General features: G+C 58.6%; 50 protein-coding genes (1 of these 50 running past the window's edge). 40 read left to right on the plus strand and 10 right to left on the minus strand.

Going from position 1 to position 57,671, the window contains the following annotated elements; all coding sequences use genetic code 11:
• From EXY20_RS39200 to pyk, 5 genes are all read left to right on the plus strand, one after another.
• A partial coding sequence (locus tag EXY20_RS39200; protein ID WP_167859549.1) for a hypothetical protein occupies positions 1 to 358 on the plus strand: 358 nt, incomplete at its 5' end.
• Positions 359 to 1,131: 773 nt separating this feature from the next.
• Positions 1,132 to 1,320 (plus strand): glutamate decarboxylase, encoded by a 189-nt coding sequence (locus EXY20_RS26920; protein WP_135555234.1) that lies wholly within the window; start codon positions 1,132 to 1,134, stop codon positions 1,318 to 1,320.
• A gap of 436 nt (positions 1,321 to 1,756) precedes the next feature.
• Positions 1,757 to 2,617, plus strand: coding sequence for an acetyl-CoA carboxylase, carboxyltransferase subunit beta (gene accD, locus EXY20_RS26925; protein WP_268966434.1), 861 nt, complete (start codon positions 1,757 to 1,759; stop codon positions 2,615 to 2,617).
• The gene (locus EXY20_RS26930) at positions 2,602 to 3,576 is read left to right on the plus strand and encodes an acetyl-CoA carboxylase carboxyltransferase subunit alpha (protein WP_135555235.1); all 975 of its coding nucleotides are present in this window, start codon (positions 2,602 to 2,604) and stop codon (positions 3,574 to 3,576) included. The genes accD and EXY20_RS26930 overlap by 16 nt, the downstream gene beginning before the upstream one ends.
• A gap of 126 nt (positions 3,577 to 3,702) precedes the next feature.
• Entirely contained in the window at positions 3,703 to 5,457 is a 1,755-nt protein-coding gene (gene pyk / locus EXY20_RS26935; RefSeq protein WP_135555236.1) for a pyruvate kinase, read from the plus strand.
• 102 nt (positions 5,458 to 5,559) lie between these two features.
• On the opposite strand, the gene EXY20_RS26940 is transcribed toward pyk, so the two are convergent.
• Positions 5,560 to 6,423: a phytanoyl-CoA dioxygenase family protein gene (locus EXY20_RS26940; protein ID WP_135555237.1), complete on the minus strand. Its 864-nt coding sequence runs from the start codon at positions 6,421 to 6,423 to the stop codon at positions 5,560 to 5,562.
• 207 nt (positions 6,424 to 6,630) lie between these two features.
• Here EXY20_RS26940 and EXY20_RS26945 point away from each other — a divergent pair, with 207 nt between their 5' ends.
• Together EXY20_RS26945 and EXY20_RS26950 are read left to right on the plus strand one after the other, a co-directional pair.
• Entirely contained in the window at positions 6,631 to 7,488 is an 858-nt protein-coding gene (locus EXY20_RS26945; protein WP_167859550.1) for an AraC family transcriptional regulator, read from the plus strand.
• 71 nt (positions 7,489 to 7,559) lie between these two features.
• Entirely contained in the window at positions 7,560 to 8,000 is a 441-nt protein-coding gene (locus EXY20_RS26950; protein WP_135555341.1) for an acyl-CoA thioesterase, read from the plus strand.
• Positions 8,001 to 8,037: 37 nt separating this feature from the next.
• Here EXY20_RS26950 and ytvI read toward each other — a convergent pair whose 3' ends face one another.
• Positions 8,038 to 9,165 (minus strand): sporulation integral membrane protein YtvI, encoded by a 1,128-nt coding sequence (gene ytvI, locus EXY20_RS26955; RefSeq protein ID WP_235886212.1) that lies wholly within the window; start codon positions 9,163 to 9,165, stop codon positions 8,038 to 8,040.
• 197 nt (positions 9,166 to 9,362) lie between these two features.
• Here ytvI and ppk1 point away from each other — a divergent pair, with 197 nt between their 5' ends.
• Positions 9,363 to 11,450, plus strand: coding sequence for a polyphosphate kinase 1 (ppk1, locus tag EXY20_RS26960; RefSeq protein ID WP_235886213.1), 2,088 nt, complete (start codon positions 9,363 to 9,365; stop codon positions 11,448 to 11,450).
• 9 nt (positions 11,451 to 11,459) lie between these two features.
• Here ppk1 and EXY20_RS26965 read toward each other — a convergent pair whose 3' ends face one another.
• On the minus strand, positions 11,460 to 13,007 hold the full coding sequence (locus tag EXY20_RS26965; protein ID WP_235886214.1) for a Ppx/GppA phosphatase family protein: 1,548 nt from the start codon (positions 13,005 to 13,007) through the stop codon (positions 11,460 to 11,462).
• A gap of 319 nt (positions 13,008 to 13,326) precedes the next feature.
• Between EXY20_RS26965 and citZ the strand changes: the two genes are divergently transcribed.
• The 3 genes from citZ (at position 13,327) to mdh (ending at position 16,872) form a co-directional block, all read left to right on the plus strand.
• A complete protein-coding gene (gene citZ, locus EXY20_RS26970; RefSeq protein WP_135555240.1) occupies positions 13,327 to 14,439 on the plus strand; it encodes a citrate synthase in 1,113 nt (370 codons plus the stop codon).
• Positions 14,440 to 14,530: 91 nt separating this feature from the next.
• Complete coding sequence (icd, locus tag EXY20_RS26975; protein ID WP_135555241.1) at positions 14,531 to 15,829, plus strand: NADP-dependent isocitrate dehydrogenase; 1,299 nt, start codon at positions 14,531 to 14,533, stop codon at positions 15,827 to 15,829.
• Between the two features lie 101 nt (positions 15,830 to 15,930).
• A complete protein-coding gene (gene mdh, locus EXY20_RS26980; protein ID WP_135555242.1) occupies positions 15,931 to 16,872 on the plus strand; it encodes a malate dehydrogenase in 942 nt (313 codons plus the stop codon).
• Between the two features lie 379 nt (positions 16,873 to 17,251).
• Here mdh and EXY20_RS26985 read toward each other — a convergent pair whose 3' ends face one another.
• The gene (locus EXY20_RS26985; RefSeq protein ID WP_135555243.1) at positions 17,252 to 18,160 is read right to left on the minus strand and encodes a helix-turn-helix transcriptional regulator; all 909 of its coding nucleotides are present in this window, start codon (positions 18,158 to 18,160) and stop codon (positions 17,252 to 17,254) included.
• Between the two features lie 76 nt (positions 18,161 to 18,236).
• On the opposite strand from EXY20_RS26985, the gene EXY20_RS26990 reads away from it, so the two are divergent.
• From EXY20_RS26990 to EXY20_RS27020, 7 genes are all read left to right on the plus strand, one after another.
• A complete protein-coding gene (locus EXY20_RS26990) occupies positions 18,237 to 19,568 on the plus strand; it encodes a neutral/alkaline non-lysosomal ceramidase N-terminal domain-containing protein (protein WP_135555244.1) in 1,332 nt (443 codons plus the stop codon).
• A complete protein-coding gene (locus tag EXY20_RS26995; protein WP_167859551.1) occupies positions 19,555 to 20,556 on the plus strand; it encodes an SGNH/GDSL hydrolase family protein in 1,002 nt (333 codons plus the stop codon). The genes EXY20_RS26990 and EXY20_RS26995 overlap by 14 nt, the downstream gene beginning before the upstream one ends.
• Positions 20,557 to 20,717: 161 nt before the next feature.
• Entirely contained in the window at positions 20,718 to 22,268 is a 1,551-nt protein-coding gene (locus EXY20_RS27000; RefSeq protein ID WP_235886218.1) for an AraC family transcriptional regulator, read from the plus strand.
• 211 nt (positions 22,269 to 22,479) lie between these two features.
• Positions 22,480 to 23,268 (plus strand): hypothetical protein, encoded by a 789-nt coding sequence (locus EXY20_RS27005; protein ID WP_135555247.1) that lies wholly within the window; start codon positions 22,480 to 22,482, stop codon positions 23,266 to 23,268.
• Between the two features lie 57 nt (positions 23,269 to 23,325).
• Positions 23,326 to 24,930, plus strand: coding sequence for an extracellular solute-binding protein (locus tag EXY20_RS27010; protein ID WP_135555248.1), 1,605 nt, complete (start codon positions 23,326 to 23,328; stop codon positions 24,928 to 24,930).
• Positions 24,931 to 25,005: 75 nt separating this feature from the next.
• Positions 25,006 to 25,905: an ABC transporter permease gene (locus EXY20_RS27015; RefSeq protein WP_135555249.1), complete on the plus strand. Its 900-nt coding sequence runs from the start codon at positions 25,006 to 25,008 to the stop codon at positions 25,903 to 25,905.
• Between the two features lie 19 nt (positions 25,906 to 25,924).
• Positions 25,925 to 26,791 carry a carbohydrate ABC transporter permease gene (locus tag EXY20_RS27020; RefSeq protein WP_135555250.1) on the plus strand — a complete coding sequence of 289 codons (867 nt, stop codon included), beginning with the start codon at positions 25,925 to 25,927 and terminating at the stop codon, positions 26,789 to 26,791.
• A gap of 94 nt (positions 26,792 to 26,885) precedes the next feature.
• Here EXY20_RS27020 and EXY20_RS27025 read toward each other — a convergent pair whose 3' ends face one another.
• On the minus strand, positions 26,886 to 27,470 hold the full coding sequence (locus tag EXY20_RS27025; protein ID WP_135555251.1) for a DoxX family membrane protein: 585 nt from the start codon (positions 27,468 to 27,470) through the stop codon (positions 26,886 to 26,888).
• Positions 27,471 to 27,664: 194 nt separating this feature from the next.
• Here EXY20_RS27025 and EXY20_RS27030 point away from each other — a divergent pair, with 194 nt between their 5' ends.
• The 5 genes from EXY20_RS27030 (at position 27,665) to EXY20_RS27050 (ending at position 31,474) form a co-directional block, all read left to right on the plus strand.
• A complete protein-coding gene (locus tag EXY20_RS27030) occupies positions 27,665 to 28,087 on the plus strand; it encodes a hypothetical protein (RefSeq protein WP_135555252.1) in 423 nt (140 codons plus the stop codon).
• A 139-nt stretch (positions 28,088 to 28,226) separates the two neighbouring features.
• Positions 28,227 to 28,580: a hypothetical protein gene (locus EXY20_RS27035; protein WP_135555253.1), complete on the plus strand. Its 354-nt coding sequence runs from the start codon at positions 28,227 to 28,229 to the stop codon at positions 28,578 to 28,580.
• 204 nt (positions 28,581 to 28,784) lie between these two features.
• On the plus strand, positions 28,785 to 29,285 hold the full coding sequence (locus EXY20_RS27040) for a cation:proton antiporter regulatory subunit (RefSeq protein WP_135555254.1): 501 nt from the start codon (positions 28,785 to 28,787) through the stop codon (positions 29,283 to 29,285).
• A complete protein-coding gene (locus EXY20_RS27045; RefSeq protein ID WP_135555255.1) occupies positions 29,282 to 30,508 on the plus strand; it encodes a cation:proton antiporter in 1,227 nt (408 codons plus the stop codon). Before EXY20_RS27040 ends, EXY20_RS27045 begins: the two co-directional genes overlap by 4 nt.
• 36 nt (positions 30,509 to 30,544) lie before the next feature.
• Complete coding sequence (locus EXY20_RS27050; protein ID WP_135555256.1) at positions 30,545 to 31,474, plus strand: YitT family protein; 930 nt, start codon at positions 30,545 to 30,547, stop codon at positions 31,472 to 31,474.
• Between the two features lie 41 nt (positions 31,475 to 31,515).
• Here EXY20_RS27050 and yfbR read toward each other — a convergent pair whose 3' ends face one another.
• Positions 31,516 to 32,112, minus strand: a complete 597-nt coding sequence (yfbR, locus tag EXY20_RS27055) for a 5'-deoxynucleotidase (protein WP_135555257.1) — start codon at positions 32,110 to 32,112, stop codon at positions 31,516 to 31,518.
• Between the two features lie 358 nt (positions 32,113 to 32,470).
• Here yfbR and EXY20_RS27060 point away from each other — a divergent pair, with 358 nt between their 5' ends.
• The 6 genes from EXY20_RS27060 (at position 32,471) to EXY20_RS27085 (ending at position 40,049) form a co-directional block, all read left to right on the plus strand.
• Complete coding sequence (locus EXY20_RS27060; protein WP_135555258.1) at positions 32,471 to 34,015, plus strand: fumarate hydratase; 1,545 nt, start codon at positions 32,471 to 32,473, stop codon at positions 34,013 to 34,015.
• Positions 34,012 to 34,995 carry a bile acid:sodium symporter family protein gene (locus tag EXY20_RS27065; protein ID WP_235886215.1) on the plus strand — a complete coding sequence of 328 codons (984 nt, stop codon included), beginning with the start codon at positions 34,012 to 34,014 and terminating at the stop codon, positions 34,993 to 34,995. Before EXY20_RS27060 ends, EXY20_RS27065 begins: the two co-directional genes overlap by 4 nt.
• Before the next feature lie 308 nt (positions 34,996 to 35,303).
• Entirely contained in the window at positions 35,304 to 37,100 is a 1,797-nt protein-coding gene (pnpS, locus tag EXY20_RS27070) for a two-component system histidine kinase PnpS (protein WP_135555259.1), read from the plus strand.
• Positions 37,101 to 37,187: 87 nt separating this feature from the next.
• The gene (locus tag EXY20_RS27075) at positions 37,188 to 37,904 is read left to right on the plus strand and encodes a response regulator transcription factor (protein ID WP_135555260.1); all 717 of its coding nucleotides are present in this window, start codon (positions 37,188 to 37,190) and stop codon (positions 37,902 to 37,904) included.
• Positions 37,905 to 38,043: 139 nt separating this feature from the next.
• Positions 38,044 to 39,060, plus strand: coding sequence for a HoxN/HupN/NixA family nickel/cobalt transporter (locus EXY20_RS27080; protein WP_135555261.1), 1,017 nt, complete (start codon positions 38,044 to 38,046; stop codon positions 39,058 to 39,060).
• Between the two features lie 11 nt (positions 39,061 to 39,071).
• Positions 39,072 to 40,049: a Gfo/Idh/MocA family protein gene (locus EXY20_RS27085; RefSeq protein ID WP_135555262.1), complete on the plus strand. Its 978-nt coding sequence runs from the start codon at positions 39,072 to 39,074 to the stop codon at positions 40,047 to 40,049.
• A 1-nt stretch (position 40,050) separates the two neighbouring features.
• On the opposite strand, the gene EXY20_RS27090 is transcribed toward EXY20_RS27085, so the two are convergent.
• Together EXY20_RS27090 and EXY20_RS27095 are read right to left on the minus strand one after the other, a co-directional pair.
• Entirely contained in the window at positions 40,051 to 40,878 is an 828-nt protein-coding gene (locus EXY20_RS27090) for an alpha/beta fold hydrolase (protein WP_135555263.1), read from the minus strand.
• 84 nt (positions 40,879 to 40,962) lie between these two features.
• Positions 40,963 to 41,832 (minus strand): helix-turn-helix domain-containing protein, encoded by an 870-nt coding sequence (locus tag EXY20_RS27095; RefSeq protein WP_135555264.1) that lies wholly within the window; start codon positions 41,830 to 41,832, stop codon positions 40,963 to 40,965.
• Between the two features lie 141 nt (positions 41,833 to 41,973).
• On the opposite strand from EXY20_RS27095, the gene EXY20_RS27100 reads away from it, so the two are divergent.
• Complete coding sequence (locus tag EXY20_RS27100) at positions 41,974 to 43,056, plus strand: Gfo/Idh/MocA family protein (protein WP_135555265.1); 1,083 nt, start codon at positions 41,974 to 41,976, stop codon at positions 43,054 to 43,056.
• A gap of 71 nt (positions 43,057 to 43,127) precedes the next feature.
• Here EXY20_RS27100 and EXY20_RS27105 read toward each other — a convergent pair whose 3' ends face one another.
• Entirely contained in the window at positions 43,128 to 45,098 is a 1,971-nt protein-coding gene (locus tag EXY20_RS27105) for a methyl-accepting chemotaxis protein (protein WP_135555266.1), read from the minus strand.
• Between the two features lie 245 nt (positions 45,099 to 45,343).
• On the opposite strand from EXY20_RS27105, the gene EXY20_RS27110 reads away from it, so the two are divergent.
• The 6 genes from EXY20_RS27110 to EXY20_RS27135 all read left to right on the plus strand — a co-directional run bounded on the left by EXY20_RS27110 (position 45,344) and on the right by EXY20_RS27135 (position 52,251).
• Positions 45,344 to 46,297 (plus strand): phosphate ABC transporter substrate-binding protein, encoded by a 954-nt coding sequence (locus tag EXY20_RS27110; RefSeq protein ID WP_135555267.1) that lies wholly within the window; start codon positions 45,344 to 45,346, stop codon positions 46,295 to 46,297.
• 148 nt (positions 46,298 to 46,445) lie between these two features.
• Positions 46,446 to 47,390 (plus strand): phosphate ABC transporter permease subunit PstC, encoded by a 945-nt coding sequence (gene pstC, locus EXY20_RS27115; protein WP_135555268.1) that lies wholly within the window; start codon positions 46,446 to 46,448, stop codon positions 47,388 to 47,390.
• Complete coding sequence (pstA, locus tag EXY20_RS27120) at positions 47,387 to 48,244, plus strand: phosphate ABC transporter permease PstA (protein ID WP_135555269.1); 858 nt, start codon at positions 47,387 to 47,389, stop codon at positions 48,242 to 48,244. Before pstC ends, pstA begins: the two co-directional genes overlap by 4 nt.
• A gap of 3 nt (positions 48,245 to 48,247) precedes the next feature.
• A complete protein-coding gene (pstB, locus tag EXY20_RS27125; protein WP_135555270.1) occupies positions 48,248 to 49,006 on the plus strand; it encodes a phosphate ABC transporter ATP-binding protein PstB in 759 nt (252 codons plus the stop codon).
• Positions 49,007 to 49,037: 31 nt separating this feature from the next.
• The gene (gene phoU / locus EXY20_RS27130; protein ID WP_135555271.1) at positions 49,038 to 49,697 is read left to right on the plus strand and encodes a phosphate signaling complex protein PhoU; all 660 of its coding nucleotides are present in this window, start codon (positions 49,038 to 49,040) and stop codon (positions 49,695 to 49,697) included.
• 745 nt (positions 49,698 to 50,442) lie between these two features.
• Complete coding sequence (locus tag EXY20_RS27135; protein ID WP_135555272.1) at positions 50,443 to 52,251, plus strand: GGDEF domain-containing protein; 1,809 nt, start codon at positions 50,443 to 50,445, stop codon at positions 52,249 to 52,251.
• Here the strand turns inward: EXY20_RS27135 and EXY20_RS27140 are convergent.
• Positions 52,206 to 52,982 carry an HAD family hydrolase gene (locus EXY20_RS27140; RefSeq protein ID WP_167859552.1) on the minus strand — a complete coding sequence of 259 codons (777 nt, stop codon included), beginning with the start codon at positions 52,980 to 52,982 and terminating at the stop codon, positions 52,206 to 52,208. The genes EXY20_RS27135 and EXY20_RS27140 overlap by 46 nt on opposite strands.
• Positions 52,983 to 53,103: 121 nt before the next feature.
• Here EXY20_RS27140 and polA point away from each other — a divergent pair, with 121 nt between their 5' ends.
• The 4 genes from polA to coaE all read left to right on the plus strand — a co-directional run.
• Entirely contained in the window at positions 53,104 to 55,761 is a 2,658-nt protein-coding gene (gene polA, locus EXY20_RS27145; protein ID WP_135555274.1) for a DNA polymerase I, read from the plus strand.
• A 74-nt stretch (positions 55,762 to 55,835) separates the two neighbouring features.
• The gene (mutM, locus tag EXY20_RS27150; RefSeq protein ID WP_135555275.1) at positions 55,836 to 56,687 is read left to right on the plus strand and encodes a DNA-formamidopyrimidine glycosylase; all 852 of its coding nucleotides are present in this window, start codon (positions 55,836 to 55,838) and stop codon (positions 56,685 to 56,687) included.
• Positions 56,688 to 56,770: 83 nt separating this feature from the next.
• Positions 56,771 to 57,469, plus strand: a complete 699-nt coding sequence (gene ytaF, locus EXY20_RS27155; protein ID WP_135555276.1) for a sporulation membrane protein YtaF — start codon at positions 56,771 to 56,773, stop codon at positions 57,467 to 57,469.
• A gap of 42 nt (positions 57,470 to 57,511) precedes the next feature.
• Positions 57,512 to 57,671: the 5' end (the start) of a dephospho-CoA kinase gene (gene coaE / locus EXY20_RS27160; protein ID WP_135555277.1), read on the plus strand. 437 nt of this gene lie beyond the right edge of the window; only the first 160 of its 597 coding nucleotides appear in the window; it begins with the start codon at positions 57,512 to 57,514; its stop codon lies beyond the right edge, outside the window.

Consider the following 57,671-nt stretch of genomic DNA (forward strand, 5'->3'; position numbering starts at 1 on the left):
GCAAGGGCGCGGCAGCGCAGGGGCGCCGGGCGCAGCAGGCGCGGCAGCGCCGCAAGGGCGCGGCAGCGCAGGGGCGCCGGGCGCAGCAGGCGCGGCAGCGCCGCAGGGTCGCGGCAGCGCGGGGACGCGGCAACAGCGGCTCTTCGTCAAAATTGCCGTAGGCCGCGAGCACGGCAATACGCTCGCCGGCTTGCAGGCGCTGCTGCAGGAGCATACCGGCCCGCTGCCGGTTGTGCTGTTCTACGAGCACGACCAGCGCAGCCTGGCGCTTCCCGATCGTTACCGCGTGAAACCGTCTCCCGACTTGCTTCAGGCGATCGAGACGTTGCTCGGCCCGCACACCGCCGTCATCAAATAACGCGGCCGCGGAGAGCAGCCGATCGTCGGCGGCATCTAGGCTTCCGGATCGCAAATGAAGCCCCCTGGGAGTATTCGATCCAAATGAGGACACCTTTAGAAATAGGCCATGTTTTACGGGCTATTTCCTCAAAAATGAAGACCAACAACAAAATAGCCAGTGATTTCACTGGCTATTTTGTTGTTTCAGTCGATTTTGAGGCGATTTAGCCCAAATAACCAGTGATTTCACTGGCTATTTTCGCCTCATAAAGAAAAATGGGGCGGATAAGCCATTATTTATTGCCTATTTTCGCGAGGGCGTAATAGCCAGCCCATTTGGAGCGGCAGAGGTACTAAGTAGCATGCATATTGACCTTTCGCCGTCCACCGCAGTCAAGCCGCTCCTTTCACCGCCGCTTCCAACGCCCGCAGACCAAGCATCTCCGGCCGCCGCCCACTCGACGGTGAATTTGTTGCAGCCGCGGCAGCAAGCAGTCCGCATCGGCACATACACTTAACAGCTCCACCTATTCTCCAGGCCGCGTCTACCGCCAAACGAAGCCATTGTCCCAACTAGCGACCGCTCTTCCGCCGCCGCCCGCCACCGTCACCGGCTAGCGACCGCTCTGCTCTTTCGTCGCCCCGCCTTCCGTCGCCCGACCGCTTTTTTCGCCGCCCTGTCCGACTGGCCTATCCATTCCTTGCTCTAAAAAGAGAAGGTATGATATATTTATTCCATTGCATTTAGGCGAATGGGCGTAGGATAGCAACGGTTGGGAGGGATTTTTGCGTATGTGGACGGTGATCTATATTGCTCCGACGGCAAAAATAGCCGATCGTATCAAACTCAAGCTGACCGAAGAAGGGTTCTTGGTGCAGGTGAGAGCGATCAACCTGACCAACAACCAGTTTGAAATTTTGGTGCCGGAAGGCGAGCTCGAAGAAGTGCAGGAAGTGCTCAATTCCATTTTACACCGATAAGAGGCAGTCCAAGATTAGCAGGGATACCTCCAGCGGGTCACCCGTATCTCGCGATAAAAACTGCCACTACATGCAGTCATGCTGCTTCGATTTGCATCGACGGTTTTTCTCGTCGCGAAGCATCTCAATAAGTCTGCGCACATGCTTCCGAAGCGGCGTTTGCTCACGCGACCGCAATGCAAACGAATCTTGCGTTCACTCTTGAAGTCCGTTGCTCCAAGCGTTTTTGCTTGCAATAACTCGCTTCGGGAGAGCAAGCTTCGATTTTGCTAAAACTCCGTTACTCCTTCTGCGGGTTCTCGCAGCCTTCCTGGATGCACAGGCGAGCAGTTCGCCGCAGGCGAACGACCGGTTCCGGTGCTGAAAGCCGTCTTTTTGAACACGCATTGCTGCGCGGACGGACCTGGAGAAAATAACGCCTTGTGAGGTGTAAGCCGTGCTTTTTCAGAAAAAGCGGAAGTATGCCACGATCCCCTCGGAAACAACGAAGCGCGACATTCCCGAAGGGCTGATGAACAAATGCACGAAGTGCGGAGCGATTCTGTACAGCAAGGATCTCGAAAAAAATTTGAAAGTGTGCGCTTCGTGCGGCTATCATTTTATCATAGGTCCCGATGAACGGATCGCGTATACGCTCGATGAAGGACGGCTGTTCGAATACGACGAAGATATGGTGACGGACAACCCGCTGCAGTTCCCCGAATACGAACAAGCCATCGCCAAAGAAATCGCCAAAACGAACCATCGGGAAGCGATCGTCACCGGCGAAGGCACGATCGGCGGTTTCCCGGTTGTCGTCGGCATCATGAATTTCAAATTTTACGGCGGTTCGATGGGCAGTGTCGTCGGCGAAAAAATCGCCCGCGCCATCGAAGCGGCGATCCAGAAGCAGTATCCGTTTATTTTGTTCTCGACCTCGGGCGGGGCGCGGATGCAGGAAGGCATCCTGTCGCTCATGCAAATGGCCAAAACAAGCGCCATGCTGAACAAGCTGCACGAGCAGGGCGGTTTATATATTTCGGTGCTGACCGATCCTACATATGGCGGCGTGTCGGCCAGCTTTTCCATGCTTGGCGACTTGATTCTGGCGGAACCGGGGGCACGATTCGGATTCGCGGGGCCGCGCGTCGTCGAACAAACGATTCGTCAAAAGGTGGACGCCGTGCAAACGGCCGAACACAAGCTGAAGAACGGACAGGTCGACAAGGTCGTACACCGCAAGGAACTGCGCCCGCTCTTGACCAAACTGCTCGAGATGCACACCGGGGGAGGTAGCGGCACATGGCGGGCGAACTGAATTTTGAACAGCCGTTAACCGAGCTCAAAGCCAAGATCGACCAACTGCGGCGGTTCAGCGTCGACAACCGGATGGATTTTTCCGAGGAAATCGCCCGTCTGGAAGCAAAATATGCCGAGCTGGAGAACGAACTGTACGGCTCGCTTACCGTGCACCAGAAGCTGCAAATCATCAAGGCGCCGAACCGGCCGACGACTGTCGATTACGTCAGCCAGGTGTTTACCGATTTTATCGAGCTGCATGGCGACCGCACGTTTGCCGACGATTTGTCGGTCGTGGGCGGGCTCGCCAAGCTGAACGGCGTACCGGTTACGGTGATTGGCACGGAGAAGGGCAAGGATACGAAGGACAAGCTCGCCCGCAACTTCGGCATGCCGCATCCGGAAGGGTATCGCAAGGCGCTGCGGCTCATGCAGCAGGCGGACAAGTTCCGCCGGCCGATCGTCACGTTCATCGACGTATCCGGCGCTTTCCCGGGCGTGGCGGCGGAAGAGCGCGGGCAATCGGAGGCGATCGCCCGCAATTTGCGCGAGATGGCCTCGTTCCGCGTGCCGATCGTGTGCGTCATTATCGGCGAAGGCGGCAGCGGCGGCGCGCTTGCGCTGGGCGTCGGCAATCGGGTGCTGATGCTCGAGCACGCGATCTATTCGGTCATTTCGCCCGAAGGAGCGGCGGCGATCATTTATAAAGACGCCTCGCGCGCGATGGAAACGGCGGAGAACATGAAGATCACCGCCGAACACATCAAGGCGCTCGGCGTCGCCGACGACATCGTGCCGGAGCCGCGAGGCGGCGCGCATCGCGACCCGGCGAAACAAGCCGAACTTGTGCGCGAACGCGTCTGGGCGCATCTGCAGGAGCTGATGAAGCTGTCCGGAGACGAACTCGTGGAGGATCGTTTCCGCAAATTCCGCTCGCTCGGCCAAGTCGGCTTCGCCAGTCCGGCCGGTCCGGCTTAGGGCTTGTCTGGAAGCCCTTAATCCGTCCCTTACGCGCTTGCGGTCATTCGGCCGCAAGCGTTGCAAGTTTTCATTCCCATAGACGATATTCGGATAGGCTTGCCAATTCCCTAGGAGGACATAACCATGCGCAAAACCAAAATTGTCTGTACGATCGGCCCTTCCAGCGAATCGCCGGAAATGCTCAAAAAGTTGATTACCGCCGGACTGAACGTCGCGCGTCTGAACTTCTCGCACGGCGACTTCGAGGAGCACGGCAACCGCATTCGCAACATCCGCACCGCCTGCAGGGAACTGAACAAAACGGTGGCGATTCTGCTGGACACGAAAGGGCCGGAAATTCGCACCGGCAAACTTGCCGTCGAACCGATCGAACTGGTGCAGGACGAAACGATTACGCTGACCACGGAGGAAATTCTTGGCGATGCCTCGCGCATTTCCGTATCGTACAGGGGGCTGCCGAATGACGTGCACGTCGGCTCGACGATTTTGATCGACGACGGGTTGATCGGCTTGTCCGTTACGGCTGTGCGCGGCAGCGAAATCGACTGTCGCATCGTCAACGGCGGCCAAATCAAGAGCCGCAAAGGCGTCAACGTGCCGGGCGTGAAAATTTCGCTCCCGGGCATTACAGAGAAGGATGCGGCCGACATCGTATTCGGCGTCGAGCAGGGCGTCGATTTCATCGCCGCTTCGTTCGTGCGCAAGGCAAGCGACGTGCTCGAAATCCGCGAGCTGCTGGAGAAGCACAACGCTTCCCACATCCAGATCATCTCCAAAATCGAAAACCAGGAAGGCGTCGACAACCTCGACGAAATTTTGGAAGTGTCGGACGGACTGATGGTCGCGCGCGGCGACCTGGGCGTGGAAATCCCGGCCGAAGAAGTGCCGCTTGTGCAGAAGCGCATGATCAAAAAATGCAATTACGCCGGCAAGCCGGTCATTACGGCAACGCAAATGCTCGATTCGATGCAGCGCAACCCGCGGCCGACGCGGGCGGAAGCGAGCGACGTGGCGAACGCCATCTTCGACGGCACCGACGCGATCATGCTGTCCGGCGAAACGGCGGCGGGCAAATATCCGCTCGATTCGGTGCAGACGATGTCGCGCATCGCGGAGCGCGCCGAATCGGCGCTGGAGCACCGCGAAATCTACAACAAACAAACGCGCGAGCAGCAAACGACCGTCACCGAGGCGATCAGCCAGGCGGTGGCGAATTCGGCGCTCGAGCTGGAAGCGAAAGCGATCATTACGGCAACCGAAAGCGGCTTTACGGCGCGCATGGTGTCCAAATACCGGCCGAAAGCGCCGATTGTTGCGGTCACGCCGAACGCGGATGTCGTGCGCCGGCTGTGCCTCATTTGGGGCGTCATTCCGATTCAAAGCGAAGAAGCGAAAACGACCGACGAAATGTTCGATCGTGCCGTCGATTGCGGCGTCAAGGAAGGGCTCGTCAAACTGGGCGATGTCGTCATCATTACGGCGGGCGTTCCGGTCGGCCGTTCCGGTTCGACGAACCTGATCAAGGTGCACCATGTCGGCGAAATGATCGCCAAAGGACAAGGCATCGGCTCGCAGAACGCAACCGGCAAAGTGGTTGTCGCCCGCACCCCGGAAGAAGCGGTGGCGAAAGTGGAGGAAGGTTCGATTCTTGTCGCGTATTCGACGGATCGGGAATATATGCCGGCAATCGAGAAGTGCTCCGCGATCATTACGGAAACGGGCGGCATCACGTCGCACGCGGCGGTCGTCTGTCTGAGCCTTGGCATCCCGGTCATCGTCGGCGTCGACAAAGCGCTGGAGCTGCTGCAGGACGGCATGGAAGTATCGGTGTACGCCGAAGTGGGCGTCATCTACTCCGGTCAGGCGAAGGTGCTTTAACCGAGCCCGGGCGACAATGTGACAAATGAAAAAGGCTTTCCGCGAATGATACGCGGAAGGCCTTTTGTGCGTGGGGCGCAAGACTCCCGCCATTTACGGCGGTTACTCGTGCTCCGGTTTGTGGGCGAGCCAGTCCTCGAGCGTTGCTGTACGTTCCGGATGCTTGCCGCTGCGGGCGAGGAATCCGATCCCGTGCTGCGGCATCGGGTCCTGGTTCGTCGGCTGGTAGCGCAGGTCGACGCTCCAGCGCACTTCGTCCGACAGATTGGCCGTCGACATATGCAGGCAGCGGTCGTTGAACAGGATGGCGCTGCCCGCTTCGACCGGCAGGGCGACGGTCGGCGTGCGGCCGAGCTGGCTGTTGTGAAGCGCCGTATAGCCGGTGCCCGACACCGTTTCGCGATGCCATTTCAGCAGTCGCTTGTGCTGCGTGCGCGGTTTGATGTGCAGGCAGCCGTTAAGCTCGTTCGCATCGACGAACGGAATCCACACGGTAATGACCGGATTGGCGTTGGCATCGGGCCAGTACGATTTGTCCTGATGCCACGGGACGGCGCCGGCGGCGATTTTCGGGATTTTGGGCCGCGTGTTGTAAACCGGATTCGCAAACAATTCGCCGCCGATCAGCGACTCGACCGCGTCCAATATTTTCGGATTGCTCATCAGGTGGAAATACCCCGGGAACCGGTCGCGCCAGCCGCGGCCGTATTTCAGAAAGTCCGCCGCCGTCAAGTCGCGGAACAGCTCGGCAAGCCGGTAGCGGAACGGCCGCTGCTCCAGCTTGTCTGCGACAAGCCCCGCTTCGAACAGCTCGCCGGCGATGATGTCGACTTTATGTTCCATCGCTTCCCGCGCCGGCCGCAAATCTTCTTCCGTCAGCAGATGCGGCAGCACCACGTAACCTTCTTCATTATAGAAATCGATTTGTTCTTTGGTTAAACTTCCGCCTGTAGTTTGTACGGACATCGCCCTTAACCTCCTGTATATACGGGATTGATGCACTCATTGTAGCATCCGCTCGTTGCAGCAGTCTTTGGATGGAAGTTCGATCATTGATACAATCTTCCGGTCATTTTTCACTTGTTGGCGTTTCGTATGGTATAATGATGGCGGCCCAATGCGGTAATGGCATGGATTGGCGGCCGGAGAAGGAGACGGGAAGGGGAGACTGCTTTGGAAGGGCTGACGCAGATGACGCCGTCGATTCAGGTGGCGCATCACTATCGTTTCCCGTCCGATCGCAATACGCATGAAGCGACGCGGGTCGGTTATTGTTACGCCTTCCACCTCGTTGACAGCGGCAAGGGGCGCATCTCGATTCCGGGCCGAACGTACGACGTGAAGAAGGGGGATTTGCTTTATTTCCCCCCGCGGCTGGCCCACTCCTTTTACACCGATCCTGTCCATCCGCTGTCGACCTACAACGTTTATTGCGAGCTATGGGGGGAGCCGCGATCCGTTCACCTGCCTACGCTCGTGTGGAACGAGGCGGAGTTCGATCCCGGTTTGCTCACGACCGTACGCACCGGAACCGCGCTGGATCAGATGCCGGTCTTCCTGCCGCTGCAGCGCGAGAGCAGCCTGAACGAACAATTCGCCCGCATCGTGCGCCGCCATCAGGCCAAAGACGACTATTCGCAAACGATTGCAGCCAGCTTGCTGAAAGCGTTCATTCTCGAAGCGGTGGAAGCTTCCCGGATGGCCGAACCGATCGACTTCCGAATCAAGTCGATCGTCGAGCGAATCGACAAGGAAGCGAACGCGGCGCAGCGCGGCGACAGCTGGCTTGCCGGCACCGGACTGCGCAAAACGCAGTTTCACGAGTTGTTCAAACAGGCGACGGGGATGTCGCCGAAGGCGTATTTGACGTACAACGTCATGAAACAGGCGGCGGCCGCACTGAGCGAAAGCAAACGTTCCGTCACGGAAATCGCGGAGGATCTCGGTTACTCGTCGATCCATCATTTTACGAAACAATTTACGGTCTATTTCGGATCTTCGCCGACTGCGTATCGCAGAAGGAGGAAATAGTTCGGCCCATGTTCGGAAAGATTACGCGGGAAGCCAACAATTCGCTGTGCGATGCGGAAGGGAGAGCGCCGATGAATGGCAGCGCCTGGCATCGGCACGAGCTGCGCGTCCGGTACCAGGAAACGGACCGGATGGGCGTCGTGTACCATGCCAATTACTTGAACTGGTTCGAATGGGGGCGCACGGAGCTGATCCGCGATCTGGGAGTAGCCTATCGGGAGCTGGAGGAGACGGGGCTGCTGCTGCCGGTGCTCGAGGCGGAACTGAAATTCCGCCAGCCGGCGCGGTATGACGACCTTGTCGTCGTGGAAACGCGGATTGTCGAATGCGGAACGGCGACGATCCGGTTTGAAAATGCGATCCGGCGGGCGGGAGAAGGCGGCGAACTGCTCGTTAGCGGCGGCACGAAGCATGTCTGGCTGAACGCGGCGTGGAAGCCGGTGCGGCTGTCGCGGGAATCGCCTGCGCTCTACGAGCTGCTGCAGCGGCACTGCGGCCAAGACGGCGGGTGAAAAGCTTGCGGACCCGCCGGCCGCCGAAATGGCTGCGCTATTCGATAATTTCGTTTTTGCCGTTGACGATATAGCTGCGGATGTCGCGAAACACGCCCGCCCGCTGGAAGGCGAAGAACACAATCAGTATGACGGGACCGTAGATGAGTCCCAGCACGCCGAACAGCTTGAGACCGATGTACATCGCGAACAGGAGCGGCAGCGGGTTAAGGCCGACGCTTGTCGCCAGCACCTTGGGCTCCATGATTTGCCGGGTGACGAGCACGACCCCGTACAGGACGGACAGCCCGATGCCGAGATAGATGTCGCCTTGAACGAACGTATAAACGATCCAGGGCACCATCGCCGCGCCAACGCCCAGATAAGGCATCAGGTCGACAAGGCCGATCAGCAGGCCGATCGTGATCGCGTAGTCCACCTTCAGGATCATCAGCCCGATCATGTTGACGACGGCCGTCAGCGAAATCAGAATGAGCTGCGCCCTGACATAGCCGAATAGCGCTTTCTGCAGATCGCTCCAGATGACGCGTGTCGTTTTTTTCGTATTTTCCGAGAACTGCGCGGCGATTCTGTCCGCCCATTTGAACCAGTCCTTGCTCATGAAAAAGGCGGCCAGCAGCGCGATGATCGTCAGGGTCGCCACTTTCGGCAGCGAGGTGAGAAACGCCAGCACGCTGTTGATCAGAATGCCGACCAGCGACGAACCGAAATCGGTAATCATTTTGGCGGTGGAGGACAGATTGGAATTGATCGTGTTGTGGTATTGCGGATTTTCATCGTAGAAGGTATTGATTCGTTCGACGAGTCCCTGGATCATATCGGAATGAATGTAGTCCACGATCTGGTCTTTCCAGGTGTTGATCGACGTTTGCAGCGATTCGGCGAACGAGCCCAGCTCCACGATCAGATTGGTCACCAAGAGCGTCAAGATGGCTGCGGTTGCGCCGATAAACAAGAAGATCATGATGGTGGCGGCCAGCCAGCGGGGCATTCTGGCTTTGCGCTGCAGCAGTCCGACCAGCGGACCGAGCATGTACGCAATGAGCCAGCCGAACAGAAACGGGTACACGAGCGGCAAGACGTACATAAAGGCGAGCACGATCAGCAGCAGGATGGCGGCGACGCGAGCGCCGCGCCAAAGCTGCTTTTGCAGCGTTGCGTCCAAACGAACCATCTCCCGTGGGCAGTTATTTAGCTCATTGTACCATGGGCGTTACGCAAACAAAAATGCGGCAGGTTGCGCCTGATTTCGACGGTTCGACAAAAAATTTACGTTCTCTTTACAATCGATTGACAATCCGCGTTTATTGCCGGTCTACAATAAATGGTGGAAGCAGTAATGATAATCGGTACGGAGGAACTATGACGACAACGATGCAGGCGAACGAAAGCAGCCATACCCACTCGCATTACATCAACCGCGATTTGAGCTGGATCGAGTTCAACTGGCGCGTGCTGGAAGAAGCCCAGGATGCGAACAATCCGCTGCTGGAGCGAATCAAATTTTTGGCGATCGTGTCGAGCAATTTGGACGAATTCATGAGCGTCCGAGTTGCCGGCATCATGGATCTGCTCAAAGCGGGCTACGCCAAAAAAGATTTTACCGGCTACACCCCTTCGGGGCTCATCAAGCGCATCAACAAGCGCGTCGGCAAAATCGCCGCCGAGCAGTACAAAACGTATCGCGACATCGGCCGGCAATTGGCTAAGGAAGGCATTGCCTTCAGCAGCTACGACGATTTGACGATCACGCAGAAGAAAGCGCTGGACGCTTATTTTCTTTCCATCGTGTTTCCGGTGCTGACGCCGATGGCCGTCGACCAGAGCCGGCCGTTCCCGCTCGTTCATTCGCAGGCGCTCTATTTGTCCGTCGTGCTGCAGCGGGAAGGGGAAGCGCCGGACGAGGAGGAGCCGTATTTTGCCATCGTGCAGGTGCCGTCGAACTTGTCCCGTTTCGTCACTGTGCCGTCCCGCGCGAGCAGCAAAAAGGTTGAATTCGTGCTTTTGGAGGATTTGATCGAGCGCCATATTCATACACTGTTCAGCGGGTACGTTCCGGTTGGCGTGCAGTCGTTCCGGCTCACGCGCAACGCCGATTTTACGCTCAATGAGGAAGGCGCCGAAGATTTGCTGGAGGAAATCGAAAAGGAGCTGCAGCGGCGCAAATGGGGCTCGCCGGTTCGGCTCGAGGTGCAGCGCGGCATTCATCCGTATGCGCTCGGCATGCTGAAAGACGAGTTCGAACTGGAGGAAGGCATCTTCGAAATCGAAGGCCCGATCGATCTTTCGTTCCTGATGAAATTGTCCGGAGCTCTTCCCGGTTATGCGCATTTGCGTTTCCCCGAAATCGAACCCGTATATCCGCGCGAGCTGCGGGGAGTGGATTCGATTTTTGACGTGCTGCGGCAGCAGGATGTGCTGGTGCATCATCCGTACGAATCGTTCGATGCGGTGAACGACTTCGTATCCGAGGCGGCGCTGGATCCGCACGTGCTCGCGATCAAAATGACGCTTTATCGCGTCAGCGGCAAGTCGGCGCTCATCCAGGCGCTGTCGAAGGCGGCGGAATCGGGCAAGCAGGTGACGGTCGTCGTGGAGCTGAAAGCGCGGTTCGACGAGGAGCGCAACATCGCCTGGGCTCGCAAGCTGGAGAAGGCGGGCTGCCATGTGGTGTACGGGCTGGTCGGCCTGAAGACGCACGCCAAAATTACGCTCGTCGTCCGCCAGGAGACGGACGAACTGCGGCGCTACGTGCATGTGGGGACGGGCAATTACAATGACAGCACCGCGCGGCTGTATACGGATGCCGGGTTGTTTACGGCGAATGCGACGATCGGGGAAGACGCGTCGGGGCTGTTCAACGAAATGACCGGCTATTCGGCGCCGCTCCATCTGCAGGCGTTCGCCGTGGCGCCCACCGATCTGAAGCCGCGGCTGTTCGATCTGATCCGCCGCGAGGCAAGCCATGCCGCCGCCGGCAAGCCGGCGCGCATCATCGCCAAGCTCAACTCGCTGTCCAACCAGGAAATGGTCGACGAGTTGTACGCCGCTTCGCGCGCAGGGGTGCGCATCGATCTGATCGTGCGCGGCGTCTGCTGTCTGCGCCCCGGCGTGCCGGGCCTCAGCGAACACATCACGGTGCGCAGCGTCGTCGACCGGTTCCTGGAGCATTCGCGCATCATTTACTTCGAGAACGACGGCAACCCGGAAGTGTATTTGTCCAGCGCCGACTGGATGACGCGCAACCTGACGCGACGGGTCGAGCTGCTCTGTCCGGTGTTCGATCTGAAAGTGAAGATGAGCCTGATTCGCATGCTCAACATCGTGCTGGCGGACAATGTCAAAGCGAGGATGCTGCAGCCGAGCGGCATGTACGAGCGGTTCGCGGGCGACAAGCCGGCTTTCCGCAGCCAGTTCGAGGCGATGGCGATCCGCTCGTGGAAGAAGTGACGCTGGCCGCTACAGCGGCAACAATGTCGCTTCTTCCTGCGGCGTTGCCGTCAGAATGAGCTTGCAGCCCCATGTTTTATCGAATTCGCCGTCCATGTCGGCCAGCTCTTTCAGCTCGATGGACGGATAATGACGGTACGATAGCGCAAGCTGCAGTTCGCCGCCTTCAAGCGCGGCGCTCATGCCGGCAATCGGTTGGGTTTCGCTGCGATCGAGCGCAATGGCGAGCCGGAGCAGGGCGCCAAGCCGGGTCGCCAGAAGGAAGTCGTCCTCGGACAGCATATCCTTGTGCTGCATATACAGCCGGCGCGATTTTTTGCTGCTTTGGAACGAGGCGGCAAGGGCGCACAGCACGATTTCGCGGTGGGTGAGCCCGTCGATCCGGGCGTTGGCCATCAAATAAAACGTGTGCCGCTCGTATTGGTAGTACTGAACGGAGACGCCGATCCGGTAGAGCAGCGCCGCCGTGGACAAATATTTCTCGAGCGGCGCCGCCGCCGCGCTCCGCTGCCTGGACAAGCCGGCATACAGCCGCAGGGCGATGCGCTTCACTTGTTCGACGTGCGGGACGGGCACCGATGGATGCAAGGCGAGCAAATTACGCACGCTATGCTCCAGAACGTCATCCAGTACCGGCTGCCCGGGACGCAGCGTTTCGAAGAACAGCCCATCTCGCAGGCCGGAGCCGCTGACGATGCATACCGACGCATCCAGCGTATCCGCTATCGCTTGTACGATTGCTAGGCCGGCGACAATCAGGTCGGCGCGCTGCTTGTCGATGCCGTCGACCTTCTTCCGCTGAACGGGCGACAGCGGCGCCAGCTCATGCAGCAAAGCGGCGAACGTAGGCCGCCCGATTTCGTAGCGATGGGCGAGCTGCAATGAATAGCCGCGCCGGCGCTGATCGATTTTGCCGATGCTGCGAATCGTGCCGCCGAGCCCGATGAGCGGCAAGCCGGGGTGGCCGGCCGCCCACGGACAAGCGGCGAGCGCACCTTGCACCATCCGGCGGATGCCCTCGAGCGCGGCAGGGTCGGCGGTGCCTTCGAGCGTCCATTGCTTCGACGTATTGACCGCGCCGAACGGGAACGAAACGCTGTGCACCAGCTCGCGGCCGCGAAACAGCGACAGCTCGGTGCTGCCGCCGCCAATGTCGATGAGAAACCCGTCTTTCACGTCGATGGTGTTGATCATGCCGATAAATCCGTAGCGCGCTTCCGCTTCGCCGGACAGCACGCGGATGTCGAGGCCGCTGCTGCGCCGCAAGTAGGCCAGCGCCTCCGCGCTGTTCGCCGCGTTGCGCACGGCCGCCGTTGCGACAGCAAGCAGCGTCGTCACGCGATGCGCTTCGCTCAGCCGCTTGAAGTGGGCAAGCGTCTCCACAACCGCATCGAGGTCCTGCTGCGCAAGCTTGCCGTCGCTGCCCGTTTTGGCGCTGAGGCGTGCGGACGACTTGCTCTCGTCGACAATGCGGTAAGCGTCGTCTTCATATTGTTCGTAAACGACAAGGCGGATCGAATTCGATCCGATATCAATTATGCCGGTCCGTTGCTCCATCGTCAGGTCATCTCCTTGCCACCGTTCTGTACGCGAGAGATGCGGCCGAAGCCGCATTGCTCCTATTGTACCGTTAGCGGACGGCGGATTCAATGGAACGCGGCACGCGTGCATAATTCGTCTGCAAACGCCGAAAACTTGTCGAAGAGGAAAAGCAATAAATAGGAATGCGGTGGCCGATAATGAAGTTTTATATCGGGCGCGGTTTCATTATCAGTCAAAATACTTTATTATTAAGCTATGGATTTCTGATAAATCTTGCTTATGGCAGCAAGATGGAATCGCAAGAGACCCCATTTTACCCAAAGGAGAGGATCGCATGACGGCAACGAAAGGGCTCGAAGGAATCGTCGCGACGACTTCGTCGATCAGTTCGATTATCGACGGCGAGCTGACGTATCGCGGCATCAACATTGACGAGCTCGCGGAACAGGCGATGTTCGAAGAAGTCGCCTATTTGCTTTGGTACGGCAAATTGCCGACCAAGTCGGAGCTGGAGGAGCTTAAACGCGAGTTGAACGCGAACGCTTCGCTTCCGGATGCGGTCATCCAGCAGATCAAGCTGTATCCGCAAGGCACGAACTCGATGGCCGCGCTCCGCACCGCCGTTTCGAGCCTGGCGCTGTACGACGGCGAAGCGAACGACATGAGCAAGGAAGCGAACATCCGCAAGGCGATCCGCCTGCAGGCGCAAATTCCGAGCGTGATCGCCGCATTCGCCCGCATCCGCGAAGGCAAGGCGCCGATCGCGCCGAAAGGCAGCGGCGGCATCGCCGAAAACTTCCTGTACATGCTGACCGGCGAACAGCCGGACAAAGTCGCCATCGAAGCATTGGACAAGGCGCTCGTGCTGCATGCCGACCATGAGCTGAACGCGTCGACATTCGCCGCTCGCGTTACCGTGGCGACGCTGTCGGACATCTACTCCGGCGTAACCTCGGCCATCGGCGCGCTCAAAGGCCCGCTGCACGGCGGCGCGAACGAAGCCGTAATGGCGATGCTGGAAGAGATCGGCACGATCGACAACGTCGAAGCGTATGTGAGCCGCAAGCTCGAGAACAAGGAGAAGCTGATGGGCTTCGGCCATCGCGTCTACAAGAACGGCGACCCGCGCGCCAAACATTTGCAGAAGATGTCGCTCGAACTCGGCAAGCTGACGGGCGATACCAAATGGTACGACATGTCGATCAAGATCGAGGACATGGTGACCAGCTTGAAAGGACTCAAGCCGAACGTCGACTTCTACTCCGCTTCCGTCTACACGACGCTGGGCATTCCGCGCGACTTGTTCACGCCGATTTTCGCCATCAGCCGCGCATCCGGATGGACAGCCCACATTCTCGAGCAATACGAGAACAACCGCCTGATCCGCCCGCGCGCCGAATACACCGGACCTGCAACCGCATCCTACGTACCGCTCGACAAACGTTAACCAACTCCCGCCCTGCGATGGCTTCCATTTTCACGCGGCAGTCATTTCTTCGGCGGAATCCCAATAAAATTTGTTCAGGAGGATCTCATTCATGCCGCAATTCGAAACATATGCCCAGCCGACGGCTGGCGAACGCATCACGATCGACAATGGCAAGCTGCAAGTTCCGAACAACCCGATTATCCCTTTCATCGAAGGCGACGGAACCGGCGCCGACATCTGGGCCGCATCGGTCCGCGTGCTTGACGCCGCGGTCGAGAAAGCGTACAACGGCGAGAAGAAGATCGCCTGGTACGAAGTGTTTGCCGGCGAGAAGGCGTTCAACAAGTACAACAACTGGCTGCCGAACGACACGCTGACTGCTATGCGCGAATACATCGTGTCGATCAAAGGCCCGCTGACGACGCCGATCGGCGGCGGCATCCGTTCGCTGAACGTGGCGCTGCGCCAGGAGCTTGACCTGTACACCTGCTTGCGTCCGGTTCGTTATTTCAACGGCGTTCCGTCGCCGGTCAAACGTCCGGAATTGGTCGACATGGTCATTTTCCGCGAGAACACCGAAGACATCTATGCCGGCATCGAGTACCAAGAGGGCAGCGCCGAAGTGAAGAAAGTGCTGGAGTTCCTGAAGAACGAAATGGGCGTCAAAAAGATCCGTTTCCCGGAAACGTCGGGCATCGGCATCAAGCCGGTTTCGCGCGAAGGTTCGGAGCGTCTCGTGCGCGCCGCGATCGAATACGCGATCAAGCACAGCCGCAAGAGCGTTACGCTCGTGCACAAAGGCAACATCATGAAATTCACCGAAGGCGCGTTCAAAAACTGGGGCTATGAGCTCGCAGAGCGCGAATACGCCGACAAAACGTTTACATGGAACGAATACGACCGCATCAAGGCGGACAAAGGCACGGAAGCGGCCAATGCGGCGCAGAAGGCAGCCGAAGCGGCCGGCAAAATCATCGTGAAGGACGCCATCGCCGACATCGCGCTGCAGCAAGTGCTGACGCGTCCGACGGATTTCGACGTCATCGCGACGCTGAACCTGAACGGCGACTACTTGTCCGACGCGCTGGCAGCCCAAGTCGGCGGCATCGGCATCGCGCCTGGCGCGAACATCAACTATTTGACCGGCCACGCGATTTTCGAAGCGACGCACGGCACGGCGCCGAAGTATGCCGGCCTTGACGTGGTCAACCCGGGTTCGGTTATCCTGTCCGGCGTTATGATGCTCGAGCATCTCGGCTGGCTGGAAGCGGCCAACCTGATCTACAAAGGCATGGAAGCGTCGATCAACAACAAAACCGTCACCTACGACTTCGCCCGTCTGATGGAAGGCGCAACGGAAGTCAAGTGTTCGGAGTTCGCGAACCAAATCATCAAGAACATGGCATAATGGAAATATAGCGCCGCGGCGGGTTACCGTCGCAGCGTTTTGCTTTTGCAGGGGAACGGTAATACTAATCCGGTCTAATGACCCTTAAGGAGTGATCCTTCATGGCTATCAAACGGAAAAAAATTACCGTCGTCGGCGCCGGCTTCACCGGTGCGACTACGGCGCTTATGCTTGCGCAGAAGGAGCTTGGCGACGTTGTGTTGCTCGACATTCCGCAGCTGGAGAATCCGACCAAAGGCAAAGCGCTCGACATGCAGGAAGCAGCCCCTGTGCAAGGCTTCGACAGCTGGATCGCCGGCACCGCGAACTACGAAGATACGGCCGGCTCCGATATTGTCATTATTACCGCGGGCATCGCCCGCAAGCCGGGCATGAGCCGCGACGATCTCGTGAACACGAATGCCGGCATCGTCAAATCCGTGTGCGAAAACGTCAAGACGTTTTGCCCGGACGCGATTGTCATTATTTTGTCCAATCCGGTCGACGCCATGACGTATGCCGCCTTCCAGACGCTCGGCTTCCCGAAAAACCGCGTCATCGGCCAGTCCGGCGTGCTCGACACGGCCCGTTACTGCACGTTCATCGCCCAGGAGTTGAACGTGTCGGTTAAGGACGTGCGCGGCTTCGTGCTCGGCGGCCACGGCGACGACATGGTGCCGCTGGTGCGGTATTCCAACGTCGGCGGCATTCCGATCGACAAGCTGATCCCGGCGGACCGCATCGAAGCCATCGTGCAGCGCACGCGCACGGGCGGCGGCGAAATCGTCGGCTTGCTCGGCAACGGCAGCGCGTACTATGCGCCGGCCGCTTCGCTTGTGCAGATGACGGAAGCGATCGTCAAAGACCAGAAGCGCATCATCCCTTCAATTGCTTTGCTGGAGGGCGAATACGGCTACCGCGACTTGTTCCTCGGCGTCCCGACGCTGCTCGGCGCCGGCGGCATCGAAAAAATTTACGAACTGGAACTGACCGACGCCGAACAGGCGGCGCTCGACAAATCGGCCGACTCCGTGCGCAACGTAATCAAAGTTGTCGCAGGATAGGCAAAACTGTAAAAAATGAAGCCCGGCCAACCAATGGCCGGGTTTTTTGCGCCTGGCGCGCCGGGTAATGAAATAACCAATAAAAAATGGCTTATTTGCCCGATTTGGGGTGCCGCGTTGGAAATAGCCAGTGAAAACATGGCTTATTTGCTCGGTCAGAGCCCAAATCAAGCTTTTTTGCCGAAATAGCCAGTGATTTCACTGGTTATTTTGGAGAGGAAGCCCGGTTTTGGCGAAATAAGCAATAAATCATAGCCTATTTTGCAAAACGCTTCATCGGAGAGTGTGATGGAGAAGCACATCAGGACGCAAAGGAGACATGCTCATACGAATCATGTCCCCTTTGCGTGTATCGGCGGAAGCAAGGCGGGTATACAATTCAAGTATTGGCGGCCGCCAATTTTCTGAATTGCGTCGGGGTGATGCCGGTGCGTCTGGCGAACAAGGCGCCGAAATGCCGTTCTGACGCATACCCGACTTCCTCGGCGATTTGCCGGATCGACATGTCGCCGGTGAGCAAGATTTGCTTGGCCGCTTCGATGCGCAGATCCAGCAGCTTCTGCTTGAAGGAGACGCCATAATATTTGCGCATGACGCGGTTCGTCTGTTTGGCGCTCATATGAAGCCGGTCGGCAAGCTCTTCAAGCGTCAGGTTTCGGCGGTATTCGTCCAAATACATCTCGATGACGCGGGTACGAAGATCGTCCTGGATTTTGGCGGACAACGCATAGCTTTCGGCTGCAGGACGGATGGTGCGGGCGATGAGGACGATCAACTGCATGAACAGGCTCCGGATTTGCGTGTAATACCCGAGCAGCGGCGAGGCGAATTGCGCTTTGATCTGCTCGGTCAGCAGCAAGAGCGGTTCGGGATCGTCAAACAGAAGATATCCGATTCGTTCCAGCGCTTCCTTGATTTGAAGCGCTTCCGACGGCGGTAGGGAACAATCGTCCCGGCTGTTCGTTTCGGCAAATGCGAATTGAAGATAGAACCGCGTAAGCGGGTCGGCATTCTCGGCAGTGAACGCGTGATAAACATGCGGACCGATCAAATGGACGGACGGCGAACGGATCGCGATTTCCCGTCCGTCGGCGAACATCGTGCCGGAACCGCCGACAAAAAAATGGAGCTCGTACGCCACGTGATTATGCTGACTCGGACCGGAAACGACCCGGTGGGGATAGAAGCTGCCGTCCAGCAACAGATCGAACAGCAGCGTACCGATCCGCAGCTTGATCGTCATCGTTTCGAAGGACGGGTGATCGACGGGAGATGCATCGCCCGGCACCGGAATCGCCTCCTGGCTTGGTTCAAAGGTAGGATGTTACTTGTATGGTACCACAAACCATGGGGAGGCACACACGATGAAGTTTGCAGTTGCGAAAGATTTGATTACGCCCGACAAGGCGATGCCGCTTGGCGGCTACAGCAGTTATCACGGCAACACGTTCCGGGGCATTCATGACGATCTGTTCGTCAAGGCGCTTCTGCTCGACGACGGCAAGGTGCGGCTGCTATTTGTAGCGGTCGATCTTGTGTTCTACGATTACCGGTTGACACTGATCGTCCGGCAGTATGCCAAGGAACGCTGCGGCATTGCGGAAGATGCGCTATTCCTGACATATACGCATACCCACAGCGGTCCGGCCACGCCCGGCTATGGCGATCCCGAATACGACGGCACCGCCTATGAGCAATTTCTGCTGGATCGCATCCGCAGCTGTATCGATCGGGCGATGCTGAATCCAAGCGTCGGCACTATCGCTTCCGGGTTTATCGAAGGCGACTGGAACATCAACCGCCGGAAGAAGGAAAATGGCATCGTCCAGCTTGCGCCGAATCCGGACGGCGCCAAGGACGATCGGCTGCATGTGCTGAAACTGTGCGACGAGGAAGGGCGCATTCGCTGCATCGTGATCAATTATGCCTGCCATCCCGTGACGGTGCGCGACACGCCGCTCGTATCCGGCGACTTCCCCGGCCGCATCTGCCAACTGCTCGAGGCGGCCTGCTACGGCGCAACGGTGCTGTTCTTTCAAGGAGCCGGCGGCAATTTGCGCCCGAAAGCGACGGCGCGCGGCAGCCGGTTCGCAACGCTGACGCATGCCGAAATCGACGAAATGGCGACGGCGATCGTCGAACGGATCAAAACAGCGCTGTGGAGCGAAAAGACGCTGCGGCGGTTTGAGCCGAGTCTGGCGGCGGTGCAGTTTGAAATTCCGCTGGCGCTGGAGCCGTTGCCGAAGGAAACGCTGGCTGCCGCGGCGGACGACGAGCAGCTGTTTATCGGGACGCGCCGGCTTGCGCGGCGATTGTTCGAGCAATACGAGCAATTGCCGGACGAAAAGCTGCTGCCCGGCGGCGTAGCCCGGTTGGGCGAAGCGGTGTATGTCGCCTATATGGGTGGGGAGCCTTGCTGCGAGGTGAAACGCAATCTGGAGCCGCTGTTTGCGGGCAAGCAGCTTTTGTTTTTCGGGTATGCCGACGCCACCGCCTACATCCCCGACGACCAATTGAACGAGGAAGGCGGCTATGAGGCGTCGGGCTCGACGCTGGAGTATGGGTTGAAGGGACCGTTCAAGTCGGGGATCGACCGCAGCATGGAAACGGCGTTCCGGAACGCGTTGTCGGCGGCGCACATGAAAGCGGATGCCGGTTCGAGTCGGGGTGGAGGCGAGGGGAATGGGACCTTGTAGGCAACGGCCCGAGGAACAGAAAGCGCTGTTCCGCAACTGCCTTGACGTGCTGGATACGCCCGACGGCTGGCTGGCCGTCAGATTCACCCCCGCGCAGCTGGATGCTTATGCCGCCATGGGGGACGCGATCGGGCTGCGCAGCCGCTGCGTTTCCGGCGTCAAACTCGCCATGCGCACGGACGCGCGCCGGATCCGACTTCGTTATACGATCAAGGAACAAGCGCGCAGTTGGGCAAATTTCGACGTCTTCGTGAACGGTCGGTTCGTCGATTCGGTTGCAGCCGTCGCCTCGGCGGATCGGGACGGTGAATTCGTGTACGACATTTGCAATACGTCTTACGTCGATTCACTGCAGCGGTTGAATCGCATCGACATTTATTTGCCGCATTTGGCAACGCTGTGCGTGCGAGAGATCGGCGTCGAAGGCGGCGACAGGCTGGAGCCGGCCGAGCCCGCGTCAGGCCGATTGTTGTGCATGGGCGATTCGATTACCCAGGGAATGGAGGCGATTCGTCCTTCCTGCTCCTTTCCGGTTATGTTATCCCGCATGCTGGGCTGTGAGGTCGTCAATCAGGGCGTCGGCAGCTGCCGCTTCGACAAGCGGCAGCTTGACCCTGCCTGCACCTACAAGCCGGATACGGTCATCGTCGGCTACGGCGCAAACGATTGGGAACTGAGCGCGAGCCTTTCCGAATGCGAGCGCAAATGCAGCGGCTTCATCGACGCCCTATCGGTTCAATATGCAAACGCGCGCCGCATCGTGCTGACCCCGATCTGGCGCGCCGACATCGACGATGTACAGCCAATGGGCACGTTCGGCGACCTGGTGCGCACGATTCGTTCCGCCTGCGGGAGGCAACCGGACATCACCGTACTCGACGGACTGGAGCTCGTTCCGCACCAGCTCGCCTTTTACCGCGACAGGGGCGTTCATCCGAACGACGAAGGGTTCGCTCATATGGCGATGAACATTTTGTCCCGCCTATAAAGAAAGTTGCGGCTGACCGCCCGCATGGCGGAAGGAAATCGGGCCGCAGGCAGCCAATATGTGAGGAGGGCTCCCGCTGCACCCGCCGGAAGAAGACGGCAATCTCAATCCGTATTTGACGAATTGTTCATTCGACGAATCAAGGAGGGGTTACCTTGTCCATGCGCTGGCCGAAAGTGAAAGCCATGCCGTACAAGCGAAAGCTGATGCTGTTCTCGATCGTCATCAGCATCACGCCGGTCATCATCGTCGGTTTCGTTTCCTCCCGCATTGCGGCGCGCAGCATCCAGGATCAGGTCAACTTGAACCATCGGCTGCTGCTGCGGCAAATCGAGTACAAGCTGAACCAGATGATCGAAAACCTCAATATCCACTCCATCTCCATCGCCACCAGCAGCCTTGTGGAACGTTCCGTCGAGAACGGCCCGCCCGAACGAACCGACGTCAACGAATCGATGGAGCTGGTCGAGTCGCTGCGCAAGCAGGTCAATTATTTTCCGAACCGTTACGAAGTGTCGATCATCTACAAAAAATATGATTATGTCTATTCGACCGCCCACGCCTCCACCTCCTTGGCCGATTCGCTGTTTCAACCGATCTTGCAGCGTACCCGCACCGACCGCAATTCGCCGTTTCTTGTGACGCCAAACGAGATGAACAACCAGGAACTGATGTTTTTCCGCCCGGTCCCGATCAAGTCGTTTTACACGAACGGCATTGTCGTCCTGCGCGTGCCGGTCGACGAACTGATCGCCATGATCGACGAAAGCATGATCGGCGCCGATTTCGGCAGCCGTATCGTAATTGTGGACGGGGAGGGAAAAGTATTCGCCAGCGGAAGCGGGGAGGAGATCGGCGCCAAGCTCACCGCATCCACCGACCTGTATCGCTTCTGGCAAAATCCGGGCAGCTCAAACTCGTCCCGCCTGGGCGGCGTGGAATACAAGCTGTCGGGATTGAAGTTCGCCAACCGCGACTGGACGATTATCGCCATGACGCCCGAAAGCGTGCTGTACGGCAAGTCGGACCGGATCGGGCAAATCACGTGGACGATTGTCGCCTTGCTGGCGGCATTCTGGACGATTGTGGCGCTGGGCGGTTCGCGCTTCCTGTATGCGCCGGTCGACCGGATGCTGCGGGTGCTGCTCCCCGAATACAAGGCGCGCAAAGACCGCCGCGACGGCCTGATCGTGCTGGAAATGCTGCTGCACGACATGCGGCGCGAGTACGAGCTGCTGCGGACGAAAGCCAGGGAGTGGGAAGCGCCTCCGGAGGAGGGGGAACCGCAAGCGTCGGACGGCGGACCGGGCTGTGTGGAGGAAGGGGCGGCGGCGCGGAGCGCGAAGCTCGAGCTGGCCATTCGCCACATCCTGCAATGTGTGCACGGCGAATACGATGCCGATCTTCAAGCGATTTCGCGGCAATACGACATTTCCGTCCCGCGGCTAAGCCGCCTGTTCAAGGAAAAGACGGGCGAGCATTTTTCCGACTATCTCATCCGCGAACGGATGATCAAGGCGCAGGAATGGCTGGCGCACAGCAACCTGCTGATCAAGGACATCGCCGCTCAGCTGCATTATTCGACCGTGCAAAGCTTCAACCGCACGTTCAAGCAGTATACCGGCATTCCGCCGGGAGAGTATAGGCGTCTGCTGCCGGACGAGCTCGCGCGCGGCCGGGAGCGGAACGAGGCGCAATCGGACGCCGAATAGGAGGCTGCCAAGATTCCGATCCGCAATGCCTGGCGGCGGCAGGTGCTGACCCATGCGCGAACCCCGAAGCCGGAAAGCTTCGGGGTTCGCTTTTTTTGCGGAGATTAGCTTCGGTTGCGGCGAGGCAACAGGCGGACATTGCCGTTCAGCGCCGGGCGGGAGTAGGATGTTCGTAACCCGCGAGGGCAACGAAAGAGAGGAGGGGGTCAAGTTGGCAGCTGCAGAGCCGAAACAGCGGACGGTTCGCGATTGGGAATCGTTTCGCGAGTCATGGGATGGCGTCCATAACTTTTTGCTTGCAGGCGAATGTTTGCCGTTCGCGTACGAGATGCCGCCCGTCGAGCGTATCGTCGACGTGCTGCGCCGCGACGAAGAGGCGCATATCGTGAGCGGCGCCCGGGGGGATCGGCTCGATCAAACGGACGTGGCGGCCTGGTTTCGGTCATTGCCGATCGAGGAAGCGGTACGTGCGCCGTTCGCGCTGGCCCATTACAAACTGGCGAAACATTTCGGTACCGGCGGACTGCTCGAAGGATTCGGCGAATTGGTGCTGGAGCCGTGGCAGCAGGCGCTGCGGGCAGCTGGTTTCGCCTGGACGCGCTGTTACCCGATCGTGTTCATCAGCGGGCCGAACCGGGCCACGAATTATCATCTGGATTATTCGCATGTGTTGGCCTGGCAAGTTTACGGCACCAAACGATTCGTCGGGTTGAAAGACCCGGACCGCTGGTCGCCGCTGGCGACCCGCATCCATAGCCGAGGCGTCCAGAGGCCGGAGCAGCTTGCCGAAGAAGACGAACTGGCATATGACATGCCGCCCGGTACCGCCTTGTGGAACGCGTTTCTGACGCCCCATTGGGTGGAAGCGACGGACCGCATCGCCGTAAGCGTCAATCTTTCGCACGGCGGTTTGCGTTATCAAGGCAAGCTGTGCCGCCACGAAGAAGAAGTCGAGGACTGGCAGCGGCAGCACCCTCATGAGCCGAAGCTGCTTTTTTAACCCGCGGGATTCGGTCATGAGCATTTGTTTCGTCATTCGAAAACAGGGGGAGTCGAAATGGGGGCCAACAGGAAAGGCCGGTTGATCGGATGTTCGTTGCTCGTCGTTTTATTATGTATCCTGCTCGCCGCATGCACGGGCAAAACAAATGACGCGCCATCGACAAGCGCGAACGGCTCGGCGCAGCCCGCCGATTCGTCGCCGAAGAAGCCGGCGGCCAAAATTCATATTTTGACCTCGCATGTGGACGCAACTTACGCCAAACAGGCGAAGCCTGCCGACGATCCTTACATCAAGGAGCTGTCCAGGCTGTCCGGCTACGATCTGACGTTCGAATTTCTCGGCCATGCCGACGATTACGTGCAGCAGCTGACGGTTCGCTTCGCGTCTAACGATTTGCCCGATTTGATCCGCACGGACGGCGTCGATTCGACGATCCATCCGGGGGCGGTCGACCAGGGGGTATTCAAGGAACTGGGGCCGCTGATCGACAAGTTCGGGCCGAACATCAAGAAGCGGGTGCCGGAATCGGCCTGGAAAGACCCGCTCGTCAGTAAAAACGGCAAAATTTACGGCATCCCGGCCATGCCCGTAGCGCCGGCTACCCGGACGGTATACATTCGCCAGGATTGGCTGGACGCCCTCGGGATGAAGCAGCCGGTTACGCTCGAAGATTACCTCGCCTTCTTCGAAGCCGTCAAAAACCGCGACATGAACGGCAACGGCGTCAAGGACGAATACGGTTTTTATGGCCGCGAGAATTTGCGTTACAGCGATATCTTCTTCCAGGACTTCGGCGTTCACCCGCAAGTGTGGCATATGCAGAACGGCAAAATGATCCCGGACATGATCCGTCCCGAAATGAAAGACGCTATCGCCTTCTACAAAATGCTGTATGACAAAGGGTACATGAATCCGAACGTATTCACCAACAAAATCGCGGATTGGCAAGCCGGCATCTTCAAAGGTCTCGGCGGCCTGTGGGCGCATGAAGCGACGGATTTGCCGACCGTGTGGGCAAAGAGCAATTTCGTCAACCAGCCGAACCTGAAAATAGTCCCGATCGCGCCGCCCAAAGGGCCGAAGGGGCAAGGGATGAACCCGGAACGCTCCAACGTCGCTTTCGTATGGGTCATTCCGGAGAAAAACAAGCAGCCCGAAGACATCGTCAAGTTTCTGGACTGGGCGTATTCGGATGCGGCGAATGAGTTTTTCGCTTTCGGCATCGAAGGCAAAAACTATACGAAAACGAACGGAACCGTCAAATGGGATTTGAACGCGCCGGAAAACGCTACGCTGGTCGTTTCGGACTTCTACCAGCTGTCGCTCAACGTTCGCGGCGACGGACGGATGGTGCCGGATGTCGTCAAACTGATGCCGGACGCGGAGCTGCTGACAAAAGGCTTCCAGATCGCCGCAGACGCGGTGATAAAGCACGACGATCTTTATATGCCTCCGCTTCGCGCGTTCGACACGCATCCCGAGCTTGTGCCGGGCATTAACGCGGGCGGCCTGTTCCTCGACATGTTCGCCAAAGTCGTCACCGGCAAAGAGGAGCTGAACGCGGCGTTTGACGCCTTTACGGCGGAATGGAAAAAACGCGGCGGCGACGCGGCTATCGAAGAAGCGACGGCCTGGTACAACAAGTTCAACAAAAAATAACGAGGCGGCCCCTTCGCCCCTAACCGCGCCGTGCAGGCGGTATTCGGGGCGGAGGACGGCCCGGGAGAGGGTCGCATGCTGAAAAAATGGGCGTCCAACGATGCGGCGGTATTGTTGCTGATGATGCTCCCCGGAATATTTCACTTCATTGTTTTCCGTTACGTGCCGCTTGCCGGCAATTTTATCGCGTTCCAGGACTACAATTTGTTCAAAGGGTTTCGCCATAGCGACTGGGTAGGCTTCAAGCATTTCGCCGAAATGTTCCGTTACGAAGAGTTTGCCATGGTGCTGCGCAATACGCTGCTGCTGAGCGGCCTTTCCATCGTGTTCGGCTTTCCGGCCCCGCTCGTGCTGGCGCTGCTGCTGAACGAAGTGGCGCATATCCGGCTCAAGCGCCCGCTGCAGACGCTGCTGTATTTGCCGCATTTTTTGTCATGGGTCATCGTCGGCGGTATCTTCATCAATCTGCTGGCCACGGACGGCATCGTCAATACAATGCTCGGCTGGATCGGGCTGCCGTCAAAAGATTACTTGACGGAGCCGGGGTATTTTCGCGCCATTCTTGTGCTGATCGGCATCTGGAAGGAAGCGGGCTGGGGAACGATCATTTATTTGGCTGCGCTCGCCGGCATCAATCCGCAGCTGTACGAAGCCGCCGTCGTCGACGGAGCCGGCCGGTGGAGGCGGATGCTGTCCATTACGCTGCCGTCGCTGCTGCCGGCGATCGTCGTGCTCTTCCTGCTGCGCATCGGCAGCTTGCTGGAATCGAATGTGGAGCAGGTGCTCATTTTTATCAACCCGCTCGTCCGCGATGTCGGGGAAGTGTTCGATACGTACGTGTACCGCGTCGGGCTGCAAAAGGCGCAGTTCAGCTATACGACGGCAATCGGATTGTTTCAGTCGTTAATCGGGCTGCTGCTGGTCGTCGGCATGAATACGGTCAGCAAACGAGCGACAGGAGAAAGCATTTATTGACGAACCGACAGGAGGCGCCATGGAGTTCAATCGATCCTCCCGCATGTTTCAATGGGCGAATGGCTTGCTGCTTGGGGTCGTTGCCTTCACGATGATAGCGCCGCTGCTGCATCTTGCCGCCGTTTCGCTCAGCGCGCCGGTATATGCGGGCGCCAAGCTCGTCTATTTATGGCCGCGCGGCTTTAATGTGAACGTCTATCGGTCCATCTTCCGCATGGAGCAGCTGTGGCGAGCGCTGGAAGTGACAGCCCTCGTCACCGTACTCGGCACCGCGCTGCATCTCGCGCTTACCTCGACGATGGCCTACGGGCTTTCGCGGCCGAAAGCGCCGGCGAAGAAGCTGATCATGCGGTTCATCCTGGTCACCTTTATTTTTACGCTGCCGCTCATTCCGAATTACTTGTGGATTCGTACGCTGGGCATGGAAAATACACTGCTTGCGCTGTTCGTCCCCGGCGCCGCAAGCGCGTTCGGCGTCATCATCATGAAGACATTTTTTCAGCAAATGTCGTCCGAGCTGTTCGATGCCGGCAAAATTGACGGCTGCAGCGAGTTCGGCCTCTACGCCAGACTTGCGCTTCCGCTGTCCAAGGCGGTGATCGCCACGTTGGCGCTTTTCCAGGCGGTCGGCTTGTGGAACGCCTATTTCGCCGCGTTGATCTATATCCGCAACAAGGAGCTCTACCCGCTGCAAGTGCTGCTGCGCAGTCTGATCGTGCAGGAAGACAACCGGATCGGCGGCGCCGCCGCGATCCGCGAAATGGTGACGCCGGAAATGATGAAGGCGGGCGTCGTTATTTTCGCTACGCTGCCGATTCTGTGCGTGTATCCGTTCTTGCAGAAGCATTTCGTCAAAGGCGCGATGCTCGGGTCGCTGAAGGACTAGCCGGCCGGATCGACCCTCCGCGCAGCACAAAAACCCGGTCCGCACAGGCGGCCGGGCTTTGTGTCGTGTTTTCCGGGACTTGCGTTTCGCCAGGTTACTGGGGCAGGACCGGATTTCCTTTTGCGCGGTGGCGGCGATTCCAAGGCGTGCCCAGATAAGTGAGCGCCCAGCGGTCAAGTCCGTACCAGCCGGCTACTTTCCAGCCAAGCACAAGCCAGGTGGCCAGAATGAACAGCAGCGGGTTCGTGCTCAGCGTGCCGGCAAACAGGAAGCTCGCGTTCATGAATGCGCCGAAAAACGCCGCGATGCCGGTCAACAAACCGAGAATGAGCCCAAGTCCGACGCACAATTCGCCGAAGGCGACAACATACGAAAACACTTTGACATGCGGGAGCACCATGTGCTCCAAATAGTCCGCGTACCACCCCGTTACGTCTTTGCCGCTTTCCGCTTTGCTCATCGCGCCTTTGACGAAGCCCGTCAGCGCCGTACCCGCATCGCTTCCCACCCATTTTTCGTTCGTCACTTTGCCCCAGCCGGCTTTCACCCATGCATAACCCAGGTAGAGGCGAATCACCAGCCAAATCAGACCCGATCTCGTGTTGTTGAACAAAAAATTGGATACGGGGTTTTCGGGGACGATAATGTTTTTGCCGTGCAGTTCCTCTTTGATCGTCATGCGATTCATCTCCTCGGCTGGTTGGATTTGTCTTTATCATATGTCATTTCAGCATCGAATGATGTGATATTTTTCACACCGAACGGCCGAATCGGAAACAAATCTGTCATGGGAACGAGGATGCGGCGTATTGTCCGCATGCGCGGCTTCCTGTATACTAAGAGCGTTGGAAATTGCCGTAACAGGAGGCTGTCATGAGGGAGTTCATCATTTTATTGCACGTCGTCGGCTCGATCGGCATGGGGTTGTATCTGTTGCTGCCGTTTCTGGTCATGAGGCTCGGCACGTTGGCCAAGCCGCTGCAGGAAGGTTATGTCGCAATGATTTTGGCGGCGAACCGGATCGGGCAATATTTGCTCGTGGTGCAATTGTTGACCGGAGGATACCTGATTTCCAAAGCGGGCGTATCCAGCAGCTGGATCATTACGGTTATTGTCTTGTTCGTCGCCGCCGGCGCCGTTACCGGCATTATCGCCAAACCGCTGAAGAAGCTGAAGCAGGACGGGGAAGACAGCAACGCCTCCGTAACGCTGGCCAAAATCAATACGCTGGCTACGCTTGTAAGCGTCATCTTTTTGCTGATCGTCATTTTGATGGTGTACCGCGATCTGATTTAACCTGTCGCGTCCGAAAAAAAAGCCGTATTGGCGTCCTGAAGACGCCAATACGGCTTTTTTGCTTGGCAACAAAATTTGCGATTTAGGGTCATTTATGATAAAATTTCAATATATTCGAACAGAAAGGAGGTTAATCTTGATGTTATCTCCTGTTATCTCGACGAATCGATGGATATCGGCGGTTTTAATCTCGATCTTCATGCTTTTTTCGACTCCGACCCCGGTTATGCAGACGGAGACGAACACGAATGAAACGCTCCGTTTCTCCATCTCCCAAGGCATCGAATTTCATGGCAAGCTGATCCGCAAGACTTCGCCTGGCGCCATGCTGCTTGCCGCGTTGGGTGCCGCATTCGTGCGCCGATTCCGCATGATCGTCTGCTCGTATCTCCGCTTGACCGTCGTTGTCCGCTCCGCGTTTCGCCCGATCGTCGCCCGCTTGTTATCCAGCCTTCAACTTGCCCCCAGCCGTTTGACATCGATTTACCCGTGACCCTTCCTGCTCGTCCTTGTTTCTCTTTGGCGTTGTCCGCTTGCCGTCAAGCCGATTGGTTCGGACTGTCCGGTTTCTTTGTGTTGTCGCCGGGCTTCGGCTGCCGCAAGCAAACGATATTTCAACAAAGGAGCGGAGGAACGTCGCCCCATTTCATAGCCGTTAAACGCTTCCTCCGTCCTTCATTCGGGAGGATGATTGCCTATGCATATTCGTGAATCGATTTTGCCGGCTATCGGCAAAAAATTTCAATTCAAAACCCGGGAAGGAGACTTGTTCGTACTGATTGTACATGATGACGGCCGGCGCGAATGGTATCAATTCGACCGCGACCGTCCGGACGAAGTCGTGTCGACGCTCACGCTGGACGATGACGAAGCCCGTCTGGTGGCGGGCATTCTCGGGGGGATGGTTTACAAGCCAAAAGCGCTGGAAACGATCGAAATCGCGTTGGACGAACTCGTGATCGAATGGTATCGTGTGGACCCTTCTTCGCGGTGCGTCGGCCGAACGATCGGCGAGCTGCATTTCCGCCGCCATTCCGGCGCGACGATCATTGCCATCGTCGAGCGCAATCATTCGAAACAGATCAATCCCGGCCCCGACTATCCGATCCGTGCGGGCGCGACACTTGTCGTCGCAGGAGAAAGGCGGCAGCATAAAACGTTCCGGGATTTGCTGGCGAACGGATGTGATGGCCAATGAACCATTTCGTATTTGAGGTCGGGCTGGCGATTGCACTCATCGCTGCAGCCGGCTTGCTGTCGGCGAAGCTGCGTATTTCCGTTATTCCATTCTACATTTTGATCGGCATGGCCGTCGGACCGCATGCTATCGAATGGTGGCATTTCGATTTTCGCTTTATTTCCAGCGCGCCACTGATCGAGTTTATGGGCCGGATCGGGGTGTTGTTCCTGCTCTTTTATCTGGGGCTGGAATTTTCCGTCGGGCGGCTGATCCAATCCGGACGATCGATCGCGCTGGGCGGAACGGTGTATATCGCCATCAACTTAACGCTCGGTCTGCTGTTTGCTTTCGCCATGGGTCTGCCTTTAAAGGAAATATTGATCGTAGCGGGCATCACGACGATTTCGTCAAGCGCGATAGCGGCCAAGGTAATCGTCGATTTAAAGCGCACGGCCAACCCGGAGACGGAAATGATTCTGGGCATCATCATGTTCGAGGATGTGTTCCTTGCTATCTATATTTCGATCGTGTCCGGGCTTGTGCTGAGCGGATCGGCCACACTCGGCGGTGTGCTGCTGTCGGCGGGGATAGCGCTCGTCTTCATGCTGCTCGTGCTCGCCGTCGGGCGCAAATGCGTGCCGCTGTTGAACCGGCTGCTGTCGATTCGTTCAAACGAACTATTCCTGCTTGTTATCTTCGCCGGATTGTTCCTGGTGGCGGGTTTTTCCGAAACGATTCATGTCGCCGAAGCGATCGGCGCTCTGCTCGTCGGTCTTGTACTGGCGGAAACGACCCATGCCAAGCGGATTGAACATCTCATTTTGCCATTTCGCGATTTTTTCGGGGCGATCTTCTTCTTCGGCTTCGGGCTGTCGATCGATCCGATGTCGCTCGGCGGCGCCGTGTGGATGTCGCTCGGGGCGGCAGCGCTGACGCTGGCTGGCAATTTGGCTGCCGGCTGGTGGGCCGGCCGGATCGCCGGCTTGTCGCCGAAGTCGTCGGTTACGATCGGGCTGACAATCATGGCGCGCGGCGAATTTTCGATCATTTTGGCCAATTTGGCCAAAGCCGGCGGGTTGCTTGCGTTGGTGCAGCCGTTCGCCGCACTGTATGTGCTTATTCTGGCGGTGCTTGGGCCGCTGCTGTCGAAGGAATCGAAGCGGATTTACGCCGGACTGGAGAAGCTGTTTGGGCTGTTCGGCAGACGGGGGGGGCGCGAGCGGGCGACCGCTCCGGATTGATAAACAATACCATTACGGTTTCGGGAGGGAAGGCCCATGAAACGGAGATGGAGAAATGGACCCGCGCCCGGATGGGTGCGGACGGTTGTCGGAGCGGGAGGCGGAGGAGCGGACATCGGATTCATGCTGACCGGCGGCTTGTTTGCAGCGGCAGCCCTGGAGTTGTTTCTTGTGCCCAATGGCCTGTTCGTCGGAGGTTGGACGGGTGTTGCGTTACTATTGTTTTACGGCATCGAAGTGAAGCCGTGGCTGCTGCTGCTAGTATTGCTAGCGTCTCTGCTGGCCCTGCGGTCGATTCGCCACCGCCGCGGGAGGAGCGAACCGCCTCGCAGCAGCGCCGGCCTGCTGGCGTTTGCTCTCGGCGCGATGCTGCTGCATCCGGTGCCGGGCGTAACGGAGGAATTGTTGCCGGCGGCAGTTTTCGGCGGCTTGCTGCTTGGTATCGGCGTTCGCCTCGCAACGGGAAGCGGCGGGTTGCTCGATCCGGGCGACGTCGCCGACGCGTTCGGACGCCCCGGCACGCAAACGACGTGGACCGTGCTGCTTGTCGGCAACGCGGCGCTGCTTGTTGTTGCGGCGTTCGCGTTCGCGGGCGAGCCGAAGCTTGCGGTGCATTCGCTGGTCGCCTGGGTGGCGGCGTTGGCGGTCGTTGCCCGCGTGTTCGGGGAGCCGCGGCTGGTGCTCACGATGAGCGTCAACAGCCGTGTGAGCGCGGCCGTTGCGGCGGCGCTGCGGGCGGAAGAGCGATCCGTTGTCGAGGAGCGGCCCACTGGCGGCAAAGGCAGGAACGAAGGTCCCGCGGCGCAACCGGAGGCGATCCGGCTCAGCGCGTCTCGGCTGGAGGAAACGACGCTGCGGGACCGTATCCGCGCCATCGATCCTGAAGCGGACATCCGCGTCATCGCTGATTGGCCGAATGGGGAAGCGAAATCGCCGCGGCTGACGGAGAGCCGCAGACCGGAGTAACGTTGGCGCCGGAACTATGGTCGGCGGCAGAACGGGCCAGGTCAGTCTTCCGACAATTCGTCGAGCGTCTTCTCCACGCTTGGCGCCAGATGCTCGAGGAAGTAGTCGACCTCGGGGAGGGCGAGTGCGGCGATTTTCGTTTCGAGCTGCTTCTTCGCCACCGCAAACTCGCGGTTGCCCGTGGACAGTTCGGTTGTGCATTTCAGATAGGCGTCCAGCAGATCGGCGGCTTTGACGAGCTTGTTCAACTCGCTATTGCCGCCGGATTTGCCCGCGATCAGCGGGGCGTACAAGTCGCGCAGCGGCTCCGGCACCATGCCGGTCAACCGGTCTGAGGCAAGCTTCTCGATTTCGCGGAAGCTGGCGACGATGCCGGGATTGTGATGCTTGACCGGCGTCGGAATGTCGCCGGTGATCGTTTCGCTGGCGTCGTGGAACAGCGCCAGCGAAACGGCCGCGCCGGTATCGACGCCGCGGCCGTATATTTCGTTGGCGATCGAGCAGAGCATGTGCGTGAGCAGCGCCACATGGTACGAATGCTCGGCGACATTCTCTTCGACGACGTTGCGCATCAGGCTCCAGCGTTTGATGTAGCGCAGCCGGTACATGTAAGCGAAAAAGTGGCTTTGGTGATCCATTGCTGGCGGCTCCTTATCGTTAAAATCTTGTTTGGCGGCCATGTGATCGAAAATAGGCCATAAAAAATGGCTTATTCGCCTCATTTTCCTCTTTTCATCGCGGCCGGCCATTTACCCCCAATAGCCCCTAAAACATGGCCTATTTTCGGACGATCTCTTTTGCCGATCCGCCAAAAGCAGTCCGACTACAGAGAACACGCCGCTCGGGTGGACGGCGTAGCGAGATTTTCCTATAATTATAGGGATAGCTTGCAGCGTTGACGACTGCCTTATTGTAACATGGAACGGTTAGGGTGTGTTTGGAAACTCCGAAGACAGCAGGTTTTCAGGCACGCCCAAATGAGAGGAGACACCGGGAATGCGCGATTTTGGAGAAAGTGTATACAAGCTGATTGTGGAAACGTCGACGAATTTGCCGGCGGACGTGCGCCGGGCCATTCAGCAGGCGCAGCTGAAGGAAGACGAAGGAACGAGAGCGGCGCTGTCGCTGTCGACGATTGCGAACAATATTGAGCTCGCGGAATGCAACGTATCGCCGATTTGCCAGGATACGGGCATGCCGACGTTCATCATACACACGCCGATCGGCGCCAACCAGATCGCGATGAAACGCGACGTGCTCGAAGCCGTTCGCCGCGCGACGAAGGACGGCAAGCTGCGCACGAACTCGGTCGATTCGCTGACGGGCGCGAACAGCGGCGACAACCTCGGGCCGGGCACGCCGGTCGTGCATTTCGAGCAGTGGGAGAAGGACGATATCGACGTCCGCCTCATCCTGAAGGGCGGCGGCTGCGAGAACAAAAACATCCAATACAGCCTGCCGGCCGAGTTGGAAGGCGTCGGCAAGGCGGGCCGCGACCTGGACGGCATTCGCAAATGCATCATGCACGCCATCTACCAGGCGCAAGGCCAAGGCTGCAGCGCCGGCTTCATCGGCGTCGGCATCGGCGGCGACCGCACGACCGGCTACGAGTTGGCGAAGCACCAGCTGTTCCGCAAGGTCGACGACGTCAATCCGCACGAAGAGCTGCGCAAGCTGGAAGAATACGTACTCGCGAACGCCAACTCGCTTGGCATCGGCACGATGGGCTTCGGCGGCAACGTGACGCTGCTCGGCTGCAAGGTGGGCGTCATGAACCGGCTGCCGGCCAGCTTCTTCGTCTCCGTCGCCTACAACTGCTGGGCGTTCCGGCGGCAGGGCGTGCTGCTGAACGCGGAGACGGGCGCGATCAAGGATTGGCTGTACGAGGACGGTAAAGAGGTGCCGATGCAGCCCAAGGACGGCGCAGCGGAAGCCGCCGCCCAAGCCGGTCAGGAGCGCCGCGAAGTGCACCTGACGACGCCGATCAGCGAAGAGGAGATCCGCAGCCTTCGCGTCGGCGACGTTGTCGTCATCGACGGCATGATTCATACGGGCCGCGACGCGCTGCACAAATATTTGATGGACCACGACAGCCCGGTCGATCTGCAAGGTTCGGTCATTTACCACTGCGGACCGGTAATGCTCAAGGACGAACAGGGCCAGTGGCACGTCAAGGCGGCCGGCCCGACGACGAGCATCCGCGAGGAGCCGTATCAGGGCGACATCATCAAGAAATTCGGCATTCGAGCCGTGATCGGCAAAGGCGGTATGGGCGCCAAAACGCTGAAAGCGTTGCAGGAGCACGGCGGCGTCTACTTGAACGCGATCGGCGGCGCGGCGCAATATTACGCCCAGTGCCTGGAGAAGGTGGAAGGCGTCGATCTGATGGAATTCGGCATTCCGGAAGCGATGTGGCACCTCAAATGCAAAGGCTTCGCCGCGATCGTAACGATGGACGCGCACGGCAATAGCCTGCATGCCGACGTCGAGCAGCATTCGCTGGCGAAACTGGCCGCCTTCAAAGAACCGGTATTCAAGTGAACGGCCCGCTGGCGCGCCTGGGCCTCGGATTCAATACGTATTTCGAGAAGTATATGTTTCTGGTCGTGCCGGTAGCGCTGCTGCTCGGGTTCGCCTGGTCCGGGCCGTTCGGCAGCCTGACCGGCTGGGTGCCCTGGCTGTTCGGCTACCTGACCTTCGTCATGGCGCTCGGCTGCAGCCCGCGGCAAGTCGCCGACGCGCTGCGCATGCCGGGTACGATTCTGCTCACGCTCGCCATCGTCCATATCGTGGCGCCGCCGGCCGCATACGGGCTCGGGGCGCTGCTGTTCGGCCACGATTCGCCGTTCGTGATCGGCTTCGTGCTGTTTGCGGTCATCCCGCTCGGCGTGTCGTCGGTCATTTGGGTGGGCGTCGCAGGCGGCAACGTGCCTCTTGCGCTGTCGCTGATCGTGCTCGATTCGGCGCTCAGCCCGTTTGTTGTGCCGGCGGAGATCGCTTTCTTTTTCGGCAAAGGCATCAGCTTCGACCACTGGAAAATGATGAGCGACCTGCTGCTGATCGTCGTTGTGCCGACGATCGTCGGCGTAGCGGTCAATGCGCTGACCGGCGGCAAGGTCAAAACGAGCTGGGGCCCGGTAGCGCTGCCGCTGTCCAAAATCAGCTTCTTCCTCGTCGTGCTGATCAACGCGGCCGCCATTGCGCCGCAGATCGGCGCGATCAAATCGGATGTGCCGGTGCTGCTGCCGGCCGTGCTGGTTCTTGTCGCGTTCTGCTACGCCATCGGGTACGCCGGTTCGGCCGGCTTGCGCAACGACAGCCTGACGGCCACGCTGCTGTACGCTTCCGGCATGCGCAACATTTCGCTCGGCGTCGTCATCGGGCTCGCTTATTTCGAGCCCAGGGCGGCGGTGCCCGTCGTGCTGGCGATCCTGGTGCAGCAGCCGATGGCGACGCTTATGTACACGCTCGTCAAATGGTCGCAGAAACGGTTTGGCTCGCGGGCGCAGTCCGCGGGATAACCCTGAAGCACGCCTCCCGAATCCCTAAAGGCGAATCGGAGGCGTGTTTCTTTAACAGAATCAGAAAGTATAAACTCCGGAGCGGCACTTCCTGATTCAGCATGAAAAGTTACCGCTAAAGCCGGGCCAACTTCTTCGAAATGCATCGATAGAAGCTTTTCTTACAAAATATTTACAATCCCCCGCCGCCGCCGTACTGGCAAACGGCTGCCGTCCCATGTACGATAGAGGGAAACGAGATCAAGGCTGGTCGTTCGCCTGACGGCGAACTGCTCGCCTATGCATCCAAGGAACGGAGTGCATCCCGCTTGAACCAATTCCGCACGCGGCTCATCGTCATCTTCGTCTTGCTCACCGGCTTGTCCGTGCTTGCCGCCGGCATCTTTACCGCCAAACTGCTCGAAAAATCGTACATCGACTCGCTCAAGGACAGCATGCAGCGGGAAATCCGGCTGATTGCGGCGGGCCTCGACACGCGGCGCAGCGGCAACCAAGCCGAGCTTGTCGGTTACTACAACGAAGAAGCGAAGCAGCTGCGGGACAGCGCCGGCGCGCGCGTCACGTTCATCGGCGCGGACGGAACCGTGCTCGGCGACTCGGACCACGATCCGGCGACGATGGACAACCACAAAGGCCGCAACGAAATCGTCGACGCGACCGGACGTACGGCCGGCTTCTCCATTCGCAAGAGCGACACGCTGCATACGGACATGCTTTATGTCGCCGTCGCCATGCCGAATGCGCAGAACGGGCAACTGGGCTTCATCCGGCTGGCCATGGGACTCGAAAACGTCGATTCGCTCGTGCGGGCGCAGTGGCTGTTTTTGCTGGTCGGGCTGCTCATTCTGTTCGTTGTCGTCGTTGGCGTCAGCTACCGCGTGGCGTACGGCCTGACCCGGCCGCTGGAAAAAATCATGCGTGTCGCCAACCAGATTACGCACATGAACTATCGCTCGCGCGTGCCCGTCACCAGCAAGGACGAGATCGGCAAGCTCGGCCATGCGATCAATACGATGGCGGACAGCCTGCAGGCGCAGGTCGACCGCATCTCGGAGAACGAAAGCCAGCTCAAGAACGTGCTCGAAAACTTGCTGAGCGGCATCATCATGATCGACAAAAACGAACGCATCGTGCTGCTGAACCGGGCGGCGGAAGATTTTATCGGCTTCGGCGCGGACGAAGTGATCGGCAAAAAATTCGACGAAGCGAAGCAGCCGTTCGAATTCGTGCAACTGATCGGCGAATGCCTCGACACGCGTGAGCACATTCGTGACGAAATGCTGTTCTATTACCCGGAGGAGCGCATCCTCGAAATCAATGTGACGCCGATTATGGGCGCGGACGACGAATGGGCCGGCGTGCTGATCGTGCTGCACAACATTACGGCGATGCGCCGCCTCGAACGCATGCGCAGCGAGTTCGTCGCCAATGTGTCGCACGAGCTGAAGACGCCGATCGCTTCGGTCAAAGGCTTCGCCGAAACGCTGCTGGCCGGCGCGCTGGACGACAAGGAAACGGCCAAATCGTTTTTGAAAATTATTTTCGACGAAAGCGAGCGGCTGAACCGGTTGATCGGCGACATCCTCGAGCTGTCCAAAATCGAATCGAAGCGCATCCCGCTGCAATTTTCGCCGGTGGAAATGAAGGGCTTCGTGGAGCAGACGCTGCACGTCATGAGAAGCGAAGCGGCCAAAAAACGGATCGAGCTCGAAATGTCCGTGCCGGCCGACATGTACATTGAAGCCGACGAAGACCGGCTGCGGCAAATCGTGATCAATTTGTTGTCCAACGGCATTGCGTATACGCCCGAAGGAGGCAAAGTAAAAGTAACCGTCGAACCGCTTGCAACCGGCGTCGAACCGGAGTACGAACGGATTCGGCTGACGATCGCCGACACGGGAATCGGCATCCCGCGCAAGGATTTGCCGCGCATCTTCGAACGGTTCTACCGCGTGGACAAAGCGCGTTCGCGCAGCTCCGGCGGAACGGGGCTCGGCCTTTCGATCGTCAAGCATCTGGTCGATCTGCACAAAGGAACGATTGCGGTAGAGAGCGAAGTCGGGCTCGGCACGCGCTTCACGATCGAGCTGCCGGTTATCCATTAGGTAGTCCGTGTTGCGCCCGGCGTTGCAAACCCGGCCTTTCGCGGGGTACAATGAGGTACAGGATAGATCATTCGTTGGGGGATACCCATGCCGCACAAAATTTTGGTTATCGAGGACGAGCCTACGCTCGCCAGATTGCTCTCTTACAATTTATCGCAGGAAGGCTACGGCATCACCATCGTCGATCACGGCGGCGAAGGGCTGCAGACGGCGCTGCAGCAAGCGCACGATTTGATCATTCTCGACATCATGCTTCCCGGGCTGAACGGGTTTGAAATATTGGCCCGGCTGCGGCAGAAGGGGGTAAGAACCCCGGTCATCATTTTGACGGCGCGCAACGCGGAGGAAGAAGTGGTGCAAGGGCTCAAGTACGGGGCGGACGACTACATCACGAAGCCGTTCGGAGTCGCCGAGCTTCTCGCCCGCGTGTCGGCCGTGCTGCGGCGCACGCAAGCGGATGCGCCGTTCGCCGAGCAGGAGCAAACCGGCGAGAAAGTGATTACCGCCGGAGAGCTGCGCATTTACCCGGAGAAGTATGAAGTGCTGCTGCACGGCGAGTCGATCCCGCTGCGGCCGAAGGAGTTCGAGGTGCTGCTGTATTTGGTGCAGCGTCCGGGCGTCGTCGTGACGCGAGACGATTTGATGAACGTCGTGTGGGGCTTCGATTATATCGGCGGACAGCGCACGGTTGACGTGCACGTCAGTTCGCTGCGCAAGAAGCTGGAGATGAACCAGGAATCGGTGCAGATCGATTCCATCCGCGGCGTCGGCTACAAGCTGGTGGCGCAATCGGTCAGGAAGTGACAACCCGCGAAGCGGCGCGCAAGCTCCTTCGGATTATCCGGCGGGAGCTAATTTTTTTCTTCCCAAACGTCAAGATTTGTGTTACGTTTTAAACAATTGGTGACACGGAATCGTTTGTCGCGTGGAGGAGGCTGTCGCTTTGCATCATTTATGGAAGGAACGACGTTCCTGGTCCGGGTATTTCCTTGTTGTCATCTTACTTCATATCGTCGGAGTGATCGGACTGCTGTCCGTTGCGAACGGCAACGCCGCCTTCTGGAGCATGGGGGTGCTCGCGTATACGCTGGGGCTGCGCCATGCGTTCGACGCCGATCATATCGCGGCGATCGACAACACGGTGCGCAAGCTTGTCCAGCAGAAGCGCAGCCCTTACGGGGTCGGCTTTTACTTTTCGCTGGGCCATTCGTCCGTCGTGTTCCTCATGGTGCTGTCCATTGCGCTGTCCATCCGGTGGATGCAGAACAACATGCCGGAAATGCAGGAAATCGGCGGCATCGTCGGCATGACGGTGTCCGGCGCTTTTCTGGTGCTGATCGGCATCGTCAATCTGGTCATCCTGGTCCAGCTGCTGCGCATGTTTCGCAATTGGCGGAGCGGGCGCTACCGCGAGGAGGAGCTCGAGCGCGTGCTGGACTCGCGCGGCTTGTTGTCGCGGCTGATCGCGCCGCTGCTGAAGTTTGTCGGCCGCAGCTGGCATGTGTATCCGCTCGGCTTCCTGTTCGGGCTCGGCTTCGATACGGCGACGGAAATCGGCCTGCTGGCGATTTCGGCGACCGCCGCGGGCAGCCATGTGTCGGTGTTCGGCATCGTTTCACTGCCGATTCTGTTCGCCGCCGGCATGAGCCTGATGGATACGGCCGACGGGGTATTCATGACGACGGCGTATCGCTGGGCGTTCGCCACGCCGCTGCGCAAGCTGTACTACAACGTGACGGTAACCGCGGTGTCGGTTGCGGCGGCGCTCCTGATCGGCGGCGTGGAGCTCGTGCAGATCGCGTCGGAGAAGTTTGCCTGGCATTCGCCGGTATTCGACTGGTTCGGACGGCTTGATTTTGAGTATTTGGGTTATGTGCTGGCCGGTTTGTTTGTGGTCGCCTGGGTCGTTTCCGTTTCATTCTGGAAAATGGCCAAGGTGGAAAAACGTTATTCCGCATAGGAGGCAAAACAATGACGGCTATTATGCGCTGGGGTGTGCTCGGCACCGGAAAAATCATCGCTCGCGGCGGCCGCGCGATTCATGAAGCGGAGGGCTGCGTCTGGCTGGGCGTAGCCGGCCGGAATCGCGAGAACAGCGAAGCGGCGGCGCGTACATACGGCGTGGAGCGGTCGTACGACACGTATCGGGAGCTGCTGGACGATCCGGATATCGATGCGGTATACATAGCGCTGCTCACGCATTTGCACGGCGAATGGGCGGTTGCCGCGCTGGAGGCGGGTAAACATGTGCTGCTGGAGAAGCCGGCCGGCTTGAACGCGGCTGAAGTGGAGCGCATCGCGGCAACGGCGCGCGCCCGCGGCTTGCTGTTTCGCGAGGCGTTCGTGTGGCGCCACCAGGAGGCGTATTCGTTTGCGCAGGAAACGATTCGCGAAGGAGCGATCGGCGAGCTTGGCCACATTGCCGCCAACTTCACGTTTGCCGCCGATCCGGCGAATACCCGGCTGGTGAAGGAATGGGGCGGCGGCGCGCTGTACGACGTCGGCTGCTATCCGGTGGCGTGGTCGCGTTATTTTATGGAAGCGGAGCCGCATGCCGTCGACGCCAGCTTCGAGTGGGGAGCGACCGGTGTCGATACGAGGTTCGTCGGCACGCTGCATTTTCCCGGCGGCCGCACGGCGCAGGTAGGCGCCGCGCTCGATCTGGCCGGAGGCTCGGCGATCGCGCTTGTCGGCACGAAGGGCCGTTTGACGTTCGGCTATCGCGTCGACAATGAAACGTTGACCATCACGATAAGCTGGCCCGGCGGCTCGCGCGATTTTGCAACCGACCGGGTGACGCCGTTTCGCCGCCAGGTCGACTCGTTCGTGTTGGCGCTGCGCAGCGGCGAAGCTTCCGCGCAAGGGACGCACGATGCGGTGCTGCAGGCGCGGGTGCTGGACGCCTTATTCGCGTCGAGCGACCTGCAGCGGCGCGTGACGGTCGGCTAGTTTACAGCCGCGCCGGCTTGTGCTCCAGCGTCGTCAGGAACGACGCAATTACTTGCGCCAGCTCTTCCGGCGCTTCCATCAAACTCATATGGCCGGCGCCCAATATGGTGTGCCGGCGTATTTGTTCGCCGCTCGCCGAGAAGGTGCGCTCCGGCGGAATAATGCCGTCGGCAACGCCTGCGACGAGCAGCACCGGCTTGCGCGAGCCGCTCAGCACGTGATTGCGGTCGATGCGGTCTTTCATCGCCTGCAGCGTGGCGATCGCGCCATTCGCGGAAGTGCCGTAGCCGATGTCGATGGCGTCCTGCACGTCGTCCGACATCGATTCCAGATGCGGCGGCGCGAACAGCTTCGGCACGAGCCCTTCCACGAACGGGCCGATGCCTTGCTCGCGAATCGTTGCCATGCTTTTGTCGCGGCCGGCTTTGCCTTTTTCGTCGTCGGGATACGCCGTCGAATGGATCAGGCCGAACGCGGCGAGCTGCTCGGGATACCGCTCGGCCAGCGCCAGCGTCACATAACCGCCCAGCGAGTGGCCCAGCACGACCGCCGGTTCCGTCAGCAGGCCGCCGAGCAGGCTGGCGATATCGTCCGCCATCGCTTCCGTGCTGTACGGCCCTTCCGGCGCTTCCGAATCGCCGTGTCCGCGCAGATCGGGCACAACGATGCGCCGCTCGTCGCCGAGCATCGGCACCACTTCGTCCCAGTACGCCGCGCTGCCGCAAAACCCGTGCAGCAGCACAAGCGCCGGCCGCCCCGGCGCCGCCAGACCGTATTCGCGATAGGCGATCGTAGGCCCCCCGCTTGTCGTCCATTGTTTTTTTTCCATCTCTCATCGCTCCCATTCATTCCTTCGTTCGTCATTCCTATACCGTTACCCGTTTCAACCTTGTCCCAATCGTTGCGCCGCCGATTACCTTGTCAGCGCGTACCGCTTTTTGCGGAACTCGCTCGGCGAACAATCGTTGTAGCGTTTGAACGTTTTGTAGAAGTGGGCCATATTCGGCAGCCCCACCGCTTCGCCGACCTCGACGATGCTGATGTCGCTCGTCATCAGCAGCCGTTCGGCGCGTTTGATTTTTTTATAATTGACATATTCGAGGAACGTCAGCCCGATCACTTTTTTGAAATATTTGACGAAATAATGGTAGCTGACGTTCGCGACGCGGCTCGCTTCCTCGACTTGCAGCTTCTGGGTCAAATTTTGTTCGATGTAGTCGAGCACCGGCCGCATCCGCAGCAGCTCCGCATTGTCGCGGAAGCTGAGCAGCTTGCGCGTGTCGCCGCGCAGCAGGGTGAGAATGATTTTTTTGATTTGCAGGCTGACCGCAATTTCGTAGCCGTCTTCCTTGCGCTGCGTCTCCGCGAGAATATCCTCCACGCAGGCGAGAATCGTCCGGCGTGCGGCTTCATTTTCGAACACAATGTAGTTCAGGCCGCTCAGCGGAAAGTCCGATTCGGCAAAAAAGCGGAAATACGGCAGCGCGCTCTGGTCGATCCAATCGTGAAGGTCGAATTGGAACACAATATATTGCATCCGGTCGCCGGCGTGCATCCGGTCGCGGTGCAGCTGGGAGGAGCCGATCAGCACAACGTCGCCCTGGTGAAGCGTATACAGTTCGTCGTCGACATAAACGTCGAGCGAACCGTCGAGAATGGCAAGTATTTCGATTTCCTTGTGGTAGTGCCAACGCCCGACGCCCATGCTGGTGCGGGTCGCTTCGAACACCTTGATGTTGAGGAACGGGCTTTCGAACTGGATTTTTTCGTTGTAAATTTCCACGATAATCCTCCGCATGACAAAATCGCATATAACGAAGCCGAGATCGGCAATATCTTTTTGGCGGTAAAATCTCTATACTAGGGAATAGTATGTCCAGCGTAACACAGTTAGCGTTTTGATAAAAGGAGGAGCATTTCCACCATGTCCAAAAAAGTAAGAGTAGCGATTATCGGCTGCGGCGGGATCGCAAACGGCAAACACATGAAGAGCCTGGCCAAAGTGGAGCAAGCGGAAATGGTCGCATTCTGCGATATCGTCGTGGAAAGAGCGCATAAGGCGGCTGCCGATTACGGCGCGGCCGGAGCGAAAGTATACGAAAACTTCCGGGATTTGCTGCAGGACGGTTCGATCGACGTCGTGCACGTCTGTACGCCTAACGATTCCCACGCGGAAATTGCAATCGCCGCGCTGGAAGCCGGCAAACACGTCATGTGCGAAAAGCCGATCGCCAAAACGGCGGCCGACGCGCGCCGCATGGTGGAAACGGCAAAACGCACCGGCAAGAAGCTGACGATCGGCTACAACAACCGTTACCGTGCGGACAGCCAATATTTGAAAAGCGTGTGCGAAGCCGGCGAGCTGGGCGAAATTTATTATGCCAAAGCGCATGCGATCCGTCGCCGCGCCGTTCCGACCTGGGGCGTGTTCCTCGACGAAGAGAAACAAGGCGGAGGCCCGCTGATCGATATCGGTACGCATGCCCTCGATTTGGCGCTGTGGACGATGAACAACTACGAGCCGAAGGTAGTGCTTGGTTCCGCTTATCACAAGCTGTCCCAGCGCGAAAATTCCGCCAATGCATGGGGCCCTTGGGACCCGGCGAAGTTTACGGTGGAAGACTCCGCATTTGCGCTTATTACGATGAAGAACGGCGCGACGATCGTGCTCGAGTCGAGCTGGGCGCTCAACACGCTTGACGTGAAAGAAGCGAAAGTGACGCTGCACGGCACGGAAGGCGGCGCCGACATGGACAAGGGGCTGCGCCTGAACGGCGAGAAAAACTCCCGCTTGTACACGAACGAAATCGAGCTGAAAAGCGGCGGCGTGGCGTTCTACGAAGGCAAAGCCGAAAGCGACGCCGACATGGAAGCGCGCTTGTGGATCGACGCTGTCGTTAACGACAAGCAGCCGGTCGTATTGCCGGAGCAAGCGCTGGTCGTGTCGGAAATTTTGGAAGCCATCTACGAGTCGGCACGCACCGGCAAAGCGGTGTACTTCGACTAATCGAAGACGGTCCGTCGTCAAAACAAGCCTGCAAGGTCATCGGACCTGCAGGCTTGTTTTTCTGTGCTCGCTTAAACCCCGACGAGCTTTTTTTCCGCTTCGGCCCGGTCGACGGCTGCCGCATGTTCTTCTTCGCGGCTTTCGCTTCGTTGTTCCTGCTCCCGCATCGGCTCTTGATCGTTCCGCTTGGCCGTTTCCACATCCGCCGCGTTCGGCTCGTCCTTCTGCTCGATTGGAGCGGCTGCTTCCGGCTCCTCCTTGTCTTCCGGCGGCATGTTTTCTGCGCCGAACGATCCGCCGCCGTCTTGGTCCTCGTCTCCGATACGGAACCGGCTGACTTCGGCGAACAACTGCTGCGACAGGCGATGGATGTCGTCGGCTTGTTCGGCCACGAGGCGGATCGAAACGTCCTGCTGGTAAGACGTCGAGCCCACTTCCTCGACGCCTGCGGCCGTTTCTTCCGCCACCGCGGCGACGAAATGCACCGACTCCATCAGCCGTTTGTTCTGCTCCTCGGCATTGCGGATCAGGCCGCCGATGCGTTCGATGCGCTCGCCGCCCGCCAGCATGGCCTCGCGGATCGCGGAGAAGGCGGTGAGCGTGCCTGCGACTTTGCCGTTCTGCCGCGCTAGGCCGGCGCGGGCTTGCTCCATGCGCGCTTCGAGCTCGCCGATCTGCCGCTGCAAGTCGACGACGATACCGGCGATGCTCTTCGAGGAGACGCCGGCTTCGGCTGCCAGCGAGCGCACTTCTTCGGCGACGACGGCGAAGCCTCTGCCGTGCGCGCCGGCGCGGGCCGCCTCGATCGCCGCGTTCAGCGACAAAATATGCGTCTGCCCGGATATTTCCGTCATCGTCTTGACGATGCCGCCGATCCGGCTGGAGCTGAGCGACAGCGTACGCATGGCTTCCAGAACATGGGCGATCATCGCTTCCGTCAACTGCGCCGTTTCGTTCAATTCCCGTACGGCGGCCGCTCCCGCTTCGGTCGTTTGCTCGGCATCCCGGTTCATGCGCCGCATCTCCTGCGCGGCGTCCCATACCGCATGCACGTCGCCTTCGAGCTCGACGATCACTTGCGCGCTCGTTTCCGTCCGCTGCGCCTGGTGGTCGGCGCCCGCCGAGATTTCTTCGATCGCCTTCAGAATGTCGGCGTTCGCCGCGGCGGTTGTGACCGACAGCTGCCGGAATGTCATCGAATGTTCGGCCAGCGAGGAAGCGATCGTCTGCGTGGAACCAAGCATGCGGCGCACCTGTTCGATCATGTTGTCGAAGCTGTGGCTCAGCTGGCCGAGCTCGTCGTTCGATTCGGCGTTGATCGTATGGCGCAAATCGCCGGCGGCAATGACAGCCATCGCTTGCCGCAAGCGACGAATCGGCCGGGTGAAAGAGACAATCAGCCAATACGAGATCAGGATCGTCAGCACCAGCACGATGACGGCGGCCTCAATCATGGCGAACGACGTTTGGTCAATTTTGTCCGACGAGGCGGCGACGGCTTTTTCCGCATCGGCCGTATAATCGCGATAGAAGTTGTCGACCAGCGCGAACATTGCGTCCCGCTGCGTTTGCGCTTCGCGGTAAAGCGAATCCGTATTTTTCTGAATATCGGTTTCGGTCAGGCTTTTGTTTTGGATCAAATTGACGGCGCGATCGAACGTATCGAAAAATTCCGTGCGCGCGAGCAGCAGCCGGCTGCGCCATTTGTACTGATCGTCCGTGGAGGCCGATTCGCTCATGCGGGAGAGCAGGTCGCTGAACGTTTTTTTCTGCTGCTCGAATTTGTCCTTATATTGAAGATCGCGCGAAATCATCAGGCCCGAAGACGTATCTTTCATGTCCTGCAGCACGACTTTGAGCTCCAGCGCCATCAGCTGCAGACGGACTTTATCGTTCTGGTTGCCGAGATGCCGATCGATCTTGCTGACTTGTACGTTGTTGAAGAGCGACACGGAAACGATGATGACGACGAGGATGGAGAAACTCGCAAGCAGCTTCGCGCGCAGTGTCAAGGACCGGACAATGTGCTTCATTCGACTCATGGGACCACTCCTGCGACAAATTTTTCCTTCATTGTAGCGGACGACTATTTTCCTCGCGTTTCCGCATTGTTAGCCGAATGTTAAATCGTTTTGCGGCTCGTTTTTTTGCGGTTTTGGCTGGATATTTCATCCTTTCACCAGTCTTTCAACTTTTACATTGTGTTTACGTTTCTATCGTTTTCGTTTTACAAACGGTTGTTATGATGGGTTCGTCGGATAAAAAAGTTGAGGGAGGACATGCTAACATGTCGAAGTTTGTTTGGAAAAAAGGATTGAGTCTTACGCTTGCAGCCGTATTGATGGTGGGGGGACTTGCCGCGTGCGGCAAAAAAGAAGAAGACACGAAGAACGCAGCCAGCCCGTCGGCATCCTCGTCGGTGAAACCGTCGACGTCGACCGCACCGTCGGCATCGCCGTCGACATCGCCTTCGAAAGCCCCTGAAGTAACGGGCAAAGTAACGGCTTCCGGTTCGACGGCGCTGCAGCCGCTCGTACAGAAGGCAGCCGGCGATTTTATGGCCAAAAATCCGAAAGCGGACATTCAAGTAACGGGCGGCGGTTCGGGCAAAGGCGTAACGGACGTTGCTACAGGCGCATCCGATATCGGCAACTCGGACGTTGAAGCCGACGCGCAATACAAAAGCCAATTGGTCGACCACATCGTCGTTCTGGCACCGTTCGCGCTCATCGTCAATAAAGGCGTAGGCGTCGACAACCTGACGAAGCAACAAGCGGCCGACATCTTCATGGGCAAAATTACGAACTGGAAAGACGTAGGCGGCAAAGACGCCAAGATTACCGTCGTGCACCGTCCGGAAAGCTCGGGTTCGCGCAAACTGGTCAAACAAATCGTCCTGAGCAACCAGGAGTTTACAAAAGACGGCGTGCAGCAAGATACGAGCAAAGCGGTTGCCGAAGCGGTAGGCTCGACTGACAACTCGATCGGTTACGTCGACGTGCCGTACATCAAGCAGTATGCGGACAAAATCAAAGCACTTAAGCTCGACGGTACGGAATACTCGTCCGAAAACATTAAATCCGGCAAATACTTGCTGTTCGGCCAAGAGCACATGTACACGAAAGGCGAAGCTACCGGCGCAACAAAAGCTTTCCTCGACTATATCATGAGCGCGGAATTCCTGAACAAGCCGGAAGTGGTCGACCTCGGCTTCCTGCCTGCGGATCTGTTGAAGAAATAAGCAGCTTGGCTTTCGAGAGCCGCGACTACGGTCGCGGCTTTTTGCATTTCCCGTCCAGCAAATTTTACATTCGCTTAACAATTGGTTGATTTCAAGCGAACATTGGCCCCGTATGCTTAGGGTACAAGATCGCTAGGAGGGCTAAAGGATGTCGTCGTCGTTGGTGGAAGAGATGAACGTGCAAGCACCGGCAGCCAAAGTCGTCACTTCGAGATGGACACGCATGCAGAACCGCAAAGATCAGGGCATGCGCTGGATTTTCGTCGGGAGCGCGACATTGGTGGCCGTCATCATTTTTTCGATCATTCTGTTCGTAGGCTACCAGGGAACGCAGACGTTCCGGGACATTTCGTTCGCCGAATTTTTCTTCTCGACAGACTGGTCGCCGTCGGCGGAGAAGTCGCCGAGCTTCGGCGCGCTGCCGTTCCTGTACAGCACGTTGCTGCTGACGGCGTTGTCGATTGCGCTGGCCATTCCGCTGGCCTTGTCCGGCGCCGTGTTCATGGCCAAAATCGCGCCGCGCTGGATGCGCGAAATTTTGCGCCCGGCCGCCGACTTGTTCGTTGGCATTCCGTCGGTCGTTTACGGCTTCATCGGGATGACGGTTATCGTGCCGGCCATCTCCGACATTTTCGGCAAGCTCGGCTACGGCATATTGCCCGCGGCGATCATATTGGCGGTCATGATCCTGCCGACGATCATGTCGATTTCGGAAGATTCGCTTCGTTCGCTGCCGGGACGGCTGGAGGAAGCGTCGCTGGCGCTCGGCGCCACCAGGTGGCAAACGATCTGGAAGGTGCTGCTTCCGGCGGCAAGGCCCGGCATTATTACAGCCGTCATCCTCGGCATGGGCCGGGCGATGGGGGAAACGATGGCAGTGTTTATGGTAATCGGCAACTCGCCGAAAATTCCGCACTCGCTGATCGATTCGACTACCGTGCTCACGACGGCGATCGTCAAAGACATGCCGAACACCTTTTACGGCACGCCATGGAACAATACGCTGTATCTGATGGCGCTCGTATTGCTGCTCGTTTCGCTTGCGCTCATTATGACCATCCGCATCGTGGCCAAAAGGAGTGAGCTGAAATGAACAGCAAAACAAAAGACAAAGTGGCGACGGTTTATTTTTGGGCGACGGGTATTATCATCATTCTCATTCTGGCCTGGTTCCTCGTACGGATTCTCGGCCAAGGGGTGCCGTATCTTTCCTGGCATTTCATTACCGGCAAACCGCAAGAGCTGTCGGCGGGCGGCGGCGTAGGGCCCCAGTTGTTCAACTCGTTCTACATCCTGCTGCTGTCGATGCTGTTCTCGCTCCCGATCGGCATTGGCTCCGGCATCTACCTGGCCATTTACGCCAAGTCGAACAAGTTTACGGATCTGGTCCGGATATCGGTTGAAGCACTCTCGTCCGTTCCCTCGATCGTATTCGGCCTGTTCGGGGCGCTGCTGTTCGTCAACCTGATGGGATGGCGGTTTTCGATTCTGGGCGGTTCCGCCACGCTGGCATTGCTCAACTTGCCCGTACTCGTTCGGGTAACGGAAGAATCGATTCGGGCGGTGCCGCGCTCGTTCTGGGAAGCTTCGCTTGCGCTCGGCTCGACCCAGTGGCAGGCGATTCGCAAAGTGCTCATTCCCGCGTCGCTGCCCGGTCTGATTACCGGCATCACGCTCGTAGCGGGCAGGGCGCTCGGCGAAACGGCGATTCTGATCTATACGGCGGGGACGGCCGTGTCGCGCCATGCGCCCGATCTCGATCTGTTCGCGATGGGGGAAACGCTGGCGGTGCATCTGTGGTATGTCGGCGGCAGCTCGCTGGCGCCGGACGCCAAAGAGATCGCCGCGGGAAGCGGTGCGCTGCTCGTGCTCGTGGTGCTCGCGTTCAACCTGATTATCGCCATACCGAGCCGGATCGTTTCCAAAAAAATTGGCGGGGGGAAATAAGCCGTGGAGAAGCATAAAATCAAAGTCGATTCGCTCAATTTGTTCTATGGCGACAACCAGGCGCTTCACGATATCAAGCTGAATATCAACGAACATTCGATCGCCGCGCTGATCGGGCCTTCGGGCTGCGGAAAGTCGACGTTCCTGCGCACGCTCAACCGAATGAACGATTTGATCGACAATGTCAGGATCACGGGCAACATTTGGGTCGACGGCCAGAACGTGTACGGCTCCGAAACCGACGTCGTTTCGCTGCGCAAGCGCGTCGGCATGGTGTTCCAGCGGCCGAACCCGTTCCCGATGAGCATTTACGACAATATCGCTTACGGGCCGCGCATTCACGGCATCAAGAAGAAAGCGGTGCTCGACGAGCTCGTCGAACGCAGCTTGGTGCAAGCGGCGCTGTGGGAAGAAGTAAAGGACCGTCAGCACAAGTCGGCGCTTGGCTTGTCCGGCGGCCAGCAGCAGCGGCTTTGCATCGCGCGCCTGCTTGCCGTCGAGCCGGATGTGCTGCTCATGGACGAACCGACGTCGGCGCTCGATCCGATTTCGACGCTGAAGGTGGAAGAACTGACACAGCAGTTGAAGGAGCGTTACACGATCATCATCGTGACGCACAACATGCAGCAAGCGGCGCGCATTTCCGACTACACGTCGTTTTTCCTCAACGGCTACCTGGTCGAATCCGACAAGACGGACAAAATTTTTACGACGCCAAGCGATCAGCGTACCGAAGACTACATTACCGGCCGGTTCGGATAAACGAATGCGGGCGCCTATCAAGGAGGAACGGATGGACACGAGAGCCAACTATCACCAATCGGTCGAAGGCTTGCAGAAGGAATTGCTGTACATGGGAACGCTCGTCGAGCAGCAAATCAATCTGGCGGTCGAATCGCTTGCCGAAGGCGACGAAACGAAGGCGCGCACGACGATCGGGCAAGACGACGAAGTCGACAACATGATGATCAAGGTGGAGGAGCACTGCCTCAGCTTGATCGCGCTGCAGCAGCCGATGGCCAGCGATTTGCGCATCATCAGCATGGCGCAGAAAATCGCCGTCGACCTTGAACGGATCGGCGACCACGCCGTCGACATCGCCAAAATTACGATCCGGCTGGCCGGCCAGCCGCTGTACAAGCCGCTCGTTCGTATTCCGCAGATGGCGGATATCGCCCGCGACATGCTGCAGGAAAGCTTGCGCGCCTATACGGAGCGCAACGTCAACCGCGCCGCGGCGCTGGCCGAACGCGACGACGAGGTCGACAAGCTGTACAGTGCGATCATGCAGGAGCTGATCCCGCAGATGGGAACCGACGTGACGGCGAGCCGGCAAATGATGTATCTCGTGATGGTGGCGCAATATTTGGAGCGGGTCGCCGACCATACGACGAACATCGGCGAAGGCGTCATTTACATGGTGACGGGCAAGCGCAAGGATTTGAATATTTGAGGCTTCCTGTTTTGTAACTCCAACCCGGCGCTTAGCCGGGTTTTTTCTCGTTTCACGCTCCATTATTGATGGCCGTGGCACCATGCCGGGCCGAGTAACCAAAATAGCCCATGAAAAATGGCCTATTTGCCCGATTTCGGGCGCCTCGACGGAAATAGCCAGTGAAAATACTGGTTATTTCAACCCTGAGGCCCCAAAAACGACCTTTTCAAGGGAATAACCAGTTATTTCACTGGTTATTTTGGAGGGTGTGCCCGTTTTTAACGAAATAGGCAATAAAAGATGGCCTATTTCCCCAGACGCTTGATCGGTGCGGCACGAAAAGCAAATTTGTTTTGTTGGCGGAGGGGAGAATGCCGCGGCTTTGTGCAACGTGTCTGCTTTGAGAGGGTTAAAACAGGGGCGAGGGGCGAGAGCGGAGAGCGGGGGTTGGGATGGAGAAGCGGCAGCGTTCGCCTTTGTTTTCCGGATTCCCCCTTGGCGTGATCGTTCAAAGAATCCGGAAAACAAGAAGCGATCGGAATCCCAACCCCCGCGCGCAGCGGGAGCCGATTTCGCCGTTTGCTCTAGGCCTGCTCTCCGTATGCTGCTTAGCCGCGGCAAAAAGGATGATTTTAACAATGGTTTTACAATCCGTTAATCCAACGCGCATGTTGAGCCGTTATAATCGAGTACATAAGCTTTTCGACGAATATCCACAAAGACGGACCGGCAACCAGATTCAGACGAACAGGCGGACGCAAGGATGAAAAAAGGGCAGCAGGCGATACTGGAGAGGGGCAGAGAGCACATGAGCACCCCCGCATTGGACCAGTTTTACGACATTCTGAGCAAGGAAAGCATTCGGGCGGTTTACCAGCCGATCGTATCGCTTACGGGTGGCGACATTTTTGGTTATGAAGCGCTTACCCGCGGTCCGGAAGGGAGCGACTATCGCAACCCCGAGCTGCTGTTCACGACGGCGGAGCAGGAAGGCGTGCTGTATCGGCTCGATTCGCTGGCGCGGGAGAAGGCGATTCGCGGCTCGATTCTGGAGCACGACCGGCAGAAGCTGTTTATCAACATTTCGTCCCACATTTTATACGACCCCCGATTCGTACCCGGCAAAACGATGGAAATTTTGCAGCAGAACGGCATGCGTCCGGAGCATATCGTTTTTGAGATTACCGAACGCAGCTCGATCGAGGACTTTACGCTGGCCAAAAAAATTCTGGCGCATTACCGCAGCCAAGGCTATAAAATCGCCATTGACGACGCCGGTGCGGGTTATTCGTCGCTGCAAGCGATCGCCGAGCTGAAGCCCGACTATATCAAAATCGATCGTTCCCTCATCAGCGGCATTCATCTGGACAAGGTGAAGGAATGCATTCTGGAATCGTTCGTCGCTTTTGCGAACAAAATGAACATTTTGCTCGTGGCCGAAGGCATCGAGCAGCCGGAAGAGCTGGTCAAGGTCGTGCGTATGGGCGTTCATTACGCCCAAGGGTATTTGCTCGGCATGCCGTCGGCCGAAGCGGCTTCGATCAGCCAAACCATCATCGCCAATATTATGCAGCAAAAGCGCAACCTCGGCCCGCTCGGCGGTCACGTGACGATCGGGGATGCCGCTTCGCCGATTCGCACGTTTGCGCCAAACGAACCGATTTCGGAAGTGGCCGGCTATTTCCACTCGCATCCGATGGAAACCGGCATCGTTGTCGCCAGCGATCAGGTGCCGGTCGGCCTGATTAACCGCGAGCGGCTGTTCCAGCAGCTTGCCGGGCAATACGGTTACTCGCTGTTCTGGAAGAAGACGCTGGACCATGTGATGGATGCAGGCCCCCTGGTCGTCGACGAAATGCTGCCGGTCGAACAAGTATCGCGAATGGCGATGGCGCGCGACAATCACAGGCTGTACGATCTTGTCGTCATTACGAAGCTGGGGCGGCTCGCCGGCGTGGCGTCGATTCAATCGATTCTCGAATGCATCACCAAGGCGAGAGTGGAGCATGCGCGCGTTTCGAACCCGCTGACCGGGCTGCCGGGCAACAGCGAAATCGACCGCGAACTGAGCGAGCGAATCGCGGGGGACGGCAAATTTTCCGTTATTTATGCGGATCTCGATTATTTCAAATGGTTCAACGACCGGTACGGTTTTCGCAAGGGGGATCGGCTCATCCAATTTACGGCCGAGGTGATTCAGCAATCGATCGCGCTGCACGGAACGCCGCGCGACTTCGTCGGCCATATCGGAGGCGACGATTTTATCGCGATTTCGAACACGGAGCGCCCGGAACGGCTTTGCGAGGATATTGTCCGCCGCTTCGACGAAGGGGTCGGTACTTTTTACGATGAGCAGCGGGCCTCGTACATGGAGGATCGGCACGGCAATCGGGTGGAAGGCGGGAGCGTGACGATTTCGCTGTCGCTCGTGTTGTGCGAGACGGGGCACAATCAAACGTCGCTGGAGCATATTTCGCAAACGGCGGCGACGCTCAAGAAACAAGCGAAATCGAAGCGCGGCAGCGTTTACGTATGCGCCTGCAACGACGAAGCGAACAGCTTGTCGAGCTGATCGAGCCTGCGCAGAATAAAAACACGGCGGCTTTCAACCTTGCGTTGGGAGCTTTTTTTGTTGTGCTCGGGGTGGATCCATATCGCGTCCATATCGGAGCGCACGGCGCCGATGATGTCGTTGCGCCAGGAATTGCCGATCATCACGCCTTGCGATGCCGCGATGTGCATATGCGAGACGGCGTGCCGGAACAGCGCGGGATTCGGCTTTCGCCATCCGCCCCGTTGCGACGCAAACACGTGCTGCCGCGGGATCAGCTTGAGCAACTGCAAACGCTCGAGCTGCATGTCGAGCTTCTCGGGGTTGCCGTTGCTGATGATGGCGAGCCGGTACGACGACGCCAGCTTGCGCAGCGTTTCCATGGCGCCGGGAACGAGCTTCGGCGTTTGCGTCTGCTTGTCGCGGATGCTGCGCAGCATCGCTTTGATCGTCGCATCGCCTGTGGGCAGCGGCAAATCTTGCAGGGCGTGGCGCATGCACGCCGATTGCAGCGCGGCGCGATCCTTGGCGGTGACGGATTTGCCGCGCTGGGACGACCGTTTGTTCCATTCCTGCACATACGCCGCATAGGCCTGTTTGGCCCCGGCCTCGCGGTCGCCCGACCATCTTCCCATATATTCGCGCAACGTTTCCAGGAAGCTTCCTTCAAACGACAGCTGCGGATCGACGAGCGTATGATTGACATCGAAAAAGATGACTTTTTTGTGCTCCGGATGAAACGCCGTCTTCATGTTGTTCGCTCCTTGCGGCACCGTGCCTTGCGGCGCCCTTTGCCTTAAGCATATGCGCCGCGGCGCTATGTATGCTATGATGAAAAGTGTGCGAAAAATGGACTGTGCGTGAGGTGCTTGGATGAACAAGTTGATTCTCATTGACGGGAACAGTATTGCCAATCGCGCGTTTTATGCGCTTCCGCTGCTGAGCAATTCAAGCGGATTGCATACGAATGCGGTGTACGGTTTTACGACGATGCTGCTGAAATTGCTGGACGACCAGAAGCCGACTCATTTTCTCGTTGCGTTCGACGCGGGGAAGATCACCTTTCGGCATAGCGAATACAAAGATTACAAAGGCGGAAGGGCGAAGACTCCTTCCGAGCTTTCGGAGCAGTTTCCGCTGGTGAAGGAGCTGCTGCGGGCGTTCGGCATTTCGCAATTCGAGCTGTCCGGCTACGAGGCGGACGATATCATCGGCACGATGACGCGGCTCGCCGACGAGCGCGGAGAGCAGGTGCTTGTCGTCACCGGCGACAAGGATATGCTGCAGCTCGCATCCGAGCATGTGACGATCGCCCTGACGCGCAAAGGGATCAGCGAAGTGGAGCTGTTCGACCCGGCGCATATCCGCGAGGTGTACGGCTTGGCGCCGAAGCAGATCACCGACCTGAAAGGGCTGATGGGCGACGCCTCGGACAACATCCCCGGCATTCCCGGCGTCGGCGAGAAGACGGCGCTCAAGCTGCTGCACCAATACGAGACGGTGGAAGGCGTACTGGCGCATGCGAACGAGCTCGCGGGCAAAATGCAGGAGAAGGTCGCCGCCCACGAAGCCGATGCGCGCATGAGCAAGGACCTGGCGACCATTTACCGCGAGGTGCCGCTCGAATTGACGTGGGACGAGCTGGCTTACGCCGGCTATGAAGGCCAGGCGCTGGCCGCGATGTTCCGCAAGCTGGAGTTCAAGTCGATGCTGGAGAAGATGGATTTCAGCGGGGGAGCGGACGACGCGGATAACGAGCCTGCGGACGAGCTCGCCGTCGAAACGCTTCACGAAAGCGGGATGGCCGCTTTCATCGCAAACGAGCTGCCGCTTGCCGATACGCTGCACGTCGAGGTGGCGGGAGACAACCCGCACATTGGGGACGTGATCGGCCTGGCCATTTACGTGGCGGGCCACAGCTGGTTCGTGCCGAAAGCCGAGCTGCTGTCGCCGGCGGCGGCGCCGATTCGCGACTGGCTGGGAGATGCGGAGAAGCCGAAGAAGCTGTTCGATCTGCATCGCGCGGAGATCGCACTGCACTGGCTCGGCATCGAGCTGCGCGGATGCGTCTTCGACGTGCATCTGGCCGGTTATTTGCTCGATCCGACCGATTCGTCCGGCCATTCGCTGTATTTGATCGCATCGAAGCACGGTTATGCCGGCGTGAAGGACGACGAAGCCGTCTTCGGCAAAGGCGCCAAGTTCCGCGTGCCGGACGAGGCGACGCTGGCCGCGCATCTCGGCCGCAAAGCGGCGGCCGTTCACTCGTTGGCGCCGTCGCTGGAGCGTCTGCTCGGCGAAGGCGGCATGCTCGGCCTTTTCCGCCAATTGGAGCTGCCGCTTTCGTCCGTGCTTGCCGCGATGGAGAAGCAAGGCATCAAGGTGAACAAGGACGAGCTGCGCAAGCACGGCGACGAAATCGCCGTCAAGCTGGAAGCGATCGTTGCCGCGATCTACCGCCAGGCCGGCATGGAGTTCAATATCGGTTCGCCGAAACAGCTCGGCGAAGTATTGTTCGAGAAGCTCGGGCTTCCCGTGTACAAGAAGACGAAAACCGGCTATTCGACCGACGCCGAAGTGCTGGAATGGCTGCGGCCGAAAAATGAAATCGTCGGCAATATATTGCTCTACCGGCAGCTGGCCAAGCTGCAGTCGACCTACGTCGAAGGCTTGCTCAAGGAAGTGCGCGAGGATACGGGGCGCATCCATACGTATTACCAGCAGACGATCGCCGCCACCGGCCGGCTCAGCAGCCAGTTCCCGAACTTGCAGAATATCCCGATCCGGCTTGAGGAAGGACGCAAAATACGCAAAGTGTTCGTCCCGCGCGAGCCGGGCTGGCACATTCTCGCCGCCGACTACTCGCAGATCGAGCTGCGCGTGTTGGCGCACATTTCGGGCGACGAGGGCTTAAGCGCCGCGTTTCATAACGACATGGACATTCATACGAAGACGGCGATGGACGTATTCGGCGTCGAAGCGTCGCAGGTCGACAGCAACATGCGCAGGCAGGCGAAGGCGGTCAACTTCGGCATCGTGTACGGCATCAGCGACTACGGGTTATCGCAGAACCTTGACATCACCCGTGCCGAGGCGGCCAAATTTATCGAGCAATATTTTGCCGCCTTCCGGGGCGTGCGCCGTTATATGGACGACATCGTGCTGAAAGCGCGCATGGACGGTTTTGTGACGACATTGCTCGGGCGCCGGCGTTATTTGCCGGAAATTGCGGCATCGAACTTCAACCTTCGTTCGTTCGCCGAACGGACGGCGATGAATACGCCGATCCAGGGAACGGCGGCGGATATTATCAAGCAGGCGATGGTGCAATTGGCGGCGCGCCTCAAGGAGCGCAAGCTGAGAAGCCGCATGCTGCTTCAGGTGCATGACGAACTGGTGTTCGAAGTGCCGGAGGACGAGCTCGAGACGATGCGCGAGCTGGTGCCGAACGTCATGGAAAACTGCATCGCGCTTAACGTGCCGCTGAAGGCGGATGTCAGCGATGGCTGGAACTGGTACGAAGCGAAATAACCGCGCGAAGACGCGGCGGCGTGTCTTGTTGACGGCTGCCGACGTCTTCGGGCGCATTTTAGAGGTGAATGAATATGCCGGAATTGCCGGAGGTAGAAACGGTAACAAGAACGCTGCGGCAACTCGTCGTCGGCAAAACGATCGAACGCGTGTCGGTTCGTTTGCCCCGCATTATCCAGAAGCCGGAGGAGCCGGAACAGTTTGCGGATGCGCTGCGCGGCCAAACGATCGAAGCGATCGAACGGCGGGGCAAGTTTATCCGGTTTCTGATGAGCGAGCTCGTGCTGGTCTCGCATTTGCGGATGGAAGGCCGTTACGGCGTTTATGCCGCGGACGAGCCGATCGAGCTGCATACGCATGTCGTGTTCCATTTTGCCGATGGCACCGAACTGCGGTATCGGGACGTGCGCCAATTCGGCACGATGCACCTGTTCCTTCCCGGCCAGGAGCTGGTGTCGCCGCCGCTGCGCAAGCTGGGGCTGGAGCCGCTTGGCGGCGAGTTTACGCTGGAAGCGTTCAAGCGCACGATCGGCGAACGCCCGACCAAAATCAAGCCGCTGCTGCTGAACCAGGAATATGTCGCCGGACTCGGCAACATCTATGTGGACGAAGCGCTGCACGGCGCCGGCCTTCATCCGGAACGGCAGGCTTCCTCGCTTACCGCCGCCGATCTGGCTCGTCTTCACGAGTCGATCGTAACGACGCTGCAAAGCGCCGTCGACGCCGGAGGCTCGTCGATCAAATCGTATGTCAACGGCCAAGGCGAAATGGGCATGTTCCAGCAGCAGCTGAACGTATACGGCCGCAAGGCGGAGCCATGTCATACATGCGGCGAGCCGGTCGTCAAGACGGTGCTTGCCGGCCGCGGCACCCATTTCTGCCCGCGCTGCCAGCCGCCCGGGCCGCGGCAGCGCAAGCAGGATTGATTTTGGGCAGTCACCCATCGTTCTTCTCTCCCATAAGCTAGTAAGGGATACGGCTTGCTGCGCGAGCCGGAAGGAGGACGATCATGCTGGCTTTCCTTTCTCTGTCGGTGCTTGCGTTTGCCTTGAGTCTGGACAGTTTTGGCGTTGGGGTGACATACGGGCTCCGGCGCATCAAAATTCCGATGCTGTCGCTTGCGATTATCGCCGCGTTGTCGGGCGCCGTCATTTTCGCTTCGATGCAGATCGGCGTATGGCTGGCGGATTATGTGTCCGAGTCGCTGGCCAAGGCGGCGGGAGCCGTCATCCTGGTCGGCATCGGCATCTGGGCGGTCGTGCAGGTGATCTTGCGCAAGAGCGGAGATACGCCGTCGCAAGACATATCGCCGGAGCAGGCCGAAGCGAAGCCGCAAGACAGGGAGCCGGATGAAAAGCGCCCCATTGTGCATATTGAAATCAAGATGCTTGGACTGGTCATTCAAATATTGCGTACTCCGCATGTCGCCGACGTCGACCGTTCGGGCGCGATCAGCGCCTCCGAGGCGCTGTTGCTTGGTCTGGCGCTGTCGCTCGACGCGTTTGGCGCCGGGATCGGCGCCGCCTTCATCGGATTCGCCCCGTCGCTGACGGCGATCGTTATTGCGTTTTCCAGCTATTTGTTCATTGCGGCGGGATTGCGGGTAGGGTATTTGTTCGCGGATGCATCGTGGATGCGGCGGCTGTCGATTGTGCCAGGATGCCTGCTCATCGTCATCGGCGTGATGAAAATGTTATCCAGTTTATAGGCCAACTTTTTTTTGAACTACCTCTGGTAAGGGGCGATCTTCATGAATATTGGGTTAACCGGCGGCATTGCCTGCGGCAAGAGCACCGTCGCCGATTCGCTCGTACGCCGCGGCGCGCTGCTGATCGATGCGGACCGGATCGCCCGGGAAGTCGTCGTTCCCGGCAGTCCGGCGCTGGCGCTCGTCGCCCGGCGGTTCGGAC

This window comes from Paenibacillus cymbidii (genome assembly GCF_004764705.1).
Taxonomy (GTDB): Bacteria; Bacillota; Bacilli; order Paenibacillales; family NBRC-103111; genus Paenibacillus_AN; species Paenibacillus_AN cymbidii.

Bases quoted from the DNA above. Each gene is read 5' to 3' on its own strand.
- EXY20_RS26920 (WP_135555234.1), top strand. From the start codon at position 1,132: ATGTGGACGGTGATCTATATTGCTCCGACGGCAAAAATAGCCGATCGT.
- EXY20_RS26930 (WP_135555235.1), top strand. From the start codon at position 2,602: ATGGCGGGCGAACTGAATTTTGAACAGCCGTTAACCGAGCTCAAAGCC.
- pyk (WP_135555236.1), top strand. From the start codon at position 3,703: ATGCGCAAAACCAAAATTGTCTGTACGATCGGCCCTTCCAGCGAATCG.
- EXY20_RS26940 (WP_135555237.1), bottom strand. From the start codon at position 6,423: ATGTCCGTACAAACTACAGGCGGAAGTTTAACCAAAGAACAAATCGAT.
- EXY20_RS26950 (WP_135555341.1), top strand. From the start codon at position 7,560: ATGAATGGCAGCGCCTGGCATCGGCACGAGCTGCGCGTCCGGTACCAG.
- ppk1 (WP_235886213.1), top strand. From the start codon at position 9,363: ATGACGACAACGATGCAGGCGAACGAAAGCAGCCATACCCACTCGCAT.
- EXY20_RS26965 (WP_235886214.1), bottom strand. From the start codon at position 13,007: ATGGAGCAACGGACCGGCATAATTGATATCGGATCGAATTCGATCCGC.
- citZ (WP_135555240.1), top strand. From the start codon at position 13,327: ATGACGGCAACGAAAGGGCTCGAAGGAATCGTCGCGACGACTTCGTCG.
- icd (WP_135555241.1), top strand. From the start codon at position 14,531: ATGCCGCAATTCGAAACATATGCCCAGCCGACGGCTGGCGAACGCATC.
- mdh (WP_135555242.1), top strand. From the start codon at position 15,931: ATGGCTATCAAACGGAAAAAAATTACCGTCGTCGGCGCCGGCTTCACC.
- EXY20_RS26990 (WP_135555244.1), top strand. From the start codon at position 18,237: ATGAAGTTTGCAGTTGCGAAAGATTTGATTACGCCCGACAAGGCGATG.
- EXY20_RS26995 (WP_167859551.1), top strand. From the start codon at position 19,555: ATGGGACCTTGTAGGCAACGGCCCGAGGAACAGAAAGCGCTGTTCCGC.
- EXY20_RS27000 (WP_235886218.1), top strand. From the start codon at position 20,718: ATGCGCTGGCCGAAAGTGAAAGCCATGCCGTACAAGCGAAAGCTGATG.
- EXY20_RS27010 (WP_135555248.1), top strand. From the start codon at position 23,326: ATGGGGGCCAACAGGAAAGGCCGGTTGATCGGATGTTCGTTGCTCGTC.
- EXY20_RS27015 (WP_135555249.1), top strand. From the start codon at position 25,006: ATGCTGAAAAAATGGGCGTCCAACGATGCGGCGGTATTGTTGCTGATG.
- EXY20_RS27020 (WP_135555250.1), top strand. From the start codon at position 25,925: ATGGAGTTCAATCGATCCTCCCGCATGTTTCAATGGGCGAATGGCTTG.
- EXY20_RS27025 (WP_135555251.1), bottom strand. From the start codon at position 27,470: ATGACGATCAAAGAGGAACTGCACGGCAAAAACATTATCGTCCCCGAA.
- EXY20_RS27030 (WP_135555252.1), top strand. From the start codon at position 27,665: ATGAGGGAGTTCATCATTTTATTGCACGTCGTCGGCTCGATCGGCATG.
- EXY20_RS27035 (WP_135555253.1), top strand. From the start codon at position 28,227: ATGTTATCTCCTGTTATCTCGACGAATCGATGGATATCGGCGGTTTTA.
- EXY20_RS27040 (WP_135555254.1), top strand. From the start codon at position 28,785: ATGCATATTCGTGAATCGATTTTGCCGGCTATCGGCAAAAAATTTCAA.
- EXY20_RS27045 (WP_135555255.1), top strand. From the start codon at position 29,282: ATGAACCATTTCGTATTTGAGGTCGGGCTGGCGATTGCACTCATCGCT.
- EXY20_RS27050 (WP_135555256.1), top strand. From the start codon at position 30,545: ATGAAACGGAGATGGAGAAATGGACCCGCGCCCGGATGGGTGCGGACG.
- yfbR (WP_135555257.1), bottom strand. From the start codon at position 32,112: ATGGATCACCAAAGCCACTTTTTCGCTTACATGTACCGGCTGCGCTAC.
- EXY20_RS27060 (WP_135555258.1), top strand. From the start codon at position 32,471: ATGCGCGATTTTGGAGAAAGTGTATACAAGCTGATTGTGGAAACGTCG.
- EXY20_RS27075 (WP_135555260.1), top strand. From the start codon at position 37,188: ATGCCGCACAAAATTTTGGTTATCGAGGACGAGCCTACGCTCGCCAGA.
- EXY20_RS27085 (WP_135555262.1), top strand. From the start codon at position 39,072: ATGACGGCTATTATGCGCTGGGGTGTGCTCGGCACCGGAAAAATCATC.
- EXY20_RS27090 (WP_135555263.1), bottom strand. From the start codon at position 40,878: ATGGAAAAAAAACAATGGACGACAAGCGGGGGGCCTACGATCGCCTAT.
- EXY20_RS27100 (WP_135555265.1), top strand. From the start codon at position 41,974: ATGTCCAAAAAAGTAAGAGTAGCGATTATCGGCTGCGGCGGGATCGCA.
- EXY20_RS27105 (WP_135555266.1), bottom strand. From the start codon at position 45,098: ATGAGTCGAATGAAGCACATTGTCCGGTCCTTGACACTGCGCGCGAAG.
- EXY20_RS27110 (WP_135555267.1), top strand. From the start codon at position 45,344: ATGTCGAAGTTTGTTTGGAAAAAAGGATTGAGTCTTACGCTTGCAGCC.
- pstC (WP_135555268.1), top strand. From the start codon at position 46,446: ATGTCGTCGTCGTTGGTGGAAGAGATGAACGTGCAAGCACCGGCAGCC.
- pstA (WP_135555269.1), top strand. From the start codon at position 47,387: ATGAACAGCAAAACAAAAGACAAAGTGGCGACGGTTTATTTTTGGGCG.
- phoU (WP_135555271.1), top strand. From the start codon at position 49,038: ATGGACACGAGAGCCAACTATCACCAATCGGTCGAAGGCTTGCAGAAG.
- EXY20_RS27135 (WP_135555272.1), top strand. From the start codon at position 50,443: ATGAAAAAAGGGCAGCAGGCGATACTGGAGAGGGGCAGAGAGCACATG.
- EXY20_RS27140 (WP_167859552.1), bottom strand. From the start codon at position 52,982: ATGAAGACGGCGTTTCATCCGGAGCACAAAAAAGTCATCTTTTTCGAT.
- polA (WP_135555274.1), top strand. From the start codon at position 53,104: ATGAACAAGTTGATTCTCATTGACGGGAACAGTATTGCCAATCGCGCG.
- mutM (WP_135555275.1), top strand. From the start codon at position 55,836: ATGCCGGAATTGCCGGAGGTAGAAACGGTAACAAGAACGCTGCGGCAA.
- ytaF (WP_135555276.1), top strand. From the start codon at position 56,771: ATGCTGGCTTTCCTTTCTCTGTCGGTGCTTGCGTTTGCCTTGAGTCTG.